The sequence below is a fragment of the Enterobacter sp. E20 genome, assembly GCF_000801755.2.
Taxonomy (GTDB): Bacteria; Pseudomonadota; Gammaproteobacteria; order Enterobacterales; family Enterobacteriaceae; genus Enterobacter; species Enterobacter asburiae_B.
Window position 1 is genome coordinate 2,277,746 of the sequence record NZ_CP012999.1, and the last position, 57,671, is coordinate 2,335,416.

The 57,671-nt window shown below is 57.2% G+C and carries 41 protein-coding genes and 2 pseudogenes (2 of these 43 running past the window's edge); 22 read left to right on the forward strand and 21 right to left on the reverse strand.

The features are described from left to right. From NI40_RS24485 to NI40_RS10805, 4 genes and pseudogenes are all read left to right on the forward strand, one after another. Positions 1 to 110, forward strand: a pseudogene (locus NI40_RS24485) (Ig-like domain-containing protein) (its annotated part extends 2,392 nt beyond the left edge of the window); the annotation flags it as partial. An 18-nt stretch (positions 111 to 128) separates the two neighbouring features. Continuing rightward, entirely contained in the window at positions 129 to 15,605 is a 15,477-nt protein-coding gene (locus NI40_RS10795) for an Ig-like domain-containing protein (protein WP_442855917.1), read from the forward strand. A 176-nt stretch (positions 15,606 to 15,781) separates the two neighbouring features. Continuing rightward, the gene (locus tag NI40_RS10800) at positions 15,782 to 17,962 is read left to right on the forward strand and encodes a type I secretion system permease/ATPase (RefSeq protein ID WP_039262544.1); all 2,181 of its coding nucleotides are present in this window, start codon (positions 15,782 to 15,784) and stop codon (positions 17,960 to 17,962) included. Then, complete coding sequence (locus NI40_RS10805) at positions 17,959 to 19,134, forward strand: HlyD family type I secretion periplasmic adaptor subunit (protein WP_039262543.1); 1,176 nt, start codon at positions 17,959 to 17,961, stop codon at positions 19,132 to 19,134. Before NI40_RS10800 ends, NI40_RS10805 begins: the two co-directional genes overlap by 4 nt. 35 nt (positions 19,135 to 19,169) lie before the next feature. Here NI40_RS10805 and NI40_RS10810 read toward each other — a convergent pair whose 3' ends face one another. Beyond that, positions 19,170 to 20,054: a hypothetical protein gene (locus NI40_RS10810; RefSeq protein WP_033145482.1), complete on the reverse strand. Its 885-nt coding sequence runs from the start codon at positions 20,052 to 20,054 to the stop codon at positions 19,170 to 19,172. Between the two features lie 275 nt (positions 20,055 to 20,329). Between NI40_RS10810 and NI40_RS10815 the strand changes: the two genes are divergently transcribed. After that, positions 20,330 to 21,793, forward strand: coding sequence for an EAL domain-containing protein (locus NI40_RS10815; RefSeq protein ID WP_039262540.1), 1,464 nt, complete (start codon positions 20,330 to 20,332; stop codon positions 21,791 to 21,793). 29 nt (positions 21,794 to 21,822) lie between these two features. Here the strand turns inward: NI40_RS10815 and NI40_RS10820 are convergent, their stop codons facing one another. The 3 genes from NI40_RS10820 to NI40_RS10830 form a co-directional block, all read right to left on the reverse strand. Further along, a complete protein-coding gene (locus NI40_RS10820) occupies positions 21,823 to 22,095 on the reverse strand; it encodes a DUF883 family protein (protein WP_033145484.1) in 273 nt (90 codons plus the stop codon). A 119-nt stretch (positions 22,096 to 22,214) separates the two neighbouring features. Beyond that, positions 22,215 to 22,883 carry an epoxyqueuosine reductase QueH gene (locus NI40_RS10825; RefSeq protein WP_045142955.1) on the reverse strand — a complete coding sequence of 223 codons (669 nt, stop codon included), beginning with the start codon at positions 22,881 to 22,883 and terminating at the stop codon, positions 22,215 to 22,217. A 124-nt stretch (positions 22,884 to 23,007) separates the two neighbouring features. Next, positions 23,008 to 23,484, reverse strand: coding sequence for a GNAT family N-acetyltransferase (locus NI40_RS10830; protein WP_039262539.1), 477 nt, complete (start codon positions 23,482 to 23,484; stop codon positions 23,008 to 23,010). A gap of 93 nt (positions 23,485 to 23,577) precedes the next feature. On the opposite strand from NI40_RS10830, the gene NI40_RS10835 reads away from it, so the two are divergent. After that, positions 23,578 to 24,537 carry a LysR family transcriptional regulator gene (locus NI40_RS10835; RefSeq protein WP_045142954.1) on the forward strand — a complete coding sequence of 320 codons (960 nt, stop codon included), beginning with the start codon at positions 23,578 to 23,580 and terminating at the stop codon, positions 24,535 to 24,537. On the opposite strand, the gene NI40_RS24290 is transcribed toward NI40_RS10835, so the two are convergent. Next, on the reverse strand, positions 24,492 to 24,689 hold the full coding sequence (locus tag NI40_RS24290) for a helix-turn-helix domain-containing protein (RefSeq protein WP_127353284.1): 198 nt from the start codon (positions 24,687 to 24,689) through the stop codon (positions 24,492 to 24,494). The two genes, NI40_RS10835 and NI40_RS24290, sit on opposite strands and share 46 nt — an antisense overlap. Between NI40_RS24290 and NI40_RS10840 the strand changes: the two genes are divergently transcribed. After that, positions 24,676 to 25,569 (forward strand): LysR family transcriptional regulator, encoded by an 894-nt coding sequence (locus NI40_RS10840; protein ID WP_039262538.1) that lies wholly within the window; start codon positions 24,676 to 24,678, stop codon positions 25,567 to 25,569. The genes NI40_RS24290 and NI40_RS10840 overlap by 14 nt on opposite strands. A 5-nt stretch (positions 25,570 to 25,574) precedes the next feature. Here the strand turns inward: NI40_RS10840 and NI40_RS10845 are convergent, their stop codons facing one another. Then, positions 25,575 to 26,165 carry a LysE family translocator gene (locus NI40_RS10845; protein WP_039262536.1) on the reverse strand — a complete coding sequence of 197 codons (591 nt, stop codon included), beginning with the start codon at positions 26,163 to 26,165 and terminating at the stop codon, positions 25,575 to 25,577. A 666-nt stretch (positions 26,166 to 26,831) separates the two neighbouring features. On the opposite strand from NI40_RS10845, the gene NI40_RS10850 reads away from it, so the two are divergent. Next, positions 26,832 to 27,680: a hypothetical protein gene (locus NI40_RS10850; protein ID WP_039262534.1), complete on the forward strand. Its 849-nt coding sequence runs from the start codon at positions 26,832 to 26,834 to the stop codon at positions 27,678 to 27,680. Positions 27,681 to 28,020: 340 nt separating this feature from the next. Here NI40_RS10850 and NI40_RS24105 read toward each other — a convergent pair. Continuing rightward, a pseudogene (locus NI40_RS24105) lies at positions 28,021 to 29,062 on the reverse strand (IS3 family transposase). A gap of 269 nt (positions 29,063 to 29,331) precedes the next feature. Here NI40_RS24105 and NI40_RS10865 point away from each other — a divergent pair. The 3 genes from NI40_RS10865 to NI40_RS10875 all read left to right on the forward strand — a co-directional run bounded on the left by NI40_RS10865 (position 29,332) and on the right by NI40_RS10875 (position 32,609). After that, the gene (locus tag NI40_RS10865) at positions 29,332 to 29,607 is read left to right on the forward strand and encodes a metal/formaldehyde-sensitive transcriptional repressor (protein ID WP_003857256.1); all 276 of its coding nucleotides are present in this window, start codon (positions 29,332 to 29,334) and stop codon (positions 29,605 to 29,607) included. Positions 29,608 to 29,638: 31 nt separating this feature from the next. Continuing rightward, positions 29,639 to 30,757 (forward strand): S-(hydroxymethyl)glutathione dehydrogenase/class III alcohol dehydrogenase, encoded by a 1,119-nt coding sequence (locus NI40_RS10870; RefSeq protein ID WP_033146534.1) that lies wholly within the window; start codon positions 29,639 to 29,641, stop codon positions 30,755 to 30,757. A 160-nt stretch (positions 30,758 to 30,917) separates the two neighbouring features. Beyond that, positions 30,918 to 32,609: a methyl-accepting chemotaxis protein gene (locus tag NI40_RS10875; protein ID WP_039262532.1), complete on the forward strand. Its 1,692-nt coding sequence runs from the start codon at positions 30,918 to 30,920 to the stop codon at positions 32,607 to 32,609. Between the two features lie 48 nt (positions 32,610 to 32,657). On the opposite strand, the gene NI40_RS10880 is transcribed toward NI40_RS10875, so the two are convergent. The 4 genes from NI40_RS10880 to NI40_RS10895 form a co-directional block, all read right to left on the reverse strand. Further along, a complete protein-coding gene (locus NI40_RS10880; RefSeq protein ID WP_039262531.1) occupies positions 32,658 to 35,039 on the reverse strand; it encodes a glucose/quinate/shikimate family membrane-bound PQQ-dependent dehydrogenase in 2,382 nt (793 codons plus the stop codon). Between the two features lie 708 nt (positions 35,040 to 35,747). Further along, positions 35,748 to 36,671: a LysR substrate-binding domain-containing protein gene (locus NI40_RS10885; RefSeq protein ID WP_033145495.1), complete on the reverse strand. Its 924-nt coding sequence runs from the start codon at positions 36,669 to 36,671 to the stop codon at positions 35,748 to 35,750. Between the two features lie 181 nt (positions 36,672 to 36,852). Beyond that, positions 36,853 to 37,737 (reverse strand): SDR family oxidoreductase, encoded by an 885-nt coding sequence (locus NI40_RS10890; RefSeq protein WP_033145496.1) that lies wholly within the window; start codon positions 37,735 to 37,737, stop codon positions 36,853 to 36,855. A gap of 64 nt (positions 37,738 to 37,801) precedes the next feature. Next, positions 37,802 to 38,191 (reverse strand): YdeI family stress tolerance OB fold protein, encoded by a 390-nt coding sequence (locus NI40_RS10895; protein WP_039262530.1) that lies wholly within the window; start codon positions 38,189 to 38,191, stop codon positions 37,802 to 37,804. 138 nt (positions 38,192 to 38,329) lie between these two features. On the opposite strand from NI40_RS10895, the gene NI40_RS10900 reads away from it, so the two are divergent. The 4 genes from NI40_RS10900 to NI40_RS10915 are packed head-to-tail and all read left to right on the forward strand — an operon-like array spanning position 38,330 to position 40,823. Continuing rightward, positions 38,330 to 38,833, forward strand: a complete 504-nt coding sequence (locus NI40_RS10900) for a hypothetical protein (protein ID WP_039262626.1) — start codon at positions 38,330 to 38,332, stop codon at positions 38,831 to 38,833. A gap of 9 nt (positions 38,834 to 38,842) precedes the next feature. After that, positions 38,843 to 39,289, forward strand: a complete 447-nt coding sequence (locus tag NI40_RS10905) for a DUF421 domain-containing protein (protein ID WP_023311671.1) — start codon at positions 38,843 to 38,845, stop codon at positions 39,287 to 39,289. Between the two features lie 11 nt (positions 39,290 to 39,300). Continuing rightward, on the forward strand, positions 39,301 to 39,819 hold the full coding sequence (locus tag NI40_RS10910) for a 2-oxo-tetronate isomerase (RefSeq protein ID WP_039262527.1): 519 nt from the start codon (positions 39,301 to 39,303) through the stop codon (positions 39,817 to 39,819). Between the two features lie 17 nt (positions 39,820 to 39,836). Continuing rightward, on the forward strand, positions 39,837 to 40,823 hold the full coding sequence (locus NI40_RS10915; protein WP_039262526.1) for an SDR family oxidoreductase: 987 nt from the start codon (positions 39,837 to 39,839) through the stop codon (positions 40,821 to 40,823). Here the strand turns inward: NI40_RS10915 and NI40_RS10920 are convergent, their stop codons facing one another. The 8 genes from NI40_RS10920 to NI40_RS10955 form a co-directional block, all read right to left on the reverse strand. Beyond that, the gene (locus tag NI40_RS10920; protein ID WP_039262524.1) at positions 40,824 to 42,449 is read right to left on the reverse strand and encodes an alpha-amylase family protein; all 1,626 of its coding nucleotides are present in this window, start codon (positions 42,447 to 42,449) and stop codon (positions 40,824 to 40,826) included. An 8-nt stretch (positions 42,450 to 42,457) separates the two neighbouring features. After that, the gene (cydB, locus tag NI40_RS10925; protein WP_039262523.1) at positions 42,458 to 43,468 is read right to left on the reverse strand and encodes a cytochrome d ubiquinol oxidase subunit II; all 1,011 of its coding nucleotides are present in this window, start codon (positions 43,466 to 43,468) and stop codon (positions 42,458 to 42,460) included. Beyond that, positions 43,468 to 44,871 carry a cytochrome ubiquinol oxidase subunit I gene (locus tag NI40_RS10930; protein ID WP_033145500.1) on the reverse strand — a complete coding sequence of 468 codons (1,404 nt, stop codon included), beginning with the start codon at positions 44,869 to 44,871 and terminating at the stop codon, positions 43,468 to 43,470. The genes cydB and NI40_RS10930 overlap by 1 nt, the downstream gene beginning before the upstream one ends. Before the next feature lie 68 nt (positions 44,872 to 44,939). Then, positions 44,940 to 45,812 (reverse strand): manganese catalase family protein, encoded by an 873-nt coding sequence (locus tag NI40_RS10935; protein ID WP_008502274.1) that lies wholly within the window; start codon positions 45,810 to 45,812, stop codon positions 44,940 to 44,942. Positions 45,813 to 45,827: 15 nt separating this feature from the next. Then, positions 45,828 to 46,334, reverse strand: a complete 507-nt coding sequence (locus tag NI40_RS10940) for a ferritin-like domain-containing protein (RefSeq protein ID WP_014831871.1) — start codon at positions 46,332 to 46,334, stop codon at positions 45,828 to 45,830. Between the two features lie 25 nt (positions 46,335 to 46,359). Then, entirely contained in the window at positions 46,360 to 46,563 is a 204-nt protein-coding gene (locus NI40_RS10945; protein ID WP_008502273.1) for a hypothetical protein, read from the reverse strand. Positions 46,564 to 46,586: 23 nt separating this feature from the next. Further along, positions 46,587 to 47,081 (reverse strand): YciE/YciF ferroxidase family protein, encoded by a 495-nt coding sequence (locus NI40_RS10950; RefSeq protein WP_008502272.1) that lies wholly within the window; start codon positions 47,079 to 47,081, stop codon positions 46,587 to 46,589. Between the two features lie 94 nt (positions 47,082 to 47,175). After that, positions 47,176 to 47,361 carry a general stress protein gene (locus NI40_RS10955; RefSeq protein ID WP_004150795.1) on the reverse strand — a complete coding sequence of 62 codons (186 nt, stop codon included), beginning with the start codon at positions 47,359 to 47,361 and terminating at the stop codon, positions 47,176 to 47,178. Positions 47,362 to 47,890: 529 nt separating this feature from the next. Between NI40_RS10955 and hglS the strand changes: the two genes are divergently transcribed. Continuing rightward, positions 47,891 to 49,234: a 2-oxoadipate dioxygenase/decarboxylase HglS gene (gene hglS, locus NI40_RS10960; protein WP_039262521.1), complete on the forward strand. Its 1,344-nt coding sequence runs from the start codon at positions 47,891 to 47,893 to the stop codon at positions 49,232 to 49,234. 43 nt (positions 49,235 to 49,277) lie between these two features. Next, on the forward strand, positions 49,278 to 50,783 hold the full coding sequence (locus tag NI40_RS10965) for a carboxylesterase/lipase family protein (protein WP_039262519.1): 1,506 nt from the start codon (positions 49,278 to 49,280) through the stop codon (positions 50,781 to 50,783). Here NI40_RS10965 and NI40_RS10970 read toward each other — a convergent pair. Next, positions 50,770 to 51,612 (reverse strand): LysR family transcriptional regulator, encoded by an 843-nt coding sequence (locus tag NI40_RS10970; protein ID WP_039262517.1) that lies wholly within the window; start codon positions 51,610 to 51,612, stop codon positions 50,770 to 50,772. The genes NI40_RS10965 and NI40_RS10970 overlap by 14 nt on opposite strands. A 115-nt stretch (positions 51,613 to 51,727) precedes the next feature. Between NI40_RS10970 and NI40_RS10975 the strand changes: the two genes are divergently transcribed. The 4 genes from NI40_RS10975 (at position 51,728) to rimL (ending at position 56,287) form a co-directional block, all read left to right on the forward strand. Next, positions 51,728 to 52,897, forward strand: coding sequence for a pyridoxal phosphate-dependent aminotransferase (locus NI40_RS10975; RefSeq protein WP_039262516.1), 1,170 nt, complete (start codon positions 51,728 to 51,730; stop codon positions 52,895 to 52,897). 10 nt (positions 52,898 to 52,907) lie between these two features. Further along, entirely contained in the window at positions 52,908 to 53,681 is a 774-nt protein-coding gene (locus NI40_RS10980) for a transporter substrate-binding domain-containing protein (RefSeq protein ID WP_025756391.1), read from the forward strand. 356 nt (positions 53,682 to 54,037) lie between these two features. Further along, positions 54,038 to 55,693 carry a glucan biosynthesis protein D gene (locus tag NI40_RS10990; protein WP_039262514.1) on the forward strand — a complete coding sequence of 552 codons (1,656 nt, stop codon included), beginning with the start codon at positions 54,038 to 54,040 and terminating at the stop codon, positions 55,691 to 55,693. Between the two features lie 45 nt (positions 55,694 to 55,738). After that, the gene (rimL, locus tag NI40_RS10995; RefSeq protein WP_039262513.1) at positions 55,739 to 56,287 is read left to right on the forward strand and encodes a 50S ribosomal protein L7/L12-serine acetyltransferase; all 549 of its coding nucleotides are present in this window, start codon (positions 55,739 to 55,741) and stop codon (positions 56,285 to 56,287) included. On the opposite strand, the gene ydcK is transcribed toward rimL, so the two are convergent. After that, positions 56,282 to 57,262 (reverse strand): YdcK family protein, encoded by a 981-nt coding sequence (gene ydcK / locus NI40_RS11000; RefSeq protein ID WP_039262512.1) that lies wholly within the window; start codon positions 57,260 to 57,262, stop codon positions 56,282 to 56,284. The two genes, rimL and ydcK, sit on opposite strands and share 6 nt — an antisense overlap. Positions 57,263 to 57,375: 113 nt before the next feature. Here ydcK and tehB point away from each other — a divergent pair, with 113 nt between their 5' ends. Then, a protein-coding gene (gene tehB, locus NI40_RS11005) for a tellurite resistance methyltransferase TehB (protein WP_071884842.1) crosses the window boundary here: on the forward strand, positions 57,376 to 57,671 show its beginning. The gene runs 319 nt beyond the window's last position; 296 of the gene's 615 nt are visible here — the first part of the coding sequence; its start codon is at positions 57,376 to 57,378; its stop codon lies off the right edge, out of view.

Here is a 57,671-nt window from a genome sequence, read left to right on the forward strand (position 1 = left end):
ATCTGGCCGCGGGCACGCAGATTATCGTCACCATCAACAATGTGGAGTACGTCACCGCGGTTAGCGCCAGCGGCAGCTGGCAGATCGGCGTTCCGGCGGCGGACCTGCAGGCCTGGACGGCGGGCGGCATGACGGTGAGCGTCAGCGCGGTAGATGCCTGGGGCAATCCCGTTGCGGCTGAACACCCGATTGAACTCGATCTGAACGCCGTGGCGGTCACCATTGATACCGTCTCCGGCGATGACCTGCTGAATGCGGCAGAAAAAGGCAGTGATTTAACCCTTTCCGGCCAGACGCAGGGCGTGGAGGCGGGGCAGACCGTGGTGGTGAAATTCGCCGACCAGACCTTCACCGTGCAGGTGCAGCAGGATGGCTCCTGGAGCCTGACCGTACCCGCCAGCGCCATGGAAACCCTGATCGACGGGCGCGCGCAGGTGAGCGTCAGCGTCACTAACGTCAGCGGCAACAGCGCGGACGCCGCGCGCGTGGTCACGGTGGATACGCAGCCTCCGGCGATTACGCTCGATAACCTGACCGCCGACAACATCATCAATGCCGCTGAAGCGCAGCAGGATTTACTGTTAAGCGGCAGCAGCAGTGCGGAACCTGGCCAGACGGTCACCGTGATGCTGAACGGCAAAACGTATCAGACCACGGTCCAGACGGACGGTACCTGGCAGCTGAGCGTCCCGGCGGCAGACGTAGGTGCCCTGACGGACGGCATTGTGACCGTGACGGCCACCGTCAGCGACGTGGCGGGCAACGCCAGCAGCGCCGATCGCGTGGGTCTGGTGGACGCAACCGTACCGCAGGTGACCATTAACGACTTTGTCACCGACACCAACACCGTTAACCAGCTCGCCCATTCACAGGCGCAGATCCTGAGCGGCTCCGTCACCGGTGCGGCGGCGGGCGACCTGGTCACCATCACCATTAACAGCGTTGATTACACCACCGTGGTGGATGCGGCGGGGAACTGGAGCCTTGGCCTGCCGGCGTCCGTCGTGCAGGGGCTGACTGACGGCACCTGGACCATCGACGTCTCCGTGACCGACCGATCCGGCAACACCGGAAGCAGTTCGCTGGATGTGGTGGTGAATACCGTGACGCCTGTCATCGGTATCAACACGCTGGCGGCGGACGACGTGATCAACGCGACCGAGAAGGGCGAAGATCTGCTGCTCTCCGGCACCAGCAACCAGCCGGAAGGCACGACCATTACGGTGACCCTGAACGGCATTCAGTACACCGCCACCGCTGACGCCAGCGGAAACTGGAGCGTGACCGTACCGGCCTCGGCCGTAAGCGCGCTGGGAGAAGCCCATTACACCGTGACGGCGAGCGTCACGGATAGCGCAGGCAACAGCGCCTCAACCTCGCATGACGTGCTGGTGGACAGCTCGCTGCCGGTAGTAACGATCGACACCCTGGCGGGCGACAATATCGTTAACGCAGCGGAAGTGGCGGCAGGGCAAACCCTGACCGGTAAAGTGACGAACGCGGCTTCAGGTGACACTGTCACTATTATCCTTGGCGGCCAGACGTACACGGCTACCGTGCAGGACGATCTGACCTGGAGCCTGCCGTTAAGCGAGAGCCAGTTAACCGCGCTCGGTAACGGCGACCTCACCGTATCCGCCAGCGTGACCAACGCGCACGGCAATACCGGCTCTTCTTCTCACGACTTCACCATCGACGCCCAGCTCCCGGGACTGCGTATTGATACCGTGGCGGGTGACGACGTGATCAACGTGATTGAACACGCTCAGAACCTGATTGTATCCGGTACCAGCACCGATCTGGCGGCGGGCAGCACCGTGACCGTGACCATCAACGGCAAAGATTATTCCGCAACGGTACTGGCGGACGGCACCTGGCAGGCGGCGGTACCGGCGGCCGATGTCTCCCAGTGGGCGGACGGTTCGCTGGATATCAAGGCAAGCGCGCAGGATGCTTCCGGCAACCCGGTGACTATCGGCACCGTCGTGGACGTCGATCTCGCGTCTGTCGCCATCACCATCAGCAGCGTGACCGACGATAACGTGCTTAACGCGGCGGAAAAAGGCCAGGACCTGCTGCTTTCCGGCACGACTTCCAACGTGGAAGCGGGTCAGACCGTGACCATCACCTTTGCGGGTAAAACCTATACCACGACGGTGGATGCTAACGGCGACTGGACCTGGACCGTTCCGGCAGCCGATTTGAGCGGCCTGAAAGACGGTGACGCCAGCGTGCAGGTAACCGTCACCAACGTGAACGGCAACGCGGCGTCTTCGGCGCAGGAATTCAGCGTCGACACTACCGCGCCGACGGTGACCATCAACACCATCAGCCATGACAATATGCTGAACGCGGCAGAGGCGGCGCAGGATCTGACCCTGAGCGGCACCTCTACTGCCGAAGCAGGCCAGACGGTCACCGTGACCTTCAACGGCAATCAGTACACCGCGCAGGTGCAGGCGGACGGCAGCTGGACGCTCGACGTTCCGGCGGCGGATATGGCAGGCATCGCCGACGGCAGCGCGGCGGTGACGGCGACCGTGTCCGACAAAGCAGGCAACCCGGCCAGCGCGGGCTCCTCGGTGCTGGTCGACACCACCGTACCGCAGATTTCGTTCAACATCGTCGCGGGCGACGACGTCGTGAATATTGCCGAGCACGGCCAGGCGCTGATCGTCTCCGGTAAGGTCACGGGCGCGCAGGCGGGCGACGTGATTACCGTGACCCTGAACGGCAAAGACTACACCGCCATGCTGGACGCGTCCGGCAGCTGGAGCGTGGGCGTTCCGGCGGCGGACGTGGGCGCGCTGGTTAACGGCGAACAGACCATCTCCGCGACCCTCACCGATAAAGCCGGTAACAGCACCACCGCGACGCACGAGTTTGACGTTTCCCTGATCGCGCCGGTGGTTGCCATCAATACCCTGGTGGTTGACGACGTGATCAACGCGACCGAGAAAGGCCAGGATCTGCTGGTGTCCGGCACCAGCAACCAGCCGGACGGAACCACCATTACGGTGACCCTGAACGGTATCAGCTATACGGCCACCACCGACGCCAGCGGGAACTGGAGCATCACCGTTCCGGCGGCAAACGTCTCCGCGCTGGGCGAAGCGAGCTACGTGGTGACGGCGAGCGTAACCGACGCGGCGGGCAACAGCGCGAGCACCGGCCACAGCGTGCTGGTCGACAGCGCGCTGCCGCAGGTCACCATCAACCCTGTCGCCACGGACGATGTCATTAACGCAGCGGAAGTGGCTGCCGGGCAGACCCTGAGCGGCAAAGTGAGCGGTGCGGCGATCGGTGACACTGTCACGATTTCAATTGGCGGCAATACGTACACCGCGATGGTTCAGGACGATCTGAGCTGGTCGGTCAACGTGCCGTCCACGGTCTTAACCGCCATCGGGAACGGCGATCTGACCGTGTCAGCCAGCGTCACCAACGGCCACGGCAACAGCGGAACCGGCGAGCGCGAAATCGTTATTGACGCTAACCTGCCTGGCCTGCGGGTCGGCACCGTGGCGGGCGACGATGTCATCAACAGCATTGAGCACGCTCAGAACCTGATTATCACCGGCTCCAGCGAAGGCCTGGCAACGGGCGCGGCGTTAACGGTGACCGTCAACGGCAAAACCTACGCCGCAACCGTGCTTGCAGACGGCACCTGGACGGCGGCCATTCCGGCAGCTGACGTCAGCGCGCTGAATGCGGGCACGGTCACCGTGACCGTGGAAGGCCAGAGCGCGGCGGGTAATCCGGTTTCCATCAGCCACGACGTGAAGGTGGATCTGGCGGCAGTCGCCATCAGCATTGACCCGATTGCCTCAGACGACGTAATCAACGCGGCTGAGAAAGGCGCGGACCTGGTGCTGTCCGGCTCGACCTCCAACGTGGAAGAAAACCAGACCGTCACCATTACCTTCGGCGGCAAGTCGTACACCGCGACGGTCGATGCCGACGGCAACTGGACGGCGACCGTACCGTCTGCTGATTTGGGCAGCCTGAAAGACGGCGATGCCAGCGTGCAGGTGAGCGTCACCAACGTCAACGGCAACAGCGCGTCGGCAGGCCGCGAGTACAGCGTGGACGCCACCGCGCCGACGGTATCTATTGAGATCGTCAGCGACAACAACATCATCAATGCGGCCGAAGCGCAGCAGGATCTGGTCGTTAACGGCGTGACCAACGCCGAAGCGGGCCAGACCGTCACCGTGACGCTGAACGGCGTGGACTACACCACCACCGTGCAGGCAAACGGCAGCTGGAGCGTGACCGTGCCGTCCGCGGATCTGAGCGGTATTACCGACGGTAACTACACCATCAGCGCCGCCGTGTCTGATAAGGCGGGCAACCCGGCCTCAGCGGATCGCGACGTGCTGGTCGATACCACCGTCCCGCAGCTGACCATCCACACCGTTTCCGACGACGACGTGATCAACAGCGCCGAGCATGCGCAGGCACTGATTGTCACGGGTTCCGTGACCGGTGCGGCGGCCGGTGATGTGGTCACCGTCACGCTCAACGGCAAATCGTACACCGCCACCCTGGATGCCTCAGGCAACTGGAGCGTGGGCGTGCCTGCGGCAGACGTAACCGCGCTGGCCGCCGGGGATCACACTATTACCGCGGCGCTGACCGATAAAGCGGGCAACAGCAACAGCGCCACGCACGGCGTAGAGGTGAACCTGACCGCGCCGGTGCTGACCATTGACACCGTTTCCGGTGACGATGCGATCAACAACGCCGAGAAAACCCAGGATCTGACGATCTCCGGTACGGCTTCCGGCCTGGCGGCAGGCGCGGTGGTGACCGTGATGCTGAACGGCAAAGCGTACAGCGCGCAGGTGGACGATAACGGAAAATGGACGACTACCGTTCCGGCGAACGAGGTTGGTCAGCTGGGCGAGGCGCTTTATACCGTCACCGCCTCAGCAACGGACAGCGTCGGCAACAATACCAGCGCGTCGCACACCGTGATCGTGGAATCCGTCCTGCCGGGCGTGATCGTCAACACCATTGCGGGTGACGACGTCATTAACGCGGCGGAGCTGGCAGCCGGCCAGACCATCAGCGGTAAGGTGGTTAATGCCGAAGCGGGTAACACCGTGACCGTGACGATTGGCGGTAACAGCTACACCGCCACGGTGCAGAGCGATCTCACCTGGTCCGTTAACGTGCCGGAATCCGTGCTGACCGCGCTGGGCAACGGTGATTTGACGGTGTCGGCCAGCGTCACGAACGGCGTGGGCAATAGCGGAACGGGCGAGCGCGAAATCGTGATAGACGCTAACCTGCCGGGCCTGCGCGTGGATACCGTGGCGGGTGACGACGTGATCAACAGCATCGAACACGGGCAGAATCTGATTATCACCGGCTCCAGCGACGGGCTGGCGGCTGGCGCGGCGCTGACCGTGACCGTAAACGGCAAAACCTATCCGGCAACCGTGCTGGCGGACGGCACCTGGAGCGCGGCGATCCCGGCGGCGGACATGGGTGCACTGGCCGCAGGCACGGTTACCGTGACCGTTGCGGGCCAGAGCAGCGCCGGTAACCCGGTCTCCATCAGCCACGATGTGACGGTGGATCTGGCGAGCGTTGCCATCAGCATTGATGCCATCGCCACCGACGACGTGATTAACGCGGCCGAGAAGGGCGCGGACCTGGTGCTCTCCGGCACCACCTCGAACGTGGAAGCAAACCAGACCGTTACCATTACCTTTGGCGGCAAGAACTACACCGCCACGGTGGACGCCGACGGCAAATGGACAGCTACCGTGCCGTCTGCGGATCTGGCGGGCCTGAAAGACGGCGACGCCAGCGTGCAGGTGAGCGTCACCAACGTCAACGGCAACAGCGCCTCGGCGGGCCGCGAGTACAGCGTGGATGCGACCGCGCCGTCCGTGACCATCAATACCCTGGTGACCGACGATATTCTGAACGCCGCCGAAGCGAAGAGCGATCTGACCGTATCCGGCACCACTACCGCCGAAGCGGGCCAGACCGTGACCGTATCGCTGAACGGCAAAGACTACACCACAACCGTCAGCGCAGACGGCAGCTGGACGCTGAACGTCCCGGCGGCGGATCTGGCTGGATTAACCGACGGCAGCGTGACCGTCACCGCATCAGTCAGCGATAAAGCGGGTAACCCGGCGTCCGTGGATCACAACCTGACGGTAGATATCACCGCGCCTGCGGTGACCATCAATACCGTTGCGGGCGACGATGTCATTAACCTCGCAGAACACGGCCAGGCGCAAATCATCAGCGGCACCGCCACCGGCGCGGCAGCGGGCGATAAGGTGACCGTCACCATCGGCGGCCAGACCTACACCACCGTGCTGGACGCGGCGGGGAACTGGAGCGTGGGCGTACCGGCGAGCGTGATTTCCGGCCTCAGCGACGGCACCGTAACCGTAACGGCGTCAGTCACCGACGCGGCGGGCAACACCGGCACCGGCACGCATAACGTGACCGTCGATACCGGTCTGCCATCGGTGGCCTTCAACGCCATCAGCGATGACAACGTACTGAACGCCGTTGAAAAAGGTCAGGATCTGAGCGTCAGCGGCACCAGCGCCAACCTGGCGGAAGGCACCGTGGTGACCGTGACCCTCAACGGCAAAAACTACACGGCGACGACGGCGGCGGACGGCACCTGGAGCCTGACCGTCCCGGCAGCGGATCTGGCCGGTCTCGGCCAGGCCAACTATATCCTGAACGCGACCGCCACCAACGGCGTGGGCAACAGCGTGAGCAACACCGCGAACCTGCTGGTGGACACCGCGCTGCCGACCGTCACCATCAACACCGTGGCGGGCGACAACGTCATCAACGCGGCGGAAGTGGCGGCAGGCCAGACTCTGAGCGGCACCGTGGCGAACGCCGAAGCGGGCAACACGGTAACCGTGACTATCGGCGGCAACAGCTACACCGCAACGGTGCAGAACGACTTCACCTGGTCCGTGAACGTGCCGTCCGACGTGCTGACCGCGCTGGGCAACGGCAGCCTGAGCGTAACGGCGACCGTCACCAACGGCCACGGCAACACCGGCACCGGCGAGCGCGAAATCGCTATCGACGCTAACCTGCCGGGCCTGCGCGTCGACACCGTCGCGGGTGATGACGTGATCAACACCATCGAACACGCGCAGAACCTGATCGTCACCGGCTCCAGCGACGGGCTGGCGGCAGGCACGGCGCTGACCGTCACCGTCAACGGTAAAGACTATGCGGCCACGGTGCTGGCGGACGGCACCTGGAGCGCGGCGATCCCGTCCTCCGACGTGAGCACGTGGCCGGAAGGCACCGTCAAAATCAGCGTGACCGGCGACAGCTCTGCGGGCAACCCGATTACCATCAGCCACGACGTGACGGTAGATCTGGCGACCGTTGCCATCAGCATCAACGCCATCGCCACCGACGACGTAATTAACGCGGCAGAGAAGGGCGCGGATCTGGTGCTGTCCGGTGCGACCACCAACGTGGACGCCGGGCAGACCGTGACCATCAGCCTGAACGGCAAAATCTATAGCGCGACAGTAGACGACAGCGGTAACTGGACCTACACCGTACCCTCTGCGGATCTGGCACACCTTAAGGACGGTGACGCCAGCGTGCAGGTGAGCGTCACCAACGTGAACGGCAACAGCGCCTCGGCGGGCCGCGAGTACAGCGTGGATGCGACCGCGCCGTCCGTGACCATTCATACCCTGGCGGCTGACGATATTCTGAATGCCGCAGAAGCGCAGTCCGATCTGACCGTATCCGGCACCACCAGCGCCGAAGCGGGCCAGACCGTGACCGTGACGCTGAATGGCAAAGACTACACCACAACCGCAGGCGCGGACGGCAGCTGGACGCTGAACGTTCCGGCGGCGGATCTGGCATCGCTCGGCGACGGCAGCGTCACCGTGACGGCGAGCGTCAGCGACAAGGCGGGCAACCCGGCGTCGGCGGATCGCAATCTGACGGTGGACGTGACCGTGCCTGCGGTGACCATCAACACCGTGGCGGGCGATGACGTCATTAACCTCGCAGAACACAGCCAGGCGCACATCATCAGCGGCACCGCCACCGGCGCGGCAGCGGGCGATAAGGTCACCGTCACGATTGGCGGCCAGACTTACACCACCGTGCTGGACGCGGCGGGGAACTGGAGCGTGGGCGTACCGGCCAGCGTGATTTCCGGCCTCAGCGACGGCACCGTGACCGTCACTGCGTCAGTCACCGACGCGGCGGGCAACACCGGCACCGGCAGCCATAACGTGACCGTCGATACCGGCCTGCCGTCCGTGGCGTTCAACGCCATCAGCGGCGACAACGTGCTGAACGCGGTGGAGAAAGGTCAGGACCTGAGCGTCAGCGGCACCAGCGCCAACCTCGCGGAAGGCACCGTGGTGACCGTAACCCTCAACGGCAAAAACTACGCGGCCACGACGGCGGCGGACGGCACCTGGAGCCTGACCGTTCCGGCAGCGGATCTGGCGGGTCTGGGCGAAGCGAATTACACCCTGAGCGCGACTGCAACCAACGGCGTGGGCAACAGCGTCAGTAATACGGCGACCCTGCTGGTGGACACCGCGCTGCCGACCGTCACCATCAATACCGTGGCGGGCGATAACGTCATCAACGCGGCGGAAGTGGCCGCGGGTCAGACCATCAGCGGTAAGGTAGCGAACGCGGAAGCGGGCAATACCGTCACCGTGACTATCGGCGGCAACAGCTACACCGCATCGGTGCAGAGCGATCTGACCTGGTCCGTGAACGTGCCGGAATCCGTCCTGACGGCGCTGGGCAACGGTGACCTGACGGTGTCAGCATCCGTCACCAACGGCCACGGCAATACCGGCGCGGGCGAGCGCGATATCACTATCGACGCCAGCCTGCCGGGTCTGCGCATTGATACCGTGGCGGGCGACGATGTGATCAACAGCATCGAGCACGGGCAGAACCTGATCGTTACCGGCTCCAGCGACGGGCTGGCGGCAGGCACCACGCTCACCGTGACCGTCAATGGCAAAACCTATGCGGCCTCCGTGCTGGCAGACGGCACATGGAGCGCGGCGATCCCGGCGGCGGACGTTAGCGCGCTGAATGCGGGCACGGTCACCGTGACCGCTGCAGGCCAGAGCGCGGCGGGCAACCCGGTGACCATCAGTCATGACGTGACCGTCGATCTGTCAGCGGTGGCTATCAGCATCGATGCGATTGCCACCGACGACGTGATTAACGCGGCGGAGAAAGGCGCGGATCTGGTGCTGTCCGGCAGCACCTCGAACGTGGAGGAAAACCAGACCGTTACCGTCATCTTCGGCGGCAAGACGTACACCGCGAAAGTCGATGCCGACGGTAACTGGACGGCCACCGTGCCGTCTGCGGATCTCGCGGGCCTGAAGGACGGTGATGCCAGCGTGCAGGTGAGCGTCACCAGCGCGCACGGCAACAGCGCCTCGGCTGGCCGCGAGTACAGCGTGGACGCCACCGCGCCAGCCGTGACCATCGATACGGTCGCAGGCGATAACGTGATTAACGCCAGCGAAGCGGCTGCGGGCGTGGCCATTTCCGGCACCACCACGGCGGAAGTCGGTCAGACGGTCACCGTGACGCTGGGCGGTAAGAGCTATTCCGCGCAGGTGCAGCAGGGCGGCATCTGGAGCGTGAACGTGCCGGGCACCGACCTGTCCGCGCTGGCGGATAACGGCTACACCCTGCAGGTCAGCGTGAGCGACGCCGCGGGTAACCCGGGCAGCGCGGGCAAAGCGATTACGCTTGATACCACGCCACCGACCGTCAGCTTTAACGCTGTCGCGGGCGATGACGTCATCAACAGCGTGGAGCACGGGCAGGCGCAGATCGTCAGCGGCACGGCAACCGGCGCGAGCGTCGGCGATAAGCTGGTCATCACCATCGGTTCGAACCAGTACACCACCACCGTTGACGCCAGCGGTAACTGGAGCGTGGGCGTGCCGGCCAGCGTGATTTCCGCGCTGACCGACGGCACCGTGACCCTCAGCGCGACGATTACCGACAGCGCGGGCAACAGCAGCACCCAGACCCACGACGTGGTAGTGAACACGGCCTCCGTGGCGCTGACCATTAATACCCTCAGCGGCGATGACGTCATCAACGCGGCTGAAGCCGGTTCGGCACTGGTAATTAACGGCTCCAGCGCCCAGTTCGCCAGCGGTACGCAGGTCACCGTGACGCTGAACGGCAAGAGCTATACGGCCACCATCCAGAGCGACGGCAGCTGGACGACCACCGTACCGGCCGCCGACGTGGGCGCCCTGGCCGATGGCGCGAGCTACCAGGTGTCCGTCTCGGCGCAGGACAGCGCGGGCAACAGCGCGTCGGCGACCCACGGCATCAGCGTGGATACCACCGCGCCGGTCGTGAGCATTGCGACGCTGTCGGGTGACGACATGCTGAACGCGCTTGAAGCGCAGCAGCCGCTGACCGTGCACGGATCTTCCAGCGCGGAGGCGGGTCAGACCGTCACCGTGACGCTGGGCGGCAAAACCTACACTGCCACCGTCGCGAATGACGGGACGTGGACGCTGGATGTTCCGGCAGCCGATCTGGCTGCGCTGAGCCAGGGCGCGCTGACGGTGACCGCCTCGGTCAACGATAAAGCGGGTAATAACGGCCAGACCACGCACACCTTAACGGTCGATACCGTCGCGCCAACCGTGACCATCAGCACCGTGGCCGATGACGATATCGTCAACAACGCGGAGCAGCTGGCGGGCCAGACCATCAGCGGCACCACCACGGCGGAACAGGGCCAGACGGTGACCGTCTCCTTCAACGGGCACAGCTATCAGGCGACCGTCGGGGCGGACGGTTCGTGGTCGGTCTTCGTGCCGGGCCGTGATTTCCTCGGCCTGAGCGACGGGGATTACACCATCACCGCTTCGGTAAGCGACAGGGCGGGCAACCCGGGCAGCGCGACGCACGACGTGACGCTGAACGGCGATGTCCCAACCATCACCATCAACACCTTTGCGCAGGACGATATCGTCAACGCCGCCGAGCACGGCACGCCGCTGGTCGTCAGCGGCACCACCGACGCCCCGGCGGGCCAGACGGTGACCATCACGCTGAACGGTAAAACCTACACGGCGACCGTCCAGAATGACGGCAGCTGGAGCTATACGGTGGGCAGCGCAGACGTGACCGCGCTGGCGGACGGCGGTTCGTACGTCATTAACGCGCAGGTCAGCAACGCCATCGGCAACAGCGGCAGCGATAACCACAGCGTCACCGTGGATCTCACCGCGCCGTCGATGGGGATTAGCATTGATTCGCTGCAAAACGACACCGGCCTGAGCGCGAGTGATTTCATCACCAACGACGCTCTGGTGGTGGTCAACGGCTCCCTGACCGCGCAGCTCGGCAATAACGAGAAGGCGCAGATCAGCCTCGACGGCGGCACCACCTGGATTGACCTGACCGTGACCGGCACCACCTGGCGCTACACCGATGGCCGCACCCTGACGGACGGTACGTATCAGTATCAGGTGCGCGTTATCGATAACGCGGGCAACGTGGGGGCGACGGACAGCCAGGACGTGGTGATCGATCAGACGAAGCCTGCGGCGACGACCATTACCGTGGATTCCATCACCCAGGATACGGGCCTGTCCGGCAGCGACTTTATCACCAGCGACAGCCAGATCAGCCTGAAAGGGACGCTCGGCGCGGCGCTGGGCAGCGGCGACCACGCGCAGATCAGCCTCGACGGCGGCGTTACCTGGACAGACGTCAGCGTCAGCGGCCTGAGCTGGACCTATGTCGATGGCCGCACGTTGGCCGACGGGGATTACAACTACCAGCTGCGCGTGATTGACGACGCGGGCAATATCAGCGCCACCGCCAGCCAGGTGGTGACCATTGATACGGTTGCGCCGGACGCCAGCAAAACCATCGCCATCGACAGCATCAGCGACGATACCGGCCTGAGCAGCAGCGACTTTATCACCAACGATACGTCCCTGACGCTGCACGGCTCGCTCGGCGCGACGCTGGCCGACGGCGAATATGCCCAGATCAGCATCGACGGCGGCGTCACCTGGCAGAACGTGATTGTCACCGGCAACAGCTGGTACTACGTCGATAGCCGCACGCTGGGTAACCAGACCTATGACTACTACGTTCGCGTGGTGGATGCGGCGGGCAACGTGGGGGCCAGCGCCCATCAGCAGGTGACCGTCGATACGGTCGCCCCGGATGCGGCGATTACGGTAACCGTGGATAACATTACCGTGGATACCGGCTTCGACAATAACGACTTCCTGACCAGTTCGACCTCGTACACGCTGCACGGAACGCTCGGCGCAGAGCTTGGCGCGGGTGAATTCGTGCAGGTGAGCATGGACGGCGGCAGCACCTGGGTGTACGCCACCGTCAGCGGTACGCAGTGGAGCTACAGCGACACGCGTACCCTGACCGACGGCAGCCATAACTACCAGGTGCGGGTCGTCGACCAGGCGGGGAATGTCGGGGCAACCACCTCGCAGGCGGTGACGGTGGATACGCAGGCGCCGCAGTACGGCGTCACCATCGACAGCATCAGCGAAGATACCGGCCAGTCCGGGAGTGATTTCATCACCATGGACACCACGCTGACCATCAACGGTTCGCTGGGCAGCGCGCTGGCAAACGACGAGCGCGTACAGATCAGCCTGGACGGCGGGAACACCTGGTCAGACGCCACGGTCACCAACCAGCGCTGGAGCTACACCGATACCCGCGATCTGGCTGACGGGGACTACACCTACCAGGTGCGGATTATCGACCAGGCGGGCAACGTCGGCTCCACCGCCTCTCAGGTGGTGACGGTAGACACCACGCCGCCAACCACCGTAGGCACGGTAGTGAGCTATACCGACGGCGAAGGCGAGCGTCAGGGGACCTTTGGCAGCGCGGTGGCAACGGACGATAACTCGCCGCTGATCAACGGTACGCTTAACCGCGCCCCGGACGACGGTGAAATTGTGCAGCTCTACCGTGACGGGGTCCTGCTCGGCCAGGTGACCATGAACGGCAGCGCAAGCTGGTCCTTCCAGGACAACGGCCTGAGCGACGGCAACCACACCTACATTGTGCGCGTCACCGATAAGGCCGGTAACTACACGGAATCCGACGGCTTTGTGCTGAACGTTGATACCAGCATCCCGACCACCACGGCGGCGATTACCGCGCAGACCACGTCGGACACCACGCCGATTGTCAGCGGTACCGTCTCCGCTGACCTGGTGAACGGTGAATACCTGGTGGTAACGGTGAACGGAAAAACCTATACCTCCCAGACCGGCGGTGCGGTGGTGGTCGATCCGGATCACAACACCTGGTATCTGCAGATCCCGGACGGCGATGCGCTGAGCGTGTCGAGCTACAGCGTGACGGCGCAGGTGAAGAGCAGCGCGGGGAACGGTAATACCACCGGTACGGCGACCGGCAGCCTGGTGATTGATACCACCTCGGTGAATACCGACTGGGCAACCACGGCGGGGAACAGCAACAACTCCACCATGACCCTCGGCATGAACAGCAGCGGTCTGTGGAATATCATTGCTAACGGCCAGTCATACTCCAGCAGCGATAGCTCGACCTATGCCGGAAATGCGCTGACCAACACCCGCGGCTATTACGTGGTGAGCCAGACCGCCGCAGACTTTGACCGTAACGGCACGCAGGATATCTTCGCGACGGAAAATACCTACGCCGGGTCAACGCAGGTGATGTGGACCTACGATGGCAGCACCTATAACGCCAGCCAGCTGGCGATGGGCACCACTATCTGGTACGGCGGCGTGATTGCGTACGATAAAACCGGCGATGGCTATCTGGATCTGGCGTACGGCGATGCCGGCATGGACTCACTGACCTACCTGGTGAACAACAACGGCGTTCTGTCGCCGGACGGCACCGGTGGCGAAGGCGGTTTCTACGGTCAGTTCGATTCCGGGCGTGAAATCTCCGGCGTCGACCTGAACAACGACGGCACGGTGGATATCGTTCAGCACACCAACCGCAGCGGCGCGTACTCGTTAACCGTGATCAACAACAACGGCAACGGCACGCTCTCTATCGGTCAGAACCTGACGAACGTGTTTGTGGCAAACGCCTCGAATACCACCACGGCGGCGTCCATGACGTGGGCGGACTTCAACGGCGATGGCTACATGGATCTGTACCTGGGCAGCAGCTACAACAACAACGGCGGGGTGATCTACTACAACGACGGTACCGGGAAGCTCTCTGCTACCAAGAGCGCGGTGGAAGCCTCTAACGCCACGGCGGGGTATCTGTCGGTGGCGGTGGACTGGAACGGTGACGGGCAGATGGACATCATCAAGCTCAGCACCTACGGCGGCTCGCAGACGGCAACGCTGTTCACCAACAACGGTTACGGTTCCACCTGGACCTCCAGCCAGCTGGCGTCCGGTATTGCCTACGCGACCGGCGTGGCGGCGGTGGACTACAACTGGGACGGCGCGCAGGATCTGCTGGTCTCTCAGCAGAACGGCAAGGTGGTGCTGGTGCAAAACAGCAAAACCATTGCTGACGGCACCGCGATGCACCTGCACATTGTCGACAGCGAGGGCATCAACGCCTACTACGGCAACACGGTCAATCTGTACAACGCCGCGGGCGTGCTGGTGGCCTCGCAGATCATCAACGCCCAGTCCGGTATCGGGTCGAACGATACCTCTGCGCTGGTGAGCTTCTACGGGCTGGATCCGAATGAAACCTATTCGGCCGAGATCCTGAAGATCACCAACGGCGTGTCGGATAACGTCACCTGGAGCGGTCTTGAAGCGGGCAACGGCAAAGAGGGCTACGTCCTGACGGCCGAAGCCGCCACCGGCGGCCACAGCGGGACCATAACCGGGACCGGGTATAACGACACCTTTATCGCAGAGAACGGCACCTATACCTACAACGGCTCCGGCGGCTGGAATACCCATTCCGACTACGACACCTGGAGCAACACCGGCGGGATGGACGTGGTGGATTACCGCAATGCGACCTCCGGCGTGACCGTTGATTTGCGCCTTTCTACAGCGCAGGACACCGGGTTCGGAACGTCACGACTGCTCAACATTGAGGGGATCAACGGCTCGAACTTCGACGACGTCATTACCGGCAACAGCGGTGATAACCAGTTCGAAGGCCGCGGCGGGAACGACACCTTCAACATCGGCAGCGGCGGTCACGATACGTTGCTCTACAAGCTGATCAACGCCTCGGATGCAACGGGCGGTAACGGCCACGACGTGGTGAACGGCTTTACGGTCGGCACCTGGGAAGGGACCGCGGACACGGATCGCATTGATCTGCGCGATCTGCTCTCCGGCAGCGGCTATACCGGCACGGGCTCGGCGAGCTACGTCAACGGCGTCGCCACGCTGGACAGCAGCGCGGGCAATATCAGCGATTACATCCGCGTGGTGCAGAACGGCAGCACTACCGAGATCCAGGTTGACCTGGACGGTACCGGCGGTCAGTTCTCGCCAACCACGCTGGTGACCCTGAACGGCGTGCAGACGGATCTGGCGACGCTGCTGGCGAACCATCAGCTGTTAATTGCGTAAAACAACGCCGCGGGGAGCGATCCCCGCGGCCTTTTGCGTTTCTTTACATGAATAGCCATAACCCTATATTTCACATGATTATTTTGCGGGCTCGTTTAGAAAGTGTTCGATTTTTAATCATTCCGTAAAGGTATCATTTCAGTGCGAAATTACCGCTCTGGACAGGACGTAGCATTATGAAGACACATCCACAGTACGAACCCTGGCTGCAGGGCATGCTCATCATCGCGAAGCACTACCGGCTGGATTTCTCAGCGGAGCATGTGCGGGTCACGATTAACCATGAAAGCCAGTCTCCGCGCCAGCTGGTGCTGGAGGAGATGGCGCGCCAGCTTGGGCTGGGGATGCGTATGGTGGCGGCTGAAGCGGTATCCCTCGATCCGTGGCGCCTGCCGCTGCTGGCGGAATTCACCGGTGGACAAATCGCGGTCATTAACCGCATGGACAGCGAAGGCAACGTCAGCCTGCAGTTTAGCGGCGACGCGGGGCTGGAGACGACGCTGACGCGTGACGAACTCGGGGCGCGGTTAAAAGGGCTGATGGTGTTGCGCCCGCTCGAATCCACGCCGGATGCCCGCGTGGACGACTACATCAAACCCTATGAGAAAAACTGGTTCTGGCAGCTGGCGCTGAAGGACTGGCGACGCTACAGCGACATTATGCTGGTGGCGCTGGTTGCCAACGTGCTGGCGCTCTCCGGCATGGTCTTCTCCATGCAGGTGTACGACAGGGTGGTACCGTCGCAGTCGGAAGCCACGCTGTGGGTCCTGTTTGGCGGCGTGATGATTGCCATCGTGTTCGAATTCATCATGCGCATGCTGCGCGTGCATATTTCTGACGTGGTGGGGAAGCGCGCCGACCTGCGCATCTCTGAACGCGTGTTTGCCCACGCGCTGCGGATTAAAAACGGCGCGCGATCCAAATCAACCGGATCCTTTATCGCCCAGATCCGCGAGCTGGAGTCGGTGCGCGAGCTCATTACCTCGACCACCATTGCGGCGATTTCCGACCTGCCATTCTTCCTGCTGTTCGTCTTTATTCTGTGGATGATTGGCGGGCCGCTGGTGCTGGTGGTCCTGCTCGCCGTGCCGCTGCTGCTCATCCCCGGCCTGCTGGTGCAGCGCCCGCTGGGGAAACTCTCCAGCGAAGGGATGCGTGAATCCGCCATCCGTAACGCCACCCTGGTGGAAGCGGTGCAGGGCATTGAAGACATCAAGCTGATGCGCGCCGAGCAGCGTTTCCAGAACCAGTGGAATAATACCAACGACGTCGCCGCCAGCGTCGGCATGAAGCAGCGCTGGCTGACGGGCCTGCTGCTCACCTGGACGCAGGAGGTGCAGTCCATCGTCTACGCGGTTGTACTGCTGGTGGGCTGTTACCTGGTCATCAGCGGCGACATGACTACCGGTGCGCTGGTGGGAACCTCGATTCTGGCGTCGCGCACCATCGCGCCGCTGTCGCAGATCTCAGGCGTGCTTTCGCGCTGGCAGTCGGCAAAGGTGGCCCGCAAGGGGCTGGACGACCTGATGCAGCGCCCGATTGACGATCCGCAGCACGGCAAGAAGGTGCATAAAGCCCACCTGCGCGGCGACTATGCGCTTGAGGACGTCGGGTTTTATTACGACGAGGAAGAAAAACTCACCGTGCTCAATATCGGCAAGCTGCAGATCCGCGCCGGAGAGCGCGTGGCGGTGCTTGGGCGCAACGGCTCCGGTAAAAGCACGCTGCTGCAGCTACTGGCGGGCATGCAGGAGCCGCAGCAGGGCAGCATCCTGCTCGACGATATTGCCCTCAATCATCTGGACCCGGCCGACCTGCGTCGCGACATGCAGCTGCTCAGCCAGCAGGCCCGGCTGTTCTTTGGCTCCGTGCGGGACAACATCCTGATGGGGAACCCGTTAGCCACCGACGATGAGATTCATCAGGCGCTGGTTAACAGCGGCGCGCTGGAGTTTGTGCGCAAGCAGAAAATGGGGCTGAACTACATCATCAACGAGGGCGGGGCTGGCCTCTCCGGCGGACAGCGTCAGGCGCTGCTGCTGGCGCGAGCCCTGATTACCTCGCCGACTATCCTGCTGCTGGATGAGCCTACCGCCTGGCTGGACGAAATGAGCGAGAAGCAGTTTATTCAGCATCTTCACAAATGGCTGGGTAAACGCCGGACGCTGGTCGTGGCGACGCATCGCCTGCCGATCCTAGACCTGGTCGACCGCATCATCGTGCTGGAAAACGGTAAGGTGGTGATGGACGGCCCGCGCGATGCGATCCTGCATCAGCACGGCATGGCGCCGCAGAAAGCCGCGCAGCGCACCGTGACCATGAAGCCGGCGGCGGTTGCAGAGGAGGGCGCGGCATGAATGATTTCTCTCGTTTCAATAGCCGACTGAAGGAGCCACGCCTGCCGCGCTCGTCGCTGGTGGCATGGTCCCTGTTCGCCCTGCTGGCGGTGTTTATCGCCTGGGCAAGCCTGTTCCATCTGGATGAAGTGACGACCGGCAGCGGCAAGGTCATACCGTCTTCGCATGAGCAGGTCATCCAGTCCCTGGAAGGCGGCATCATTCACAGCCTGATGGTGCGTGAAGGCGACATCGTGGAACGCGGGCAGCAGCTCGCGCAGCTTGACCGGACAAAAACCGAGTCGAGCGTGCTGGAGAGCGAGTCTCGCCTGAATGCGGCGCTGGCAACCGCTGCGCGCCTGAAGGCCGAGGTGAACGACACGGAGCTCGCGTTCCCGGACGAGCTGGATGACGACGTTGAGCTGGTCAAACAGGAAACGGCGCTCTACCAGTCCCGTCGTGAAAGCCTCGAAAAAGGGCTGGCCGGGTTGCGTCAGGGCGCCGGGCTGGTGCAGCGCGAGCTGTCGTTAACTCGTCCTCTGGTGACCCAGGGAGCGGCCAGCAAGGTTGAGGTGTTACGTCTTGAGCGTCAAAAAAATGAGCTTGAGAATAAAATCACCGAGATGAAAAACCAGTATTACGTTCGCGCCCGTGAAGAGCTGGCAAAAGCCAATGCGGAGATTGAGGCCCAGCGTTCGGTGATGAAAGGGCGTGAGGACTCCCTGACCCGGCTGACATTTAATGCCCCGGTTCGCGGGATCGTGAAGGATATTGACGTCACGACCGTGGGAGGCGTTATCCCGCCGAACGGCAAGCTGATGAGCCTTGTCCCGCTTGACGATCAGATGGTGGTCGAAGCGAAAATCTCGCCGCGCGATGTGGCGTTTATCCATCCCGGCCAGAAAGCGCTGGTGAAAATTACGGCCTATGACTACTCCATTTACGGCGGGCTGGAAGGGGAAGTGACCATGATTTCGCCGGACACCCTGCAGGATGAGGTGAAAAGGGATGTCTACTACTATCGCGTCTATATCCGTACCGACAGTAACCATCTGACCAATAAGCAGGGTCAGGAATTTCCGGTCTTTCCGGGCATGATTGCCACCGTTGATATTAAAACCGGCAGCAAAACCATTCTGGATTATCTGTTGAAACCGCTGAACAAGGCGAAAGAGGCGCTGCGGGAACGATAGGGAAATGGCGTTCGGAACTCCGAACGCCTGCTGGATTATACGGTTGACGTCACGTTGTGAGCGTGGCGTCGCTCTTTAGGCACAACGTTGATGTAATGCGTAACATACGCAAAATATAAACCGGCATAATTTTCGACAAGGTCGATAAACGCCGGGTATATCGACATCCGACCATCACCACGATCTTTAAGATAACCCGCCTCTTGTGCCGACTTGACAATTCGGTTGACGTGGATGCGCGAAACAAAAAATTCCTTTGCGAGCGTGCTGGCTGAATAGTCAATGACCGCACCATGAGCGGATTTATTTTTCATGGCCTGCAGATAGATATAAAGCATAATCATACGGCCGCCATCTTTATCGATAAATAATCCCACCTCAGGCAACACCTTTCTGAACGTTAATCCCCGAAAAAGATATTCAGCCGCGCGGCGGAAAAAGTTGTTTCTCAAAATATCATTATCCAGCAGGTTAACATTAATATTAAATGCCGGATAAAGAATGCTGACGGGCAAAAAAGCGCCGGACATATAACGCTTAAGTTCATTGAGTCCTTTTTCGGTTGGCGCGATTCTCGTTTTGCGTCGGTCATCCGTGCAGCGCCAGGTCCTGATGCGCCCGGTGGTTCTCAGTATCGTAATGATCGCAATCACGCTGTTGGGGCTGGCTATTTTATAGCGAGAGCATAACTCTTTAATCTCTGAAACTGACTCGGCCTGATTTCCAAAAATAAAACAACACATGGAGAGGATAATGTTAAACCGTGATTCCTGCAGCATTGTCTTGTAGAACAAAGGTTGTTTTTTGTAGATGGTGTCATTAATTGTGTAGTGCTCTAATATTGCCTCACCGAATCGCGGATTGTTCTTTATAACATCCCTTCGATGTAGCAAGGCCCTGGATGAGATATGATTATCCATAGCATTTTTCTCGTATTTGAATGAGCCGATAGATGAAGTGTCCACTCTTCTTTTCGGAATTTTCATTATACCCTGAGAATAAGATATTTGCCGTTGTTATTTGCAAAGAAAAGTACATTTAAACGACGGTGATTAACGCAAAGATGTTCCTGTGAGTTCAGCGGATAACTGTTTCTTACCCTGAATCTGTACTGTAAAATTAATGTTTATAACAGGTGCGTTAAATTTTACGTATTCACAAATGGAAATGGCGCCTCAGTGCCCAGGAGCAGTTTATGACCCACACAATTTCTCTCAGAAATGAGGCGTGCGATGAACATAAATTTGTCATCTCCGCCTGCGGTTTTACGTTCCAGGGATATCGTCTGATCCTTAACCAGTACGGAATACAGGCTTCGCATATTCACTTTGACGGGGATGAGGTATCCCAACAGGATCTTGAAAATATCCTTATAAATCAGAGTGCTCATATTGTGGTGTTTCTCGGAAAAGGTATCGTCAGTCTCCTGGAGAGCCTGAAGAGACTGGCGTCCGTACTCAATGCACTTCCCGTTATTCGACGCGTCACCCTCTATGGCGACCTGCCGGATGGCTGGCTATATCGCACCCTGGGCACTCTTTTAAATAATAGCTATCAATTATCATTGATTCGACTGGCCCGCGTTTCAGATGTCATAACCTGTATTCATACACACCATCATGTTTTTAAAGATCGTTCGTACGTATTACGCGATCGCTACAAGGATAATTCTTCGCAAGAAACCGTAAAGTGGCTAACAAAAAGAGAAATTGACGTTTTATTAAATTTCTACCGCGGCATGTCCGTAAAAGAAATGTGCGACGAAATGGGGCTTTCTAATAAAACGGTTTATACCCACCGTAAGGAAGGCGTGCTGAAATTACGCTTAATTAAGCGGTGGCTAAACGATTCGCACAATTTCAGCGCGGAAAGACGTATCAAGCGGCGGAGCCAAAATACGGATTTTACGGATAAAGAATCAGAAATTTTTAATGCATTATATAAAAAAGAGATCTTCCCTGCTTATCAGATCATTACCGATCGTGACAAAAAGGGCGTAGGCTTTGAGATACTGATTCGCTGGAATAAAAACGGTAAAATTGTCAAGCCGGCCAGTTTTCTGACGGATATTTCAAATCATGAGATATGGTTGAAAATAACGGCGTTAGTCATCCATGCCGCCGTGTCAGGGATTAATAAGTATAATGGAAAATACTATTTTTCTGTAAATATTCCGCCTCGTCTGGCTTCCGGAAATGCATTGCCTGATATGGCAAAGAAAGCTATCGACATGCTGCTCAAGCCGCAGTGGGCCGAAAAGCTGGTCTTTGAATTTGCTGAAGATATTGACGTGACGAAGGACAAAAGGATCCCAGAAACCATGCGGCACTTGCGTAATACGGGGTGTCGATTGTTTCTGGATGACTGCTTCTCTAACCATCAAACCATGTTCCCGGTGCGGCAGGTGCATTTTGATGGACTCAAGCTGGATCGCGACATCGTTGAGCATTTTGTGGCAAACGACAATGACTATAACCTGATTAAAGCGATACAGATTTATAGCGACATGACCGGAACGGACTGTATTGCCGAGGGGGTTGATAGTGAAGAAAAGTTTGAAAAATTAGTCGCGCTGGGCGTCAAAAACTTTCAGGGGTATTATTTATCGCGGGCCGTGAAAGAGGAAGAGTTAGACCGCATGGTCAGAATGTTTAGCTAAGAAAAAATAAAGCCCCGAAGGGCCTTTTATTATTTTCGACCCAGCAGAAGGCCGAGAACAATACCGACCGCACCCGCTGCGACGAGGCCGGTGAGGGGGTTATTTCTGACAGCTTCAGTGACGTCGGAAACGGCATCGCTGGCCTGCGCGGCATATTTTCTGGCCGCACCTTTTACCTGATGCTTTGGTGAATCAACGAATTCACCAAACTGCTGCTGCGCTGAACCTGTAAGCTCGTCAAATTTATTTTTAGCTTTATCTTCAGCAAACTGGGTGTTTTTATCAGTACCGAAATCAGACATTTTTGCCTCCTTTTGTTGATTATTAAAGGATAGCCGCTCTTTGTGGATGTGGGAGACGTTAGGCTAAATTCGGTACACGTCAGGGCTGTTTTCGGATATATCTCTATACCGGGAGCCCGTTATTTTTCATTGTCATCCTGACCGTAATACAGTTTCCCTATGCGAATCAGCGGGCGGCCCTGAGACTTACGATGCAGGTTACTGTCCCTGAGCGAATAAACGCACCCGCAGTATTCCTGCTGGTAAAACTGCTCCCGCTTGCTGATCTCAATCATGCGAGAGGAGCCGCCCTGTTTACGCCAGTTATAGTCCCAGTAAACCATACCCGGATAGCGCGCGGCAGCACGCTGGCCGCAGTCATTTATCTGCTGCATGTTTTTCCAGCGGGAGATCCCCAGCGAGCTGCTGATGACGCGGAATCCATTTTCTGCCGCATAGAGCGCCGTACGCTCGAAACGCATATCGAAGCACATGGTGCAGCGGACGCCGCGCTCGGGTTCCCATTCCATGCCTTTTGCACGCTCAAACCAGTTATCGGTGTCGTAATCGGCATCAACAAACGGCACGCCGTGTTTTTCCGCAAAGCGAATATTCTCCTCCTTCCGAATGAGGTATTCCTTTTGTGGATGGATATTGGGGTTGTAGAAGAAAATCGTGTAGTCAATCCCCGAAGCCTGGATAGCCTCCATCACTTCACCCGAGCAGGGGGCGCAGCAGGAGTGCAACAGCAGCCTGTCGGCACCGTCTGGCAGGGAAAGTTGTGGGCGGATAAAAGGGGCTGTCGTCATGGCGTTCTGCAATATGTTTATGAAATTTATGGAAGGGTAGCATAAATTCATCATCTGTTGAGACGGGATCAAGGCAGGACAGAGCGACCCCGCGGGGCGGGATCATCTCGGGTACCACGTGTCGTTATTCGGCAAATTTCAGCAGCGCGTCGCCATCAAGACGATAGCGAACCCATTCGGACTGCGGCAGCGCGCCTATGCTCAGGTAAAAATCAATCGCGGGCTGGTTCCAGTCCAGCACGCTCCATTCAAGGCGGCCGCACTGCCGTTTTACCGCGAGCTGCGCGATATGTTTCAGCAGCGCTCTTCCCGCGCCTTTATCGCGATACTCCGGGGATACGTACAGGTCTTCCATGTAAATCCCGTTGCGTCCGAGCCAGGTCGAATAGCTGGTGAAGAACACGGCATAGCCGGCAGTCTTGCCTTCACACTCCGCGATCAACGCTTCGGTTTTTGTGCCTGCGCCAAAGAGCGTTTCGCGGATCTCCTCCGGCGTGGTGACCACTTCTTCCGGCGCTTTTTCATACACCGCCAGCTCGTAGATCATGGCGTATATCGCCGCCGCATCTTCGGGGCGGGCCTGACGAATGGTGATGCTCATTATTTTCCCTGTGTTTTAGCCTGTGTTTCGATTGATGGCGTTAAGCATACGGAGTATTGTCCGAAGAATTAAGTGCAATGAAATCAACAAAAGATGAATATTATGCATCCGGTACTGAGGCGTCTTGATTTAAACCTGCTGCCCGTTTTCGACGCGATTTACCGCCATCGTTCCGTTCGGCTGGCCGCTGACGAGCTGGCGATGAGCACATCGGCACTGAGCCATGCGCTGTCGCGTTTGCGCATCACCCTTAATGACCCGCTCTTTTTTCGCGAAGGGCATCGCATGTCCCCCAGCGTGTATGCCACTCAGCTTGCGCCTTCCATTGCTTCCGCATTGTCGTTCCTCAATCATGAGCTGACCCCGCAGCCGGAGTTTGACCTGGCCAGCAGTACCGAAATCTTACAAATTGGGATTACGGACTTTACCGCGCTGTGCATTTTCCCGGCGCTGATGCACAAACTGCAGCTTGCTGCCCCGGGTTTGCGTTTCGAATTGCGCTATCTGCCGCACAGCCCGGCGCTGACGGAACTGCTGGCGGGCGAAGTGGATCTCGCGCTGGGGTTCAGCACTCAGGATGATATCCGGCACCCGGAACTGGAAGAGATCGACTGGTTTGAAGATGAGTATGTGGTCATCGGCAACGCGCGCCGGACGCGTCTGACGCTGGAGGATTATCTCGCAGCCCGACACCTGGTGGTGACGCCATGGAATGAGAAGCAGGGTGTTCTGGACGTGCGGCTCGAACAACTCGGCTATACCCGACAAATTGCGATCAAAACGCCGTCGATGCTGAGCGCGCCGTTTATCGTTGCCGAAAGCGACCTGCTGATGGCAATCCCCCGTTTTGCCGCTGAGAAGCTGGCTGCGGCAGCGGACCTGAGGATTTTTCCTTTACCGTTTTCGATACGCACGTTTGAAGTGAAAATTTACTCGCATAAACGCAGCGGCCAGCGGGGCGCAACGCGCTGGCTTAAGGAGGAGCTGCAAACGCTGGCGCAGGCGCGTCATTCCGGGCTGTCCGGCTCCCAGGAAAGGATGTCGCCGGGTTGACACTGCAGCGCCTCGCAAAATGAGTAGGGCGTAAAGTCCAAACGATAAAAAGAGATGCGACCGGGAAGGAAAGTACGATATCGTAACTCTATGATTAAACGCGTAGTTCGCAGGAACGCCGTCGCAACAGGACGATAAATGATTGATGACATTCGTTATCTGATAGTGTTTGCAAAGATTGCTGAGGCAGGATCCATTTCAGGTGGGGCAGAAGCGTTAGGGCTTACAACTGCAACGGCAAGCGCCCATTTATCAAAGCTGGAAAAAAATCTTGGCTGCGCGTTGCTGTACAGAAACACCCGCAAACTCTCTCTGACTCACGATGGCGCCAATTTGCTGGAAACGGCCAAATCGATGCTGGCGCTGTATGAGCAGGGGGTCATTGAATTTAAGCAGCGTTCAATCTCAACGGCCAATAAGCTGACTATTTCTCTTCCTGCCGTTTTTCTGAAGAGTGCGTTTACCCGCCATCTGGCCGATTTTATAAAACGTCATCCGGGCATTTTACTGAATATCTCTTACAGCGATACGCGCAGAGATATTATTGCCGACGGTATCGATGTGGCATTTCGAATCGGCGAACTTCCGGACAGCTCTCTTAAAGCGCGCCATCTTTTTGTGCTGCCGCGCCAGGTAGTTGCGTCCCGGGAATTGCTCAGCCATTACCCGACGATTACGCATCCTGATGACCTGGCGAAACTGCCATGGATTGGACTCAATATGAGGCAGAATAACCGGGAATTCCGACATAAAAATGGGGAAGCGGCTGTCGTGACGTATACGCCCACGGTGTATGTAGATAATGTCGAAGCCGCTTATGCTCTTGCCAGACAACAAATTGGTCTTGCAGCACCTCCTCGCTATTTAAGCGAAGAGGATGTTAAGCGCGGAGAAATGCAGGAAATACTTCCTGACTGGTCATTGGAACCGCTGAAAGTCTATGCCGTATGGCCTTCTAATATGTCGACCAGCAGTATTGCCTACAAATTGATTAATGATATTTATAACGCAATTGAGTATCACACGTTATAACGGGTTTAAAACGTTAAAAAGAGCATGTAACACGCCGTAATAAATAACAACCCGCCCATCAACACGTTAAACGTACGGAGCTGCCGTGTGCTCCTGAGAAGAACCGATACCTTTTCTCCCATCAATGCCCAGGCAGAAAGCGACAGGTAACAGACAAAAAAATAGACCGTGATAAAAACGAGTGCTGTCACAGGGGTTGAGGGTTCAGAAAACATCGCAGCTCCTGAGGCGCACGCGGTCCAAGCTTTTGGGTTGATCCACTGCATGACAAAACCCTGAACAAAACCGGGTGAATCCGTTTTTGTTAATGACATATCGGAGCGTGACGACGCTATCTTATAGCCCATATACATGATAAATAAAGAACCGGCAATATTAAGATACCGGAAAAACACTGGATATTTTTCGATTGCAGCGTAAAAGCCGAAACATATAAAGATAAGTAATAGCGTAAACCCTATCGTTGCACCGGAGACAAATGAGAAGGTCTTTCTAAAACCGTGAACGGCACCAGACGATATAACCACCATATTAACGGGGCCAGGAGAAAATGAAAGCGTCAGTGAAAATATTAACATTGTAAAAAATAACAGCATTTTATCTCCGTGGGTTGGTTTATTTGCAGCACATGAACTGCGAATTTTTTTAGAAGACTATTTGGTAACGTTTGTCAAAGTAAGTGGCTTTTGTCTAAAGGTGTGTTTGATGTTTTGGTTTTGAACGCAGCCGGTGTGAACAAGGACTCGTCAATGACGGGTAGATTATGAAAACACAAATGCCAGGACATACGCTGTGGCATGGCACAAGGGCGGAGTGATTAAGGAGAGTGGTGGTTACAAATACTCGGTTAGTGGTGCAGGATATCTGTCGACTGCCTGTATGGAAACTAAATGTTGGCGATGTGGTAGGTGCCCGCATAGTCCTTGGAGGCGCTGAAGATTGTCGATGTGCGGGGATTAAAGCTGATCACCATCAAGGGCTCCAAATGTTACAAAGCCTACCCGAAATGGCTAGACAAAACGGCGATGAGGCTTGGGTATCTATCTCGAGCGAGCAGTGAAAATTGCATGTTCGCATTAAAAGAGCACAAAAAGTTAATCATCTAAGAAAAACTGACAAACCTATGCCATGCTTGGATGTTTTACACGCACTAGCATCATCCCTAAACCAGCCCAAGCGGTTTTTTATTTGCTTCACAATTCCGCCATATCAAATTAAGTGTTATCTTGTCTCCCTTTATTACATGAACTTAAGGATATTCTATGTCTTGGCAGGGGATTCCATTCAAGCTTCTTGAAGCAGGCAACGTTGATCAGCTTTTTTTAAAACTCGCATCACTACCAAAACTAACTATCGATGCACCTACTGATTATAATCAGTTGTGGTTAACTGTGGGTGCAACCTTCCTTGGCGGTATCATTCCAGCTTTAATCGCATGGAGAACATTTCATGTTAATGCTAAGAATGTAAAAAAAGAAAGGGATGAGCAACAACGGTTTTTGAAATCAGAAAGAGCAAAACAGCAATTGTTTATGATGGGTGAGCGTGCTTCTCAATTTGCTTCTTTGAAAGAAGAACGCGAAGTGCAAAAAACACTTACGCAAAAGACTATAAATGCACAAGTTATTTCTGCGAACAGACAAAAATGGATCGATGATTTCAGGCGTAATATTGCAGAGTTTTGTTCATTAGCATTTACACATTATGATGCTCGCACTGATTATCTGATACATGAAAGAAGTATGACTAAGGCTGCTGAGCGCTATGAAAAATCAGGTTATAGCGAAGCACTAAAAGAACGCAATACAGAAGCAGGGGATAAATTCACAGTATGTCTCGAGAGAAGTAGAACTTCTCGCAATGACCTAGATCGGATGAAGTTTATTATATTATTGAGTCTTAATCATGATGAAAAAGAGACGCATGAAATAAAGGATTTGATCCAATTGATTTTTAAAATAATTGGAGAGTTAAGCATTAATGATGAAACTGGCTTCCTTGATAACGTCCCTTATGTTTACAGCGGATTGTGTAGTAAAACTGAAGATCTAATGAATGTCGTGAGAGTTGTTCTTAAAAGAGAATGGGAAAAGGTCAAGTTGTGTGAATAACCCCCTACATGTAATAGAGTGATTCTTTATTGGTTAGGACTAAGTTATTCATCTGGATTCAGGTGAGGTTAAACCCGGTTCATTAATCGGGTTTAACGATTGCTTAATTCCGGATGTTTCAGCATTTTTATGGGTGTTATAGGAAATATAAAAATCTCTCGATATTTTTTATCGGTCAAACTTGGTGCTATTGCTTACGTGTTTTATGGAACGTACGCTTAATTGAGTGGTGAGAAGATACATTGACTGGTAAGGATATTATAATTTCATGGCGGTAACCTGACCAAGGATTAAATACAGCCTTCTATTAGTAATGTTGGTTTTTATCCATACCCTCATTTCACCAGTCGGCTGCAAATTCAGCTGGAGTCTGGTAATCCAGCGATGATGTGGAGGACACTCATCATAATCCAATCACTAGAAATTAATCGTTTTCCTAAAGTGAAAATATATCTTAACCAGTGCTCGTTCAGGTGCTCATTTAAAATTGTATGTGTAAATCTCAATCAATCCGTACTGAATCTCGTTTGACTGGATAAGACTCAGTTCCACCCTATACTAAAAAGCCTACTGAATTCATTGCGCAGCAGGTGAATTCCAGTCCCTGAACGGTTCTTATAGCAGCTGAATAAACTATGAAACAGCGCAATACTGTCCAGAATACGCGTAACCTATACGCCTGAAACCCCGAATGCGACGGTAATTGCCAGGCACTCATCTCTCAAATCATCCATGTTGGTCAGGCACTCGATCCTGCGACCAGTAGTCAATGGATTCATAACGAAATCCATCGACCTGATCAGATTCGGTTCGTCCGGATGCAGAAGCGGAAACCTTTTGATCGCCAGTCCTTTACGGCGTTGTCTACGTTTTACGCTCAGTCAGTTAAAGTAGTAAATGCGTTGTACCCGCTTGTGATTGATGTGAAGGCCCTCCGGACGGAGTAACCGTCAAATGCGCCGATTACCAAAACGACTGTGTTCTAGCGCCAGCCCAGAGATGCGGCCTAATAAACAGGCATCAGACACTTAGCGTCATAGCTGCGGGTCGACAGACTGACAAGTGCACACCTCTATGTCTGTAGATACGACGTTGCGACAGGCCAGTCGCATCACATATCAACACAGCTTCCCGTCTCTGGTCTGTAGTCAGTATTTACGACCAAGAGCCATCTGAATCGCCTCCTTATTCAGCATGGCTTCAGCAAGTAATTTCTTGGGCCGGGTGTTCTCCTCTTCAAGCGAATTGAGCCTCTTCACCTCAGGGACTTCCATGCAGCCAAACTTCTTGCGCCAGATGTAGAATTTGGCGTCTGAAATAACGTGCATACGTCAGAATTCCGTAGCAGAAAATTCAGCTTCGGCCTCACGGAGAATACTGATGAGCTCTTATTCGGAGAAACGCTTCTTTACAGGGAGCCCTTTACGTTGCTAATGAAGACATTACTAATATCACAGTGTACTAATCAACAGGAAGCCGGTCAAAAAGGCTATGGACCTGTCAGAACGAAAAACATGGAGTATCTGAAAAATTTTAATGTCATGCTGAGCAGACGCTAAGTGAAGTAGCTGGATGATAAATATTAAAATTTAATGTTTACATAAAATCGCATCAAAGGATACCATACCCCCCTATAGTATCAGGAGGGCGTATGCCGCATTCACCCGAAGATAAAAAACGTATTCTTACTCGCGTCCGCCGCATTCGGGGCCAGGTTGATGCCCTTGAACGCGCGCTGGAGTCGGGCGACCCCTGTCTGGCCATTTTGCAGCAAATCGCCGCCGTGCGCGGGGCTGCCAATGGCCTGATGGGCGAAATGGTTGAAATTCACCTCAAAGATGAGCTGGTGACGGGGGAAACCACGCCGGATCAGCGAGCCGTACGCATGGCGGAAGTCGGCCATTTGCTGCGCTCTTATCTAAAATAAACCCACACACCTGACAAAAAGGGAAGACATGATGAAATCTCGCGCTGCAGTTGCATTTGGTCCCGGACAGCCGCTGAAAATCGTTGAAATCGACGTGGCACCGCCGAAGAAAGGCGAAGTGCTGATCAAAATCACCCATACCGGCGTGTGCCATACCGATGCGTTTACGCTCTCCGGTGACGATCCGGAAGGCGTCTTCCCGGCGGTGCTGGGTCATGAAGGCGGCGGGATTGTGGTGGAAGTGGGCGAGGGCGTGACCAGCCTGAAGCCTGGCGATCACGTTATCCCTCTGTACACCGCGGAATGCGGCGAGTGTAAGTTCTGTAAATCCGGTAAAACCAACCTCTGCCAGGCGGTTCGCGCCACTCAGGGGAAAGGGCTGATGCCGGACGGTACCACCCGTTTCTCCTATAACGGCGAGCCTGTTTACCACTACATGGGCACCAGCACCTTCAGCGAGTACACCGTTTGCGCGGAAATTTCCCTGGCGAAGGTGAACCCGCAGGCGCCGCTGGATAAAGTCTGCCTGCTGGGCTGCGGCGTGACCACCGGAATTGGCGCGGTGCATAACACGGCAAAAGTCAAAGAGGGCGACACCGTGGCGGTGTTCGGTCTCGGCGGCATTGGTCTGGCGGTGATTCAGGGCGCGGTGCAGGCGAAGGCCGGGCGTATCATCGCGGTCGACACCAACCCGGAGAAATTCAGGCTGGCGGGTGAAATGGGCGCGACCGATTTCGTGAACCCGAAAGATCACGAAAAACCGATTCAGGACGTCATCGTTGAGATGACCGACGGCGGCGTTGACTTCAGCTTCGAATGTATCGGCAACGTGAACGTGATGCGTTCCGCACTCGAATGCTGCCACAAAGGCTGGGGCGAGAGCATCATCATTGGCGTGGCCGGCGCGGGCCAGGAGATTAAAACCCGTCCGTTCCAGCTGGTCACCGGTCGCGTATGGCGCGGTTCCGCGTTTGGCGGCGTGAAGGGCCGTACCCAGCTTCCGGGTATGGTTGAAGATGCTATGGTCGGCAAGATTCAGCTCGACCCGTTCATTACCCACCGCTTGCCGCTGGAGCAGATCAACGACGCGTTCGATCTGATGCACGAAGGAAAATCCATCCGTACTGTCATTCATTTCGGCGACAAGTAGCTCTTCTGCCAGCGGTTTTTCACCGCTGGCGTTTCTTTAATAATCTTCTCTAAAGTGTGACCAGTGCGGCGTTTTTAGCCGTAATCTAAATCTCTGCCGTGCCGATGACTATTTAACAGGCGTGTTTTTACGCATCTTACCTACAAGAGAGTCGACGGTCATGGACAACACTACTTCGATGCAGGCGCAGCGCAAGCTGAGCTTCTTGCATCACATCAGGCTGGTTCCGCTGTTTTCCTCCATTCTCGGTGGCATTATTCTTCTGTTCGCCTTGAGCTCGAGTCTGGCGGGGTATTTCCTGCTGCAGGCCGATAACGATCAGCAGGATGTCACGTCCGAAATTCAGGTGCGTATGGGGCTGTCGAACAGCTCAAACCATCTGCGTACCGCGCGTATCAATCTGATCCACGCCGGTGCGGCAAGCCGTATCGCGGAGATGGATGCGATGAAGCAGAACATCAGCGAGGCGGAAACGCGTATTAAGCAGTCCCAGGAGAGCTTTACCGCCTATATGAATCGTGCCGTGCGTACCGCTGAGGGTGCAGCGCTGGATGAGGATCTCAAGGCGCGGTACGACGCCTATATTGCGGGCATGCAGCCGATGGTGAAATTCGCCAAAAACGGCATGTTCGAAGCGATTATCAACCACGAAAACGAAACGGCGCGTCCGCTGGATGACGCTTACAACGCCGTGCTGCTGAAGGCGATTAAGATCCGTACCGAGCGTGCCAATGCGCTGACGGCCCAGGCGCACAGCCGCACGCAGCTGGGCCTGATGTTTATGGTGGGCGCGTTTGCGCTGGCGCTGGTGCTTACGGCGATGACCTTTGTCGTGCTGCGCCGCACGGTAATCAATCCTTTGCAGCGTGCAGCGAAACGTATCGAGAATATCGCCAAAGGCGACCTGACGATGCCGGACGACGTGGCCGGGCGCAGCGAAATTGGCCTCCTGACGCGCGATCTGCAAACCATGCAGCACTCGCTTGAAAACACGGTGGGCACCGTACGTCAGGGGGCGGAAGAGATCTACCGCGGCACCAGCGAGATTTCCGCCGGTAACACCGATCTCTCTTCGCGTACCGAACAGCAGGCTGCGGCCATTGAGCAAACCGCCGCAAGCATGGAACAGCTTACCGCGACGGTGAAACAGAACGCCGATAACGCCCATCATGCCAGCAAGCTGGCGGAAGATGCCTCCGGGAAAGCCAGCCGCGGCGGCCAGATGGTCTCCGGCGTGGTCAAAACCATGGGCAATATCTCCACCAGTTCGAAAAAAATCTCCGAGATCACCGCCGTCATCAACAGCATTGCGTTCCAGACCAATATCCTGGCGCTTAACGCGGCGGTAGAAGCGGCGCGGGCGGGCGAGCAGGGGCGCGGGTTTGCCGTGGTGGCAAGCGAAGTCCGAACCCTTGCAAGCCGCAGTGCGAATGCCGCAAAAGAGATCGAAAGCCTGATTAACGAATCGGTCTCGCTGATCGACCAGGGCTCCGGTGAGGTTGTGGCTGCCGGTAACACCATGAATGAAATCGTCGAAGCGGTTAAACGCGTGACCGACATCATGCTGGAGATTGCCGCCGCGTCCGATGAGCAGAGCCGCGGTATCGTGCAGGTGAGCCAGGCGATTTCTGAGATGGATAAAGTGACCCAGCAGAACGCCTCGCTGGTGGAAGAAGCCTCTGCGGCCGCCGCGTCTCTGGAAGAACAGGGCGCGCGTTTGACCGAGGCGGTCGGCGCGTTTCGTCTGAGCAGTACAAAGCCAGGCCGCGTGGTGACGTCTGCGCCAGTGGCGAAGAACGCGCCGTTGCGTCCGGCGGCGACGGTTTCCGGGGATAACTGGGAAACGTTCTGAGTCGCCACCGGGCAAAAAAAAGGGACCTTTCGGTCCCTTTTTCACATCTTATTGCTTATCGGGTAACGCGTACGCGATAACGTAATCCCCGCGATCCGGCGACTGTCGGGCGCCCCCGGCGTTGATGATGATGTACTGCTTACCGGTTTTCGGCGACACGTAGGTCATCGGGCCGGACTGGCTGCCGACCGGCAGACGGTCTTTCCAGATCTCTTTCCCGGTGGCGGTATCAAACGCGCGCAGGTAGAAATCCTGCGTGCCGGCGAAGAACAGCAGGCCGGACTGGGTAGAGAGTGATGCGCCCAGCGTCGGCATGCCGATTGGGATTGGCATGTGCATACGAATGCCCAGCGGCCCGGTATCTTCCACCGTGCCGACAGGCACCTGCCACACCAGCTTGCCGGTTTTCAGGTCAACGGCCGACATGGTGCCAAACGGCGGCTTCTGGCACGGAATGCCCAGCGGCGACAGGAAGCGTTCGCGCATCGCGCCGAACGGCGTGCCGTCCATCGGTACGATGCCCATCTCGATGCCGCTGGCGTTTTTCGCCACGTTAGCGCGCGGCACCATGTAGTTTGCCAGGCCCAGGCGCATATCGTTGACGAACATCAGGCTGTTGTTCGGGTCAACGGAGACGCTACCCCAGTTCATCCCGCCGAGTGAGCCAGGGAACTGCAGGGAACGGTCGAGACCCGGCGGGGTGAAGACGCCCTGATGACGCATCTCTTTAAACTGAATACGGCACAGCAGCAGGTCGACAGGCGTCGCCCCCCACATGTCGGATTCGGTCAGCGTCTGGTTGCCAATCATCGGCATGCCAACGGAATACGGCTGGGTCGGCGAGTAGCGTTCACCTTCAACGTTACCCGCCGGGACAGGACGTTCTTCTACCTTCGCCACCGGCTTGCCGGTTTCGCGGTTAAGCATGAAGATCATGCCCTGCTTGCTGGTCTGCACCAGCACGGGCGTGGTACCGCCCTTACCGTCGGGCAGGTCGTACAGCAGCGGCTGGGAAGGCAGGTCAAAGTCCCACAGGTCGTGGTGGGTTGTCTGGAAATGCCAGCGCACCTGACCGGTGGTCGCGTCGACGGCGACGATGGAGGAACTGTACTTATCGTCCAGCGCGGTACGTTCGCCCGCCCAGAAGTCCGGGGTGGCGTTGCCGGTTGGCAGGTAGATCAGGTTCAGCTTAGCGTCGTAAGACATTGCTGACCAGACGTTCGGCGTGCCGCGGGTGTAGGTCTGGCCTTCCGGCGGCAGGCCGGTCAGTTTTGGATTACCCGGATCCCACGCCCACGCCAGTTTACCGGTGTGAACGTCGTAGGCGCGCACCACGCCCGGCGGTTCGCCGGTGGAGTAGTTATCCGCGACGCGACCGCCGACGACGACAACATTGCCTGCGACCAGCGGCGTGGAGGTCTGCTGATAATACCCGGGCTTGATCTCGCCCATGCCGACGCTCAGATCCACGGTGCCATGGTCACCGAAGTCTTCGCAGACCTTGCCGGTATCCGCGTTGATGGCAATCAGGCGGGCGTCGGTGGTCGGCAGGAACAGGCGGCGAGGGCATGCCGCAGGCGGTGTCTCTGCCTGTGACGTTGTCACGCTGGAATGGTCTTCAAAATAGCCCAGACCGCGGCAGCGCTGCCAGTTAGGCGCCGTGGCTTTGGAATCGTAGCGCCATTTTTCTTTGCCGGAATCCACGTCCAGCGCCAGCACTTTACTGTACGGGGTACAGACGTACAGCGTGTCGCCAATCTGCAATGGCGTGTTCTGATCTTCCGCGCCGGAGCCGTTGCTCTGCGGAATATCGCCGGTGTGCGCAACCCACGCGACTTTCAGATCGCGGACGTTTTGCTTGTTAATCTGGTCCAGCGCGGCGAAACGGTCGCCGTGGGTGGTATTGCCCCAGTGCGCCCAGTTCTTTTGCTGCTCGCCGGGGGCGACGGGTTTCACCGGAACGGGCTCGTTCGCTGCCACGAGGGTCTGCGGCTTAAACATCCAGCCCAGGCTGACCAGCATCGCCACCGCGAGCACGGCCGCGACGCCAAAAGCGGGCGCCTTGTTCGCAACGCTGTGGTTTGCCGCGCGCAGGAAAGGCCAGACGATGGCGCAGAGGAAGGCCAGTACGGCAAAGGTAAACAGGCGAGAGAAGAGCGGCCAGAAATCCCAGCCCGCATCGCCTACCGCCCAGAACAGCGAGGCAATGAAGGCGATGCCGTAAAGCACGATCCCGCTGCTGCGATTGAGGAAAATCAGGATCGCGGCAATCACCATCACCACGCCCATTATCAGGAAGTATCCACTTCCGCCTACGGTGACGAGCTTAAAGCCCAGCCCGCCGACTGCCAGACCGATGAGCAACATCAGTCCGGCAAGGAGCCACTGCAGGATACGCGGTATCCCACGTGGCGCGCTGCCAAATGCCATTTCTGTCTCCTTAAGATCCCCCCGTCGCTGGGTGTGTACCAGTTGGGTAATAAATGCGGAGGGAAGAATGATTAATACGGGTGAATTCGGGGTTGTAAAATTATTTACGAACCATTTGGTGAACTCGTCGCTATGATAAAACTGTTAAATTGTTTTACGCAATTGTTAATGGATTATTCCGCATTAATTGGTTAGCGCGCAGGAAATGAGGTCGGACGGAACAGTTTGCTCGCCCTATCGGGGCTGCAGGATCCCCCTGTAATTTCTCAACATGAAGCGATGAATGTGGCTATTGAAAATTGCCTGATTTATAGCGATGTCCTGGTCCGGCTGTAAATCGCTGAGGCGTTTCCTGCAGGCCGGGGCGAGGCGCAGGGATGCGCCGAGAGGGCGGGCTTTACAGGGATGTTACCTCCGCCCGTCCCCGATAAGCCGGAAGGAATAAGCCGAGGGCACCGCGAAGCGGCGATTTACCGCCGGGAGCCCGGGTCGCCAGGGTGGTGGCGACTGAGCCATCCTGGCACGTTCACAGGCCATGTCGTTACAGAGTAGCAAGGAACATAAAGTGAACGGAATGACCACCAGAGCCGTATGTTCCCCCTCACCCCAGCCCTCTCCCTCGAGGGAGAGGGGGGCCGTCTGTGCATGCATTATTTTATGGGAAACCCTCAGCCTTTCAGAAAGGGTTAGGGTGAAGGGAGAAAAGTGTCAGACCGGCATTGATTTACGAATAGCGCTCAGCAGCGTCTGCGCGCCCGTTGAAAGCGGCGTGTCTACGCGGGTCAAAATGCCGATAGGTTCACCGGGGCCGGGGGAGGTAATCGGCAGGGCGATCAGCGTTCCCTGACGTAAATCATCTTTCACCGCACCGGAGGGGACGAACCAGACGTAGTCATAATCCAGCGTAAGCTGGCGTGAAAGCGAGGCCGATAGCGTTTCGATACACCCTGAGGGCAGCGTACACCCCTGCATTTGCAGCAAGGTTTCGGCGGTCTGGCGGGGAACGGTCCCTTTTGGGCAGACCACTACCGGCCACTCCATCACGCGGCTTAACGTTACCGTGTCCTGCAGCAGGGGGTGATCGGGACGAACCACCAGCTTCAGAGACTCCAGGAACAGCAGTTCATAGTTGAGGCCGCCCATCAGCTCAGGGTCGGACATGCGCCCGATTCCGAGATCCAGTTCGCCGGATTTCAGCCCCGCGAGCAGCATGGTGTTATTCATGGTGGCGACCTGAATCGTGGTATGCCGCTGCTGCTTGTGGAACTGGCCGATAACGGGCGGAAGAATGCCCAGCGCCGCGGTAGGCAGAGCGCCCACGCGCACCACCTCACTGGATTGCTCTTCTTTTCGGTGCAGGGACTGGCCAGCGGTATTGAGCGCATCCAGCACTTTAACGGCGTGCGTGAGGAACTGTTCGCCCACGATGGTAAGCTGCGCCCCCAGCCGGCCGCGGTCAAAAAGACGGGCACCGGTCAGCTGTTCCAGCTCGTTGAGGGTTTTTGAGAGCGCAGGCTGGCTCAGGTTGAGAGTTTCAGCCGCACGCCCCAGCGTTCCCTGTTGAGCGACGGCCACAAATGTATGCAAATGGCGCAAGCGTATGCGCTGACTGAACAGACCATTTTTTTCCATAGGCGATGTTAAAAACAGAGCGATGCGGGTGACAAGTTAAGTTGTTTAATTTTGATAACCTGATAGCAAAATATTTTTAACATTTGATCTGTTTGAGTTACAACATGTTTTTTGGCGGGGGAATAAAAGCGAACATCCTTGTTCATTTATTGCTCATTGCGGAGGGGTATTGTCTACCGGTTTAGATCACGCCGTCACCGCCATCGGAGCACCACACCTGGCCGGACGTAAATGAACATTCATCCGAGGCCAGCGTGACGTACAGCGGGGCAATCTCAACGGGCTGGCCCGGACGTCCCAGCGGGGTGTCGCCACCGAACTCCTTCACTTTTTCCATCGGCTGCCCGCCGCTGGACTGCAGCACCGTCCAGTAAGGGCCTGGAGCGACCGCGTTGACGCGAATGCCTTTCGGACCCAGCTGTTTGGCTAAGGACTTGGTGAATACCGCCAGACAGGCTTTCGTCTGGGCATAGTCCAGCAACACGGGGCTGGGCTTCACCGCCTGAACGGAGGAGGTATTAATGATAACGGACGACGCTTTCAGGTGGCGCAGCGCCGCCTTGGTGATCCAGAACGGAGCGTAAACGTTGGTTTTAAACGTTGCGTCAAAATCTTCCGTGGTCAGTTCCTCAAGCGATTCACGGAACTGCTGACGGCCGGCGTTGTTGACCAGAATGTCCAGCCCGCCCAGTTTCGACACGGCTTCTTCGACCAGATTCTGACAGAAGGTTTCGTCCCGGACGTCACCCGGCAACGCGATGGCCTTGCGGCCTTCCGCTTCGATCAGCTCGATGACCTCAGCGGCGTCTTTTTCCTCTTCGGGCAGGTAGTTAATGGCAACGTCAGCGCCTTCACGCGCATAGGCGATAGCGACCGCGCGACCAATGCCGGAGTCTCCGCCGGTAATTAGCGCTTTTTTGCCGGCAAGGCGGCCATGTCCTTTATAGCTTTGTTCCCCGTGGTCGGGTACAGGCTGCATTTCGGATGCCAGTCCCGGCGGCGTTTGCGGCTGTTCCGGGAACGGGGGCTGCGGGTAAGCGTTCGTACGTTGTTTAGTATCACTCATAGCTGACTCCTTAAGCCAAGGGGTGAGATTTGATGGATAACTGCAGCGTTAACGCTTCGCTGAATTATTTCTGCAAACGATCAACACGGACGACGGCAGGAGAGGATTTTTTATCAAGCGAACCGTTGATACTGATCATCTGGTCGGGTTTTACCGTTCTGCCGTCGAAGACTGCCTGGGGAATAATAACGTCGATTTTTCCGGTTTTATCCTGAAATACAAACTTATCGCCGCTACCGTCAATAAGATTACCGCGTAAGGAAATTGTCGCACCATCGTGCAATTCCTTTGCCTGCCTGATGGTCATAATACGCGCGTCGTCGGTTCCGCGATATCCGCTATCAAGCGCGTGGGGAGGCGGTGGCGCTTCGCCTTTTTGTAAACCCCCGTTATTATCTGCCCATGCGGCCGGAACCAGAAATATCAATAAAGCGGAAATAAGTGATAATTTCATCCGATATCCTTCATTTTGCGTGTCTTGACTTATTAAGTATTGTTGCTATTCCTTTATGTGGCAAATGTGATAAGTCCTAAAAACATTCGCGTTAGAAATCAAAATTATCGGATAATAAGCGAAACGGTGACGATGGCCATGAAGCGTGAAAATGAAAAGTTACCCGGGATAGATGAGAGTTATCGTTTGCTGACGTTTGAATACGCGTTTCGTCAGGTGGGTTTTATTGTTCTGCTGGGTATTATCGTCGCGGCGATTGCCGGTCTTTTTTCCAGCGGAATGGTCAGCGACACGGTCAAAACGAATTCCTCTAAATCATTGACCATAGACTATGAACGCTTTGGACGACGGGAGACAGAGACGCGGATGGCGCTCGCGTTTCCGGTGCAGAGCGAGGGGAAGTATGTCCTCAGCATGACCAGCGAGAGCAGCGATGCGTATGAGCACGGCAGCGTCTGGCCGCAGCCCGACGCTATGTTCAGCCGCGGGAAGACTCTCTATTTTGTCTATAACAACCTGAAAAAAACAGACAGCTTCTCCGTGTTACTCTTCACGACACCTTCCAGAGCCGGTAAATGGAACACCGTCATCCGCGTCAACAGCGAGCCGGAAATTAACATCTGGCAATTTATTTACCCCTAGGAGGCTGATATGGATATGGTCTTTCGCGCGCTGGCTATTTATCTGTTCCTCGTGGTGGTATTTAAAGTGGCCGGGCGTCGCGCGCTGCTGCAGATGACCAGCTTCGATCTCATTCTGCTCCTTATAATTAGTGAAGCCACGCAGCAGGCGCTTCTCGGACAGGATTTTTCCGTTACCGGTGCGATGATTACCATTACCACGCTGGTGGTGGTCGATATTATATTCGGGTTGATGAAGAAATATTTCTCGCCGGTGGAGAATATTCTGGATGGCACTCCTGTTATTCTTGTTGAGAACGGCGTGCCGTTAGCCGATAAACTGAAAAAAGTTGACGTGTCCTGTGATGATATTCTGGTGTCAGCGCGTCAAAATAATGGCATTACGGAAATAAGCGACATTAAATATGCCATACTTGAGCGCAATGGGCATATTTCAATCATTCCTTTCGAGAAATAAGAGGCGGCAAGATGAGCAATCTTTTTCACGACAGCAATAATACCGTGGGTGAACTGACGAAAAAGGTGGCGAGCAAATTAACCGATCTCGGGCTTCGCTTAACCACCGCGGAATCCTGCACGGGCGGAAAACTCTCGGTGGCGCTTTGCGCAGAGGAAAACACCGCCGAATTTTATGATGTTGGGCTGGTCGTGTTCAGCGATGAAGCTAAAGCGCGGATCCTCGGCGTGCGTCCCGAGACGCTTGAGCGGTTTACGGCCGTGAGCGAGCAGACGGTAACCGAAATGGCCGCCAGTATCCGCGACATCGCCAAGGCGGATATTAGCATCGCCATCAGCGGCTATGCGGGCCCGGAAGGGGGCGACGACGGCACGGCGGCGGGGACGGTCTGCTTCGCGTGGAACATACGCGGCGAGACGAAGACCCGCACCGTGCTTTTCTCCGGTGACTGTCAGGATGTGGTCGAAAAAGCGGTGCATTACTCGCTGGCTGAACTGGTGACAACCTTGTCGGACGGGAATAACGGATAAACTCACGTGGAGGTTCTATGGCTGTCATAGTGATTACCGGCGGGACGGCGGGCGTGGGAAAAGCCACGGCGCTGCACTTTGCAAAGGCGGGTTACGACGTGGGGCTCATCGCCCGCGATGAGGCCAGCCTGCACTCTACCCAGGAGGAGCTACGGCGCTTTGGCGTTAATGCCCACGCCGTGCAGGCGGACGTCGTCGACAGCCAGGCGGTGGTGGATGCCGCTAACGAAATTGAGTATCGCCTCGGCGCGATTGATGTCTGGGTGAACAACGCGATGGGGGCCGTGCTGGCGCCGTTTCGTACCCTCACGCCGGACGAGTTTCGGCGCGTGACTGAGGTGACGTACCTCGGCTACGTGAACGGCACTCGCGCCGCGCTCGAACTTATGGTTCCGCGCGACAGGGGGGTGATTATCCAGGTGGGCTCCGCGCTGGCCTACCGTTCCATTCCGCTGCAGTCAGCCTACTGCGGGGCAAAAGCGGCGATCCGTGGGTTCACCGATGCGGTGCGTACCGAGCTGATGCATGAGAACAGCCGGGTTCAGCTTTCGATGGTCCAGATGCCGGGGCTCAATACCCCGCAGTTCGAATGGGCGAGGAACAAGTTCGCCTGGGCGATGCGCCCGGTGCCGCCGGTCTTTGAGCCTGAGGTGGCCGCCAGCGCCATCTTCAGGGTGGCGCAAAAGCCGGTGCGCGAGCTGTGGGTTGGCAGCAGCACCATCCAGTCAATCGTCGGGCAATTTTTCTTCCCCGGTTTTCTTGACCGGCTGATGGTTAAAAAGGCGTGGGAAGGCCAGATGACCGACGATCTCAACGCGCCGGATCGCCGGGACTACCTCGACCAGCCGGTTAACGATCTGCATAAAATCCATGGCCGTTTTACTGACGAGGCGAAAACCCGCGCGCCGTCCGTCACCTCCGGCATGCCGGGGAAAGTGGCCCTTGGCGCCCTCGCGGTGGCGGGAATAGTGCTGACGCGTCTGATAACTCGCCGGAAACCGTAGTCAGCGCAGCGCGCTACGGTGCGTCCAGAACCAGCGATAGCCGTAGCCGCCAAGGCTGAGCTGAACGGTTTTACCGCAAATCAGCGCGTCATCGTAGCGCTTGTCCTCGAGACAGGCGGTCCAGGTGGCGTTGCGGATCCCTTTGGCGGTGAACTGCACCGGCTGGTCGCTGAAGTTGACGAAGGTCAGGATGCTGCGCTCGTCGGTCTCGTAATAAAGCCCCAGCACCGCGTCATCATCGATTGTGATAATGCGAAAGGGCGCAACGGCGATTTCGGGGAACTCCGAGCGGGTAGTGGCAATATCGATGATCCGGTGCAGAAGCGAGTTGTGGTGAAGCAGCGAATCGGAGACGTTGACTTTCTGATAGCGGTAAGGGCCATGGTCGATAATCGGCGCGATAAATTTTCCCGGGTCGGCTGCAGAGAAACCACCTCCTTGCGATCCTGCCCACTGCATCGGCGTGCGGACGGCGTAGCGCTCCTCCAGATCCAGGTCGTCACCCATGCCGATCTCGTCGCCGTAGCGCATCACCGGGACACCCGGCAGGGAAAACAGCACCGCGTGGCAGAACGCCAGCCGCTTCCGATCGCCGTTGAGCATCGGGGCCAGGCGGCGGCGGATCCCGCGCTGATAGACGTTCATCTCCTCATCAGGGGCGAAGGTATCGAGGACAAACTGTTTGTCTTTCTGACTGATGCCTTCCAGATCCAGCTCGTCGTGATTACGCAGCCAGTTGGCAAAACAGCAGGAGTCAGGCGGGACGATCATCTTCTTCACCGCATTGCGCAGCGGGCGGGCGCTTTTGCGGGCCAGGCTGACGTAGAAATACTTGTTGAGCCAGAAGTTGAGCACCAGATTCAGGCGGTCGTTATTGCCGAAGTAGTCTTTATAGGGCTCAACGTCTACGTCAACTTCGCCCAGCAGGATCGCGTCCGGATTGCGCTCTTCGATAAGACGCCGCATATGTTCGAGGATCCACAGACCCTTTTTTTCATCACCGTTTCCTGCCTGGGTGGTGAGATGGGATGCGGCGTCGAGGCGAAATCCCGACACGCCCAGCTTGAGCCAGAAGAGGATGATGTTTTCAATCTCTTTAAGCACCGCGGGCGAGGTAAGGTTCAGATCCGGCTCGTGACGATAGAACATGTGCCGGTAGTATTGTCCCGCCTCGTCGTCCCAGGTCCAGATGCTCTTTTCCACGCCGGGAAACATGGGGGGCGTATCGTCCTCGTCGTTATCCGACCAGAGGTAGTAATCACGATAGGGTGACGCCGGGTTGCGGCGGGCCTGCTGGAACCAGGGATGCGCGTCCGACGTGTGCTGGATCAGCAGCTCGATAATGACCTGCATGCCCAGCTCGCGGGCCTGCTCGATAAAGGCGATGATATCGGCCAGCTTTCCGAAGCGGGGATCCACCTGGAGGTGGTCGCTGACGTCGTAGCCTTCATCGAGAAAGGGCGTGAGGTAAAACGGGGTGATCCAGATGACCGTCGCCCCCATGCGGCGTATATAGCGCAGCTTGGCCGCGATCCCGGCGATGTCCCCGCAGCCATCGCCGTTCAAATCATAAAATAGCGCGGTATCAATCTGATAAATAATGGCTCGTGTATGCCAGTCGGTCATAGCGTTCCTCAGTGATAGCCTTCAGTATCCGACACTTTGCCCCGGAAGACGTAGTAGCTCCAGGCGGTGTACACCAGGATCACCGGAATAATCAGTAACGTGCCTACCAGCATAAACAGCTGGCTGGCAGGCGGGGCCGCGGCTTCCCACAGGGTGATGCGCGGCGGAATAATGTTCGGCCAGAGGCTGATGCCGAGCCCGCTAAACCCGAGGAAAATAAGCCCCAGCGTCAGCAGGAAGGGGCGAGCGTGGCTGGCTGGGTTGCGGGTCAGGCGCCAGATCAGCACGCTGAAAAGCCCGACCAGCAGAGGCACCGGCAGGAACCAGAAGAAGTTGGGCAGGGTAAACCAGCGGTCGGCCACGTACTGCCAGCCGAGCGGCGTCCAGATGCTCACTACGGCGATGACGACCATCAGCGCCAGCAGCACGTGGCGGGTCAGTTCGCGCATGCGGGCCTGCAGCGCGCCTTCACTTTTCATGATGAGCCAGGTGGTGCCCAGCAGCGTGTAGGCCACAACCAGCCCGATACCGCAGAAGAGGTTAAAGGGGGTGAGCCAGTCAAGCGCGGAGCCGACGAAACGCCGCCCCTCAACGTCGAAGCCGTTAATCACGGCGCCCACCACCACGCCCTGGCTGAAGGTGGCGAGCAGAGAGCCGCCGGCAAAGGAGTAGTCCCAGAATTTGCGGTGCGACGGCGTGGCTTTGAAGCGGAACTCAAAGGCGACGCCGCGGAAGATGAGGCCGATCAGCATCGCGGTGAGAGGAATGGTGAGCGCATCAATAATCACCGCATAGGCCAGCGGAAACGCGCCGAACAGGCCTGCGCCACCGAGCACCAGCCAGGTCTCGTTGCCGTCCCAGACCGGCGCCACGCTGTTGACCATCACATCGCGCTCCTTCGCATCGCCCACGAAGTTAAACAGCAGGCCGATGCCCAAATCAAAGCCATCCATGATGATGTACATCAGCGTGGCAAAGACGATGATGGCAAACCAGATAACTGAGATATCGACGCCCATCAGTTTCTCTCCTGTTCAGGAACAGACTCAGCGGCAGACAGCGGACGGGCGGGTGTGCCCGAGGTGTTTGACGTCAGCGTATCGACAGGCTGCGGTCCTTTCTTAATCAGCCGGATGAGGTAAACATAGCCCACCCCAAACACCGACGAGTAGACGACGAAGAACGCCAGCAGGCTGATGCTCATCTGCAGGGTGCTGTGCAGCGATACCGCGTCGATGGTGCGCAGATAGCCGTAGACCACCCACGGCTGACGGCCCACCTCGGTGGTGACCCAGCCGGCGAGCAGCGCCAGCAGCCCGGCAGGCCCCATGCAGAGGGCAAACCAGTGGAACGGGCGAGAGTGGAAAAGTCGATGACGATAGCGCAGCCAGACGCTAATCAGCCCGAGGGTAATCATCAGCAGCCCCATCCCGACCATGACGCGGAACGACCAGAAGACGATGGTCGAATTAGGGCGATCTTCTTTCGGAAAATCCTTCAGCGCCGGGACCTGCTTATCCAGGCTGTGGGTCAGGATAAGGCTGCCAAGCGCGGGGATCTCCAGACCGTATTTGGTGCGCTCCTCCTCCATATCCGGCAGGCCAAACAGCAGCAGTGGGGTGGCCTCGCCGGGCGGGTTTTCCCAGTGCCCCTCAATGGCGGCAATTTTAGCCGGCTGATGCTCAAGCGTGTTCAGGCCGTGCATATCGCCCACGACCGCCTGGATAGGGGCGACCAGCAGCGCCATCCACATCGCCATGGAAAACATGGTGCGGACGGCGGGGGTATCGTTACCGCGCAGCAGGTGCCATGCGCCCGACGCGCCGACAAACAGGGCGCTGCTCAGAAACGCGGCGATAGCCATATGAATCAGGCGGTAAGGGAAGGAGGGATTAAAGACGATCGCCAGCCAGTCCTGCGGAATAACCTGTCCGTTCTCGATAGTGAAGCCCTGCGGCGTATGCATCCAGCTGTTGGACGCGAGGATCCAGAAGGTCGACATCAGCGTGCCGAGCGCCACCATGCAGGTTGAAAAGAAGTGCAGGCCCGGGCCGACCTTATTCCAGCCGAACATCATGACGCCAAGGAAACCGGCTTCAAGGAAGAAGGCGGTTAAGACTTCATAGGTCAGAAGAGGGCCGGTAATACTGCCCGCGAACTGTGAGAACCCGCTCCAGTTGGTGCCAAACTGGTACGCCATGACCAGGCCGGAAACGACACCCATCCCGAAGTTAACGGCAAATATCTTGAGCCAGAAATGGTACAACGATCGCCAGACGTCATTTTTTGTACGCAGCCACATGCCCTCCAGTACCACCAGATAGCTGGCGAGGCCGATGGTGATCGCAGGAAAAAGGATATGAAACGAGACGGTAAAAGCGAACTGAATTCTGGCCAGATGGAACGCGTCGAGTTCGAACATGGTCCGTACCTCTGAAACGATGGGGCACGAGAATTGCCGGGCAGTTTATGGCTGCCCGGCAAAACCGATTACGGTTTAGTCTTACCGGCACCCAGCTCGGCACCGGTCAGCGGGTCAGAATGTGGATCGGACTTCGTGCGGGCAGACATCGCCTTGACCAGGGTTGCCTGTTCGGTCGTGAGCGTGACGCTTGCGCTGCCATCGCCGCCGTCAACCGCAGGCTGGGGGGACTCAACGTAATCGAAATGTTTATCGCTGTTCCAGCTTCCGCGAACCTCTCCACCTTCAGACATATTGTAGTACTTGTTGGTGAATTCCTCGATTGGCGGCAATTTTCCCGGTGGGAAATTATTACGGATGGACTGCAGCGCCTTCTCAAAGGAGAGCTGGTGCGCCGCCTCGCGCGTCATCAGAAACGCCAGCGCATCCTTTACGCCGGGATCGTCGGTCACGTTGATCAGCCGTTCATAGATGATTTTCGCTCTGGCCTCTGCTGCCACGTTTGAGCGCAGGTCCGCCGTCGGCTCGCCGATGGTGTCGACGTAGGCCGCCGTCCAGGGCACGCCCGCCGAGTTAGTGAGCGGGGTGCCGCCACCGTAGAGCAGGGAGGTGATGTGGCTGTCATTGCCGTTTTCGGTCATGGAGCGATACAGCTCGGCCTCGTTTTCCACCCCTTCCGCCAGCGCGCCTTTGGCACCTTTATTCAGCATGCCGACCAGGGTACCGATGATTTCGAGGTGGCTTAGCTCCTCGGTCGCGATATCCATCAGCATATCTTTACGGCCCGGATCGTCATCGCTCAATCCTTGCGTAAAGTACCGGCAGGCGGCAGCCAGTTCGCCCTGAGGCCCACCGAACTGTTCCAGTAAAAGGTTGGCGAGGCCTGGGTTCGGTTCGGCAACGCGAACCGTATATTGCAGCTGTTTGACGTGTCGGAACATGGCGATTCTCCCTGATTATTTTTTTGCTTCGACGCCCGATGCGTCTGAACGCAGCAGGAACTGTTCCGTGGTCTGCGGAATATGGCGAATCAGCCAGTCGGCCATTTCGCGTTCTTCGGCCAGAATCGTCTCGATGGCAGGTACCGAGGCCGTGTCGCCTGCTTTCTTAGCCGCCGCGAGCAGGGAGGTATAACAGGCTATTTCAAACTGTTCGAAAACATAGCCGCTGATCGAGCCCTTAACGATCTCATCCGACGGGAACATGCCGCCGATGGACTGGCCGAGCGCCGCCATTTTGCTCATCGAATCTTTTAAAACCGAACGAGAAATATCATTACGGTCGAGGATTTCTTCCAGCAATGTAATTTGCCGTTTTGTCTCATTAATATGCTGCTCAATTCTGGCGCGAACATCAGGATAATTATCGATACGGCTGGCCATGGATTCCAGCATAGATTCGGCTTGCTTTTCCATCGCATGGGCATCGCGTAGCCAGTCATGGTAGTGTTCTACGTGATTCATCATTGTATCCTCATTAGGGGTTCGCTTATTTGGTCTCACTTTCAGCAGCCTGATCGGCACGCGCGGCACTGTAGCCAGATAAATGGCCGACAATATTGGCGTAAATGCTGATGATAATGACCCATAGCACGCTGTTCTTCCACCATATTACGGAAGGGATGGCGAGAATGAACCATATTATGGCTGCCGCTAAATGGCACCGTTTAATTGTCCTGGGACTGATGCTCATTTTATTTAACCTGTATTATTGCGTCATTTCTGCGCTTTTTGGTTAATATTTCCTACGGCCAGGTCGGTGAGTTTAAGGTCGGTCTCTTTTTCTTCTTCCAGCGTTTCGGCAAGAAGCTTAACGGCTTTTTTATAGCCCAGTTGTTCTGCTAATGTGGCAAGGGTACCGTAGCTGGCAATTTCGTAATGTTCGACTTTTTGCGCGGCGGCAATAAGTGCGGCATCACGTACTTCATTTTTTTCCGTGCTTTCGATGACTTCGTTGGCTTCTTCAATTAAGCCTTCCATCGCCACGCACTTCATGCGCTTAAGCTTAATGCCGTCTTCCTGCTCGACGATCTGGTCGATACGTTCGATCTGACCCTGCGTCTCTTCCAGGTGTGCGGTAAAAGCGGCGCTCAGCTTCTCGCTGGAGGCGGCGCGGGCAAGTTTGCTTAACGCTCGGGTAAGCTGCTTTTCTGCGCTGTAGGTATCCGACAGAAGATGAATAAAGACATCCTCGACGCTTTTCATATTCATAATAATTACGCTCCGGTAAAATAAAGAAAGGGTACTGCGAGCTTTTCAGCCCGCAGCATGCTCTCTGGTTTTATTAAAAGAGTATTAAATAAGATCAGGAGTTATCAGATTTACGGCCTCCGCCGTGACTGTTCTGTCCTCCTTTCTTACCCGCTTCAGAAGCGCGTTGCGGATCGTTTTTAAAGTTCCCACCGCTATGCTGGCCACCTTTACGTCCAGCTTCTGATGCTTTTTCACGGTCTTCAGCGAAATTACCGGAACCACCACGATGCTCTGCCATATTAAACCTCATAGTCATATATTGGTTATGTCAGTACGATACGAAAATATTCCGTATCACTCGTCGTTCGAGTAATAACTCTAGTCGCTGTGCGTCATCCGTCAAATGCGTTTTGCTATTTGCGGTTGCGTTATTTTTAAATATTTGTAAATTTGCGCTTCGCTTAAAAAGGAAATATGGATAGACAGGAAGGACTTGTAAACAACCATTCAGATTAATCCTAACTTCGAGCTAAAAATTTGAAAGCTGAGGATAAAAATAATGGCGTACTCGAATTGGTTAATTTGCACTCAGAAGAGAGCCAAAAAATACTCCTTTATAGATAGAAAGCGGAACCCTAAATAATTATAAGGAAAATCCTGGATAAAAGCGTTCAGGCTGAAAGGGCGGTTCCGTTCGGCGCTGTTCAGGGGCCTGATAGCACACGGTTTGACCACTGTCGTCTTAAGATCACAATTCAGAAATTCTTCCCCCCGGAAGGAACGGGTTTCTCTACACTCCAGGTAATATTCACTGGAGGCATGACATCATGGCGAACACCATCACGGCTGATGACATTCGGGAACATTTTTCGCAGGCTATGTCGGCGATGTACCAGCAGGAAGTTCCGCAGTACGGCACCTTGCTTGAACTGGTTGCGGACGTAAACCTGGCGGTTCTGGAAAATAATCCACTATTACATGAGCAACTGGCTAACGCCGATGAGCTTGCGCGCCTGAACGTGGAGCGTCACGGGGCGATCCGCGTAGGCACGGCACAGGAACTTTTAACCCTGCGCCGTATGTTTGCCATTATGGGTATGTACCCGGTCAGCTATTACGATCTCTCTCAGGCGGGGGTGCCCGTCCACTCAACGGCGTTTCGTCCGATAGAGGATGCGGCGCTGTGCCGGAATCCGTTTCGTATCTTTACCTCGCTGCTGCGTCTTGAGCTGATTGAAAACGTCGCGCTGCGCGAGCGGGCCGCGGAGATCCTGTCTCACCGCAACATCTTCACCCCGCGCTGCCTGGAACTGATCGACCTCCACGAGTCGGAAGGGCAGTTTACTGACGCACAGGCCCATGAGTTTGTGCAGGAAGCGTTAGAAACCTTCCGCTGGCACCGCCATGCGACGGTCGATCAGGAAACCTATCTGGCGCTGCACAACGAGCACCGTCTGATTGCCGACGTGGTCTGCTTCCCGGGCTGCCACATTAACCACCTCACGCCGCGCACGCTGGACATTGACCGGGTGCAGGAGCTGATGCCGAAGTACGGTATCGAGCCAAAAATTCTGATCGAAGGGCCGCCGCGTCGCGAGGTGCCCGTCTTATTGCGTCAAACCAGCTTCAAGGCGCTGGAAGAGCCGGTGCTGTTTGCCGGTGAACATAAAGGCACCCACACCGCGCGCTTCGGTGAGATTGAACAGCGCGGCGTGGCGCTGACCCCGAAAGGCCGTGAACTGTACGATAGCCTCCTCGCCCAGGCCGGTACCGGTAAAGATAACCTGACCCATCAGCTGCATCTGCGGGAGATCTTTAGCGCCTTCCCGGACAGCGAAATGCTCATGCGCCGTCAGGAGCTGGCTTATTTCCGCTACCGCCTGACGCCAGCCGGGGAAGCGCATCGGCATGCGTTTCGTCCGGGAGACGATCCGCAGCCCCTGATCGAGCGCGGATGGGTGGTTGCCCAGCCGATCACCTACGAAGATTTCCTCCCGGTCAGCGCCGCGGGGATTTTCCAGTCCAACCTCGGGAACGAAACCCAGGCCCGCAGCCACGGTAACGCCAGCCGCGATGCGTTTGAAGACGCGCTGGGATGCCCGGTGTATGACGAGTTTACGCTCTACCAGGAGGCTGAAACGCGCAGTAAACAGCGTTGCGGTTTGCTCTGAAATCGTTACTCTGCTGGGGTGTGATGGAAAAATTAAGGTCGTTATGCAAAATCCTTCCGCCCCTGTGGTTGAAACGCGCCAGGGCGCACTGTCTGGTTTAACCGATGAGAACGTCCACGTCTGGTGCGGTATTCCCTACGCCGCGCCGCCCGTGGGGGAGTGGCGCTGGCGCTCGCCCCGGCCGCCTGAACGCTGGGATGGCCTGCGCGAGGCCACGGCCTTCTCGCCCTCAAGCTGGCAAAGCAGCGAGTATTGTCAGGAGCTCGGCGGCGGCGATCCGGGCCAGTTTTCCGAAGATTGCCTCTACCTTAACGTCTGGTCCCCTACAGAACGCGCCGAGCCGCTTCCGGTTATGGTCTGGCTGCACGGAGGCGGGTTTACGATTGGTGCCGGAGGCCTGCCGCCGTATAACGGCAAAGCGCTGGCCATGCGTGGCGTGGTTGTGGTCACGATCAACTACCGTCTCGGCCATCTTGGCTTTTTCGCCCATCCCGCGCTGGAAGGTGAGGAAGGGCGCGTTGTGCATAATTTTGCCCTGCTGGATCAGATCGCCGCGCTCGAATGGGTGCGGGATAACATCGCCGGGTTTGGCGGCGATCCCGCCAATGTGACCCTGTTTGGCGAATCCGCTGGCGCGCGGAGCGTGCTCTCGCTGCTGGCCTCTCCGCTGGCAGCAGGATTGTTCCACAAGGCGATTGTGCAAAGCGGATACACCTTACCGGACACGCCGCGCGAGCAGGCGCTGCAAAAAGGGGAAGCGCTGGCCGCCCATTTCGGGCTGGAAAATGCGACCGCCGGGCAGCTGCGCGCCATTCCGCCCGAGGCGTTCTGGCCGCTCACCGCGCCGCTGAACGTCGCTCCGGCGCCTATCGCAGGAGACTGTGTTCTGCCGGAAGCCATGCTTGACGTCTTTTTCGCCGCGCGTCAGCATCCGGTGCCGGTGATGATTGGCTCCAACAGCGATGAAGCCAGCGTGATGGCGGTGTTTGGCATCGATCTCGCCGGACAAATTCAGAAGCTTCGCCGGGAGCGCCGCTTCGGGCTGGGGCTGATTAAGCTGCTCTACCCGGGCGTGAAGGGCGATGAAGAACTGGGCAGGCAGGTGTGTCGCGACATGGCGTTTACCACGATGGGCTACGTGGTGATGCAGGCCCAGCAGCGCGTCGGTGGGTTGTGCTGGCGTTACTGGTTTGACTATGTCGCAGAGGCGGAACATGCCACGTACATCAACGGTGCCTGGCACGGCAACGAAGTTCCCTACGTCTTCGATACGCTCGGTCAGGTGGAGCCTTCACGACAGTACGTCAATGAGCGAGATCTGCAGTTTGCTGCCCAGGTGGCGGATTACTGGGTGAGCTTTGCGCGTGACGCGGGTCGTCGCGACATCCTGCCCGGGCCGACGCACTGGCCCGCGTGCCGTAAAGGGCGGGACGTTCTGTTACGCATTGGTGTGAATAAACATGCAGCTTTCAGGCTTGAAAACCGCTTTATGCGCGCCCGCATGAGCCTCTTCAAACGGGTGATGAAGCACCACGTCAGCCTCGATTAAGCAAACAGGCGCGAAACGCCGCCAGTCCATTTTCCTCGCCTGGCGTTTCGCGCAGCACCAGCCGGTAGCTTGCGCCGGTTTTTATGCTTGTCTCATAGGGCCGTACCAGCCTTCCCGCGTGAATATCTTCTGCCACCAGCGTTTCGTCGGCGATAGCGACGCCGAGCCCCTGAATGGCGGCCGTAATGGCGAGATCCATCGTATCGAAGTGTTGATTTTTATGCATGGCAAAGCCCGGACCTTCCTGTTTCGTCAGCCACAGCGACCAGTCTGTCTTGTCCCTTGTCGGGTGCAGAAACGTCAGCGAACCCAGCGCAGCACCCGCCCGCACCGGGCTTATCACCGGGGTGAGCGCCTCTTCGAACAGCAGATCGCCTGCGCTCATGTGCGTGCCGAACACGATGGCCGCGTCGTAAGACTCAGTTTTGAAATTGACGTTGTGATCGGTAGTGGTGGTCAGCGCGATCTGCAGATCCGGATGCTCGCGCTCCACCTCCAGCAGGCGCGGCACCAGCCAGCGCATGGCGCAGGTGGGGGCCTTCAGCCGGATCACGGTGTGCTGGCTGCGGGCCTGGTCGGCCACGGACAGCAGCTGCTCGAAAGCGGACTGCAGCTCCGGAAGCAGGGCGCTACCCTGCGGTGAGAGGCGCAGCCCGCGCGCGTGGCGTTCAAAAAGCGGAAAGCCAAACCACGCCTCAAGGGAGGCAATCTTACGGCTCACGGCCCCCTGCGTCAGACACAGTTCCGCCGCGGCATGGGTAAGATTGAGGTGACGCGCGGTGACTAAAAATGCGTCGATGGCATTAAGGGGGAGCGAACGGCGTGACATAGAAAACACCTCAGCTATGCATTTTTCTCATGGCTATTATGACAACAATTCGATTGTCCCGACAGCACAGATGTTGTTTGAATAGTTATGCAATGTCCATGAGAAGGGAAAGAAGATGACTTTACGAACGCCAGTGCAAACGCGCTCCAAACTGCCGGATGTGGGAACCACCATTTTTACCGTTATCGGCCAGCTCTCGGCGCAGCATAACGCGATTAACCTTTCTCAGGGCGCACCGAATTTTTCCTGCGACCCGAAGCTGATTGCGGGCGTCACCCGCGCAATGGAGGCGGGGCATAACCAGTACGCATCGATGACCGGTCTGCAGCCGCTCAGAGAACGTATTGCCGATAAAATTGCCACGCTCTACGGCACGCAGTACGACCCTGCCAGCGAGGTGCTGGTGACCGCCAGCGCCAGCGAAGGGCTCTATTCGGCGATTAGCGGGCTGGTGCATCCGGGCGATGAGGTGATCTACTTTGAGCCGTCCTTTGACAGCTACGCGCCGATTGTCCGTCTGCAGGGGGCAACCCCGATTGCCATCAAGCTCACCGTGCCGGATTTTACCGTCAACTGGGATGAGGTTCGCGCTGCGATCACCCCGCGCACGCGCATGATCATCATCAACACGCCGCACAACCCGAGCGGTCAGGTCTTTTCCGCCAGTGACCTGCAGCAGCTGGCGGCGCTGACGCGCAATACCGACATCATTATTTTGTCTGACGAAGTGTACGAACACGTCGTTTTTGACGGCGAGCCGCATCACGGGATGGCCACGCACCCGCAGCTGGCGGAGCGCAGCGTGATTATTTCCTCTTTCGGAAAAACCTATCACGTCACCGGGTGGCGCGTGGGTTACTGTGTTGCACCGGCGGTACTGATGGACGAGATTTGTAAAGTGCATCAATTTTTAATGTTTTCTGCCGATACGCCAATGCAGCACGCGTTTGCTGAGCATATGGTCGACCCGCAAACCTGGCTGTCGCTTTCGGCGTTTTACCAGCGCAAGCGCGATCTGCTGCACAGCCTGCTGGCCGATTCGCCGTTTACGCTGCTGCCGAGCGCCGGATCGTTCTTCATGCTGGCGGACTACAGCCAGTTCAGCGACGAGCGCGACAGCGAGCTGGTGAAACGGCTGATCGTTGAGTACGGCGTTGCCACCATTCCGCTGTCGGCGTTTTATGCGGACGGTACGGATAATAAATTGATTCGTCTCTCTTTTGCGAAAGATGAGGCGACGTTACGGGCAGGTGCCCAGGCCCTGTGTCGGGTTAAACCACGCTGAGGAGTATGAGATGAAATTACGCGCGTTAGTTGTCGGCATGGGATTGCTGTGTACTTTTTCTTCCTTCGCGGCCACCGAGCTGCGTTACGGTCTGGAAGCGGAATATCCGCCGTTTGAGAGCCGCAATGCGGCGGGCGAACTGGAAGGGTTTGACGTTGAGCTGGGGAATGCCATCTGCAAAGCGGCAGCGCTGAAGTGCAGCTGGGTTGAAACCTCCTTTGATGCGCTGATCCCGGGGCTGGTGGCGAAGAAATTTGACGCCATCAACTCGGCGATGAACATCACCGAGCAGCGCCGCAAGAGCATTGATTTTACCCAGCCGATCTACCGTATTCCGTCGCAGCTGGTCGGCAAGGCAGGTACGGCGGTTGAGGCAACCCCAGAAGGGCTGAAGGGGAAAACCATCGGCGTGCTGCAGGGATCCATCCAGGAAACCTATGCCAAAGAGCACTGGGAAAAGCAGGGTGTCACCGTGGTGTCTTATAAAGATCAGAATATGGCTTGGGGCGATCTGCTGAATGGCCGTATCGACGCCTCGCTGGTCATGTCCGCGGCCGGGCAGGCAGGTTTCCTCAGCAAGCCGCAGGGGAAAGGGTTTGGCTTCATCGGCAAACCGGTGTCTGACGACACTATCCTCGGCAGTGGGATCGGTTTTGGGTTGCGTAAGGGCGACGAGGCCACCAAAAAGCAGCTTGATGCCGCGATTGATAAAGTACGTGCCGACGGCACGATCGCTAAACTCGCTGATAAGTACTTCCCGGGTATCGATGTCAGCGTAAAATAACCGCCTCATTAGCCCCGGCGAACGATGTCGCGCCGGGGCATTTTTAATACACTTCATCCTTCAAGCTGCCTCTGCGTTGGCTACGTCTGTTCACCCCAGTCACTTACTTAAGTAAGCTCCTGGGGATTCTCAGACTTGCCGCCTTGATCCAGCATGAATGATTTTGTGTATTTACTGTTTTTTACACCACTTTCGGGCCGTTCTGGTCGACAGAAAATATTTCTCACTTTGTTCATATAATCACCGGCCAACAATTGGATTCTTAACCATTTTTGTTTAGGCTGTGCGTTCTTTCTTGCCGTCATTTCGCCGAGCGCGAAACACATTCACACGACCATAAGGACGTTTTTCCAGGCATGAATCGCAGACGTTTTCTAAAAGGCTCGCTGGCAGTGGCAGCCCTGAGCGGCACATCTGGCCTTGCTTCCCTGTTTTCCAAAGCGGCATACGCTGCCGACTCTGACATTGCTGACGGACAGAGCCGTCGTTTCGACTTCTCCGTACTGCAATCCATGGCGCATGACCTGGCGAAAACCCCGTGGGGTGGCGCGCCGCGTCCGCTGCCGAACACGCTGGCAACCATGACGCCGCAGGCGTACAACGCCATCCGCTACGATGAAAAACAGTCACTGTGGAACAACATTGAAGGGCGTCAGCTGGACGTGCAGTTCTTCCATATGGGGATGGGGTTCCGTCGCCGCGTGCGGATGTTCTCGCTGGACCAGTCAACCTCTATGGCGCGCGAGATCCACTTCCGTCCGGAGCTGTTCAGCTACGGTGAAACGGGTGTGGATACCAAACAGCTGGAAGGGCAAAGCGATCTCGGCTTTGCGGGCTTCCGCGCCTTTAAGGCGCCTGAGCTGGCGCGTCGCGATATTGTCTCTTTCCTGGGCGCGAGCTATTTCCGCGCGGTGGATGACACCTACCAGTACGGCCTTTCCGCACGCGGTCTGGCGGTCGATACCTTCACCGACACGCCGGAAGAGTTCCCGGACTTTACCTCTTTCTGGTTTGAAACCGTCAAGCCGGGTGATACCACGTTTACCGTCTATACGCTGCTCGACAGCCCGAGCATCACCGGTGCCTATAAGTTCGTGATCCACTGCGAGAAGAGCCAGGTGATCATGGAGGTGGAAAACCACCTCTACGCGCGTAAGGACATTAAGCAGCTCGGCATCGCGCCGATGACCAGCATGTTCAGCTGCGGCAATAACGAACGCCGCATGTGTGACACCATTCACCCGCAAATTCATGACTCCGACCGCCTGGCAATGTGGCGCGGCAACGGGGAGTGGATCTGTCGTCCGCTGAACAACCCGCAGAAGCTGCAGTTTAACGCCTATATGGACAAAAACCCGAAAGGGTTCGGCCTGCTGCAGCTCGACCGCGATTTCTCGCACTATCAGGACGTGATGGGCTGGTATAACAAACGCCCGAGCCTGTGGGTTGAACCGCGTAACGACTGGGGTAAAGGCGCGGTTGGCCTGATGGAGATCCCGACCACCGGCGAAACGCTGGATAACGTGGTCTGCTTCTGGCAGCCGGAAAAAGCGGTGAAGGCGGGCGACGAGCTGGACTTTAAATATCGTCTGTACTGGAGCGCCATGCCGCCGGTGCGTTCTCCGCTGGCCAACGTCTTCGCCACCCGTACCGGCATGGGCGGCTTCCCGGAAGGCTGGGCACCGGGCGAAAATTACCCGAAAGTGTGGGCCCGTCGCTTTGCTATCGACTTCGTCGGTGGCGACCTCAAGGCCGCTGCGCCAAAAGGCATCGAGCCGGTGATTACGCTCTCCAGCGGAGAAGCGAAGCAGGTTGAGATCCTCTACGTTGAGCCGTTTGACGGCTATCGCATCCTGTTTGACTGGTACCCAACCTCGGATTCGACGGAGCCGGTGGATATGCGCCTGTTCCTGCGCTGCCAGGGCGATGCCATCAGTGAAACCTGGCTGTACCAGTATTTCCCGCCAGCGCCGGATAAACGTAACTACGTTGACGACCGGATAATGCGTTAACGATCGATTCCCTCTCCCTTTGGGAGAGGGTTAGGGTGAGGGGCAATGACCGCAGCAAAATCCGAAATTATCCCGGTATCTGACGCTCTCGAGCTTCGCGCCGTCGAAGAGCGCTACGCCGCTGAACTGCACAATCTCGTCGTCCAAAACAAAGCCTTTCTGCAAACCGCCTTTGACTGGGCGCAGCACGTGGGCAGCGAGGACGATACCCGCCGCAACGTGCAAAGTAACCAGATGCTGCACCAGCGCGGCTACGCAAAAATGTTTTTGATATTCAAGAGTGATGAACTGGTCGGCGTGCTGTCGTTCAATACGATTGAGCCTGCTAACAAAGCCGGGTACATCGGCTACTGGCTGGATGAAGGCCATCAGGGGCAGGGCATTCTCTCCCGGTCACTGCAGGCGTTTATGCGCTACTACGTCGAACGCGGGGAGATCCGCCGTTTTGTGATCAAGTGTCGGGTGGCGAATCAGCACAGCAACAGCGTTGCCGTGCGTAACGGTTTTACGCTGGAAGGGTGCCTGCGGGAAGCGGAATACCTGAATGGCCGCTTTGACGATGTGAACATCTACGGGAAGATCTACGCCCTATAACGCTCCCAGCAGCGGGGTGCGGGTGATGCGCTGGTCGCCGTTAATCACCTTTTCGCCGCGCAGGTGAATGCTCTCCCCGTTAAACGCTTCGATGACCGCATCATCGGTGATTTCAACCCGGTGCTCAATGAGCACATCTCCGCTGATCCGCGCGCGTCCCTGGATCACCACCTTATCGTCCAGCATGATCGGCCCGCCGCGCAGCCATGCCTGACCGCCAATCAGAACGTGGTGCTTGATGACGCAGTTTCCTTCCACCACGGCATTCTCCGCAATCTGAGAGCTGTAGCGCACCGTCGGAATAGCATCGTCGTCATAACCGGCAATCACGCGGGCGTTACCATAGACCTTTGCGCAGTCGCAGACCCAGACGTTATTTAAGTCGTTACCTTCGAGGATGGCGTTGTCGAATATTTCGGCGCGGTGCTCAACAAACGCAAAATTAACCATCGCCTCGCCGTAGATTTGCGCCTGGTGCACAATGCGTGACTGGCTGACGGTGGCCTTATCGTAGATTTGCAGGATCTGGTCATGGTCCGGCGTCAGCCCTTTGGCGGCGATGATAACGCTGTTGTGCAGAACGCGGGCGTCGCCGTAGAGATGGCACTCGCCCCGCACGCAGGAGTGCTGAATGGTGACGTTGTCACTTATGCGCGCCCCGTGGCTGACCTCCGCGCCGTCCAGCCAGCAGCTGCCGCTGATATGCGCATCGTGGCTAACGATGCACGGCAGGGTAAGTCGCGCATTGCCGGACACGGTTGCACCGGCAAACACCACGCTGTTTTCGTCGTAGATCCAACAATCGCCGTCCTGCGCGAGGGCGCGCTCATCGTCAACCCAGCCGCCTTTCGTACCGACCGTCACGTCGTTAAAATCCACTGTCGCGATAATCTGCCGCAGCGTGACGGAGCGGGTAGTGTCGCCGTTTTTCCATTGCCAGAGGCGGGTTTCGTCGCTAAGGCGATATTTGTTCATCTTTAGGTCTCTGATAAGCGTCTTAACTAAACGTAGCAAATTTTTCGGTTTTCGAACGGCTGGCAACCAGACGGTAAACGCCTTAAAATGGCATTCAAAATGCACTTTCAGTTATGCAGGCTCAGGAAAAAATAATGACCGTTGATGAGAATTACTTCACAGAGAAATATGGCTTAACCCGCACCCATTCAGAGGTGCTGTTCAGTGCGGCACAGATTAAACCGGGCAAAACGCTGGATCTGGGCTGCGGCAACGGCCGCAACAGCCTTTATCTGGCGGCCAACGGTTACGAGGTGACCGCATGGGACAAGAACCCGATGAGCATCGAGAATATCGAGCGCATTAAGTCGGAAGAAGGGATCGATAACCTCCACACGGCGATTAAAGATCTCAACAACCTGAGTTTTGA

Bases quoted from the DNA above. Each gene is read 5' to 3' on its own strand.
- NI40_RS10795 (WP_442855917.1), top strand. From the start codon at position 129: ATGACGGTGAGCGTCAGCGCGGTAGATGCCTGGGGCAATCCCGTTGCG.
- NI40_RS10800 (WP_039262544.1), top strand. From the start codon at position 15,782: ATGAAGACACATCCACAGTACGAACCCTGGCTGCAGGGCATGCTCATC.
- NI40_RS10805 (WP_039262543.1), top strand. From the start codon at position 17,959: ATGAATGATTTCTCTCGTTTCAATAGCCGACTGAAGGAGCCACGCCTG.
- NI40_RS10810 (WP_033145482.1), bottom strand. From the start codon at position 20,054: ATGGATAATCATATCTCATCCAGGGCCTTGCTACATCGAAGGGATGTT.
- NI40_RS10815 (WP_039262540.1), top strand. From the start codon at position 20,330: ATGACCCACACAATTTCTCTCAGAAATGAGGCGTGCGATGAACATAAA.
- NI40_RS10820 (WP_033145484.1), bottom strand. From the start codon at position 22,095: ATGTCTGATTTCGGTACTGATAAAAACACCCAGTTTGCTGAAGATAAA.
- NI40_RS10825 (WP_045142955.1), bottom strand. From the start codon at position 22,883: ATGACGACAGCCCCTTTTATCCGCCCACAACTTTCCCTGCCAGACGGT.
- NI40_RS10830 (WP_039262539.1), bottom strand. From the start codon at position 23,484: ATGAGCATCACCATTCGTCAGGCCCGCCCCGAAGATGCGGCGGCGATA.
- NI40_RS10835 (WP_045142954.1), top strand. From the start codon at position 23,578: ATGAATATTATGCATCCGGTACTGAGGCGTCTTGATTTAAACCTGCTG.
- NI40_RS10840 (WP_039262538.1), top strand. From the start codon at position 24,676: ATGATTGATGACATTCGTTATCTGATAGTGTTTGCAAAGATTGCTGAG.
- NI40_RS24290 (WP_127353284.1), bottom strand. From the start codon at position 24,689: ATGTCATCAATCATTTATCGTCCTGTTGCGACGGCGTTCCTGCGAACT.
- NI40_RS10845 (WP_039262536.1), bottom strand. From the start codon at position 26,165: ATGCTGTTATTTTTTACAATGTTAATATTTTCACTGACGCTTTCATTT.
- NI40_RS10850 (WP_039262534.1), top strand. From the start codon at position 26,832: ATGTCTTGGCAGGGGATTCCATTCAAGCTTCTTGAAGCAGGCAACGTT.
- NI40_RS10865 (WP_003857256.1), top strand. From the start codon at position 29,332: ATGCCGCATTCACCCGAAGATAAAAAACGTATTCTTACTCGCGTCCGC.
- NI40_RS10870 (WP_033146534.1), top strand. From the start codon at position 29,639: ATGAAATCTCGCGCTGCAGTTGCATTTGGTCCCGGACAGCCGCTGAAA.
- NI40_RS10875 (WP_039262532.1), top strand. From the start codon at position 30,918: ATGGACAACACTACTTCGATGCAGGCGCAGCGCAAGCTGAGCTTCTTG.
- NI40_RS10880 (WP_039262531.1), bottom strand. From the start codon at position 35,039: ATGGCATTTGGCAGCGCGCCACGTGGGATACCGCGTATCCTGCAGTGG.
- NI40_RS10885 (WP_033145495.1), bottom strand. From the start codon at position 36,671: ATGGAAAAAAATGGTCTGTTCAGTCAGCGCATACGCTTGCGCCATTTG.
- NI40_RS10890 (WP_033145496.1), bottom strand. From the start codon at position 37,737: ATGAGTGATACTAAACAACGTACGAACGCTTACCCGCAGCCCCCGTTC.
- NI40_RS10895 (WP_039262530.1), bottom strand. From the start codon at position 38,191: ATGAAATTATCACTTATTTCCGCTTTATTGATATTTCTGGTTCCGGCC.
- NI40_RS10900 (WP_039262626.1), top strand. From the start codon at position 38,330: ATGAAGCGTGAAAATGAAAAGTTACCCGGGATAGATGAGAGTTATCGT.
- NI40_RS10905 (WP_023311671.1), top strand. From the start codon at position 38,843: ATGGATATGGTCTTTCGCGCGCTGGCTATTTATCTGTTCCTCGTGGTG.
- NI40_RS10910 (WP_039262527.1), top strand. From the start codon at position 39,301: ATGAGCAATCTTTTTCACGACAGCAATAATACCGTGGGTGAACTGACG.
- NI40_RS10915 (WP_039262526.1), top strand. From the start codon at position 39,837: ATGGCTGTCATAGTGATTACCGGCGGGACGGCGGGCGTGGGAAAAGCC.
- NI40_RS10920 (WP_039262524.1), bottom strand. From the start codon at position 42,449: ATGACCGACTGGCATACACGAGCCATTATTTATCAGATTGATACCGCG.
- cydB (WP_039262523.1), bottom strand. From the start codon at position 43,468: ATGGGCGTCGATATCTCAGTTATCTGGTTTGCCATCATCGTCTTTGCC.
- NI40_RS10930 (WP_033145500.1), bottom strand. From the start codon at position 44,871: ATGTTCGAACTCGACGCGTTCCATCTGGCCAGAATTCAGTTCGCTTTT.
- NI40_RS10935 (WP_008502274.1), bottom strand. From the start codon at position 45,812: ATGTTCCGACACGTCAAACAGCTGCAATATACGGTTCGCGTTGCCGAA.
- NI40_RS10940 (WP_014831871.1), bottom strand. From the start codon at position 46,334: ATGAATCACGTAGAACACTACCATGACTGGCTACGCGATGCCCATGCG.
- NI40_RS10945 (WP_008502273.1), bottom strand. From the start codon at position 46,563: ATGAGCATCAGTCCCAGGACAATTAAACGGTGCCATTTAGCGGCAGCC.
- NI40_RS10950 (WP_008502272.1), bottom strand. From the start codon at position 47,081: ATGAATATGAAAAGCGTCGAGGATGTCTTTATTCATCTTCTGTCGGAT.
- NI40_RS10955 (WP_004150795.1), bottom strand. From the start codon at position 47,361: ATGGCAGAGCATCGTGGTGGTTCCGGTAATTTCGCTGAAGACCGTGAA.
- hglS (WP_039262521.1), top strand. From the start codon at position 47,891: ATGGCGAACACCATCACGGCTGATGACATTCGGGAACATTTTTCGCAG.
- NI40_RS10965 (WP_039262519.1), top strand. From the start codon at position 49,278: ATGCAAAATCCTTCCGCCCCTGTGGTTGAAACGCGCCAGGGCGCACTG.
- NI40_RS10970 (WP_039262517.1), bottom strand. From the start codon at position 51,612: ATGTCACGCCGTTCGCTCCCCCTTAATGCCATCGACGCATTTTTAGTC.
- NI40_RS10975 (WP_039262516.1), top strand. From the start codon at position 51,728: ATGACTTTACGAACGCCAGTGCAAACGCGCTCCAAACTGCCGGATGTG.
- NI40_RS10980 (WP_025756391.1), top strand. From the start codon at position 52,908: ATGAAATTACGCGCGTTAGTTGTCGGCATGGGATTGCTGTGTACTTTT.
- NI40_RS10990 (WP_039262514.1), top strand. From the start codon at position 54,038: ATGAATCGCAGACGTTTTCTAAAAGGCTCGCTGGCAGTGGCAGCCCTG.
- rimL (WP_039262513.1), top strand. From the start codon at position 55,739: ATGACCGCAGCAAAATCCGAAATTATCCCGGTATCTGACGCTCTCGAG.
- ydcK (WP_039262512.1), bottom strand. From the start codon at position 57,262: ATGAACAAATATCGCCTTAGCGACGAAACCCGCCTCTGGCAATGGAAA.